Genomic DNA, 54,358 nt, shown 5'->3' on the forward strand with positions numbered 1-54,358 from the left:
GCACCCATGCCGCGCGCGCCTCCGGTGATGATGACGACCTTGTCGTCGAGCGTTCCCATCGTAGGTTTCCTCCGGTCGATCATTCGTAGGTGACGCGTACGTCGTCGGTGAGCGGGACGGCCTGGCAGGCCAGCGTGTAGCCGTCCTCCAGGTCCTCGCGGCCGAGCACGGTGTTGCGCAGCAGCTTCACCTCGCCGTCCAGGACCAGGCAGGTGCACGCGCTGCAGGAGCCCTCCCGGCAGGAGTACGGAGCCTCGAGCCCGGCTGCGAGCAGGACGTCGAGCAACGGGGTCTCCCGCTGCCAGCCGAGCGTGCGGGTCTCGCCGTCGAGGGTGACCTCGACGGTCGGCTCGCCCTCGACGACCTCACCGCCGGAGGTGCCGGGCGAGGGTGCCGCGAACGGATCTCCCTCGAGCGATAGGAACCGCTCCACGTGGACCGCGCTGCGGGGCAGGCCGGCCTCGGCGAGCGCCTGCTCGGCGAGCGCCATGAACCGCTCCGGCCCGCAGACGAAGACCTCGCGCTCGGGATGGGGTCCGGCCCAGGCGGCGAGGTCGGCGGCACTCGGCAGGCCACGGTCGCTCTCCAGCCAGTGGGTCACCACGACCCGGTCGGGATGCCGGGCGGCGAGCTCGTCGAGCTCGGCACGGAAGATCACCGACTCCGGGTCGCGGTTGGCGTAGAACAGCGCCACCCGCGCGTCGCCGCGCAGGGCCGCCTTGAGGATCGACATCACCGGGGTGATGCCGCTGCCGCCGGCGACCAGGAGCAGGTCACCGTGGGAGGCGGCCGGGGTGAACACTCCCGACGGCGGCAGGACCTCGAGCTCGGCGCCGGCCTCGACCTGGTCGCAGAGCCAGTTGGAGCCGCGCCCGTCGACGACCCGCTTCACGGTCACCTTCATCGGCTCACCGCCGCCGGGGTCGCTGGCCAGCGAGTAGCAGCGGGCCAGGTCGCCCTCGGCGTGCGGCACCCGCACGGTCAGGAACTGCCCGGGCAGGTAGGCGAACCGGTCGGCCGCCTCGGTCGGCGCCTCGAGGACGATCGACCGGGCGTCGGCGGTCTCCTCGATCACGTCGACGACGCGCAGCCTCACGGACATGGCGAGCTCACCTCTCCCCGGCAGCGTGCCGGGCGGCGACGTACCCGAAGACCATGGCCGGCCCGATGGTGGCGCCGGCGCCGGCGTAGTCGTTGCCCATGACGGAGGCGGCAGCGTTGCCGGTGGCGTACAGGCCCTGGATCGTCGCGCCGGAGGCGTCGAGGACGCGGGCGTGCTCGTCGGTCAGCAGACCACCCTTGGTGCCGAGGTCGCCGGCCTCGATCCGCACCGCGAGGTAGGGGCCCTCGGCGACCGTGCCGAGCACGGGGTTCGGCAGGGTCGGGTCGCCGTAGTAGCGGTCGTAGGCGCTCTCGCCGCGGCCGAAGTCGTCGTCGCGGCCGGTCGGGACCATCGCGTTGTAGCGGGCCACCGTCGCCTCCAGGGTCCCGGCGGGGACACCGATCGCCTCGGCCAGACCGGCGATGGTGTCGGCGCGGTGGGCCAGTCCGGCCTCGTACCAGGTCTCGGGGAAGTCCTTGCCCGGGATGACCGCGCCGAACGGGTAGCGGCGGCGGGCGGTCTGGTCCATCACGAACCACAGGTAGGGGTGGCCGCCCTCGATCTGGGCGTGCACGAAGGTGACGTACGGCGAGGCCTCGTTGGCGAACCGCTCACCCTGCGGGGTGACGATCAGCGAGTTGGGGATGGAGCGCTCCGCGACCAGCGCGTGCACCTTGCCGTCGGGGCGACGGATCGAGGGCATCCACCAGGCGTCGTCCATCAGGTCGACGGCCGCGCCCACGGCCTGACCGGCCGTGATGCCGTCGCCGGTGTTGGACTCTGCCCCGCCGGACACGTCGTCGCGGCCGACCTCGGGCAGGTGCTCCTTGCGCATGGTCTCGTTGTGGTCGAAGCCGCCGGAGGCGATCACGACGCCCTTGCGGGCCCGGACACGTACGGCGTCGCCGTCGTGCCGGACGACCGCGCCGACGACGGTCCCCTTCTCGTCGCGGACCAGGTCGAGCAGCGGCGAGTCCAGCCAGACCGGTACGCCGGCGTCGACCAGGCTCGCCCGCAGCCGGGCCACCAGCGACTGGCCGAGGGAGACCATCCGACGACGGCGCAGGCGGTCGAGCGCGCCCTGGACACCGAGCCGGAAGGCCGTCCGCCGCCCGAGCCAGGTGCGGGTCAGCATGTTGAGCTTCACGTAGTCGGCCGAGGTGATCACCAGCCCGCCGGGCACCTTCATGCTGCTGCCCCGCAGCGTCTCGGCGAGGTCGCCCAGGAGATCCAGGTCGAAGGGCGGGCACTCCACGGAGCGGCCCTCGGGACGACCGCCCGGAGCCTCGGGGTGGTAGTCGGCGTAGCCGGGGCACCAGGAGAACTCCAGGTGCCGGGTGCGGGCGCCGAACATCTCGAACATCGCGGGACCGTGCTCGACGTACGCCGCCAGCCGGCTGCGCGGGATGCGGCCCTCGGTGATGTGCTCGAGGTACTCGATGACCCGCTGCGGCGGGTCGGTCACGCCGGCCTTCGTGACGGCCGGGTTGTTGGGCACCCAGATCCCGCCGCCCGAGAGTGCGGTGGTGCCGCCGTAGACCGGCGCCTTCTCGACCAGCAGCGTCTCCAGGCCCTCGAGGGCACCGGTGAGCGCGGCCGTCATGCCGCCCGCGCCGCTGCCCACGACCAGCACGTCGACCTCGTGGGACCAGCCTGGCGTCATGTTTCCTCCTGCGTTTCGGGTGCGAAACCCCAAGGAACCGCGTGAACCGGCTCCGTGGTGAGGAAGTCCCACCCAGCGAAACCTCCGTCCTGGTTCCGGTCAGCGGGACCTCGGTGCCGCGGCCGTCCGGCCCTCCCTAGCGTCCCGACGACCAGCACCTCGCAGGTCACCCGGCAGGAGGAAGTCCATGACGGACGTACGCATCCAGGAATCCCGTGGCGTCGCACAGCTGACCGAGGCCATCGCCGAGGCGGAGCGGATCGTGCGCTCGGCCCCGCACGTCGACGACGAGCGCGATCTGGCCGAGGGGCTCGACTACCTGGCCGGGCTGGTCAAGGTGGCGCTGGGCAGCGCCTGGGCCGGCGACCCGGAGGATCCGTACTTCGCCCGGCCCTCGACGCCGTGGACCAAGATGGGTCTGGACAACCCGGACACGCTCTACTTCGCCGCCCAGATCACCGGCGATGCGGAGTACGTCGTGACCGGCACCCGCGGCACCTGCGCGGACCTGGTCTTCCAGGTGCTCGGTGGCTCGCACGCCGGCAGCACCGCCCCCGCCAGCCACCTCGCCTTCGACGACCGGGACTTCCCGGTCTCCCCCGACGGCGGCTTCGAGCTCCGCTTCGGTCCGCCGCGGGACGACGCCGGCCCCGGCTACTTCACGCTGGCACCCGACTCGTCCCGGCTGTTGGTTCGGCAGACGTTCAGCGACTGGGCCGGCGAGCAGGCAGGCACGCTGCGGGTGCAGCGGGCCGACCGGATCGGCGCACCCGCCCGGCCGCTCACCCTGGAGACCGTGGAGTCCCGCTACGCGCGGGCCGGCCGGACCCTGGTCGGCTACGCCCGCACCTTCCTGGAGTTCGTCGAGCTCTTCTATCTCGACCAGCCGGTCAACACGATGTACGCCCCCAAGTCCACCCCCGGTGGCCTGACCAGCCAGTTCAGCTCGGCCGGCCACTACGACCTGCGGGCGGACGAGGCGCTGGTCGTCACCGTGCCCGCCTCCGGGATGCCCTACCAGGGGATGCAGCTCGGTAGCCGGTGGTACGTCTCCCTCGACTACGCCAACCACCAGACCAGCCTCACCACCGCCCAGGCGCACGTCGACCCCGACGGCAAGATCCGGTTCGTCATCAGCCACCGCGACCCCGGCCTGGCCAACTGGCTGGAGACCACCGGCCATGAGCGGGGCTATCTGCAGATCCGCTGGCAGCGCGTCGACCGGCCGCTCACCGAGGCCGACGGCCCGGCCACCGAGGTGGTGCCCTTCGCGAGCCTCCCCGAGCGGCTCCCCTTCCACGACGGTCAGCGGGTCACGCCGCAGCAGTGGTCCCGGCGCATCGCCGACCGTCAGGCCGCCGTCGCCGACCGGATGCTGTCATGAGTTCCCCGGTCTCCGGGGTGCTCGCCGGCAAGGTCGTCCTGGTCGCCGGCGTGGGTCCCGGGCTCGGTCGGGCGCTGGCCGAGCGTAGCGCCGCCGCCGCCGGGGCGGACCTGGTGCTCGCCTCGCGGAGCGCGGTACGCCTCGAGGAGCTTGCCGGGGAGCTGGGCACAACCGGGAACCGGGTGCTCGCGGTGCCCACCGACCTGACCGACCCGGCCGCGGTGGCCGCGCTGGTGGAGGCCACCCTCGCCGAGCACGGGCGGCTGGACGCGGTGCTGCACAACGCCTACCACGCACCCTCGCGCGAGCCGCTGCTCGACACAGGCCTGGACACCGTCCGCGCGGAGCTCGAGTCGCCGCTGATGGCCCTGGAGCTGGTACGCCGCTGCGCGCCCGCCCTGGCCGCGTCCCGAGGTGCGGTCGTGGTGATGAACTCGATGATCATCCGCAACCGGCTGCCCGGGTTCGGGGCGTACCGGATGACGAAGTCGAGCCTGCTCGCGCTTGCCCGGAGCCTCTCGATCGAGCTCGGGCCGCAGGGGGTCCGGGTCAACTCCGTGGCGCCGGGCTACATCTGGGCCGACGCCGTGCGCGACTCGTTCGCCAAGGCGGCCCGCGAACGGGGCACCACGCCGGACGCGATCCACGACGAGATCGCCGGCGGGACCGACCTGCGGCGCCTGCCCCGCCCCGACGAGATCGCCGACGCAGCGCTCTTCCTCGCCTCCGACCTGGCCCGGGCCGTCACCGGGCAGTGCCTCGACGTCACCGCCGGCGCCACCCACCACTGACCCCATCGCTGACCCGGGAGGAACCATGTCCGTCCCCATTTCGACGCTCGCCGAGCAGCTCCACGAGCGTGCCGTCGCGCGCACCGGCCTGGCCGACTTCGGCGACGCCGACCTCCATGAGCCCCTCGCCGTGCTGCTCGAGGCCTACACGGCCGAGGCCGGTCTCACCGAGGCCGGCTGGGCGAAGATCACCGAGACGCTGGTCCAGTCACTCGCCTCCCGGCTGCGCACCGAGGCCGCCTGGCGCTCGCACCCCGGACACGTCGCGACGCCGGTGGCGCGGCCGGTGTTCGTGACCGGTCTGCCGCGCTCCGGCACCACGGCCCTGCACCGGCTGCTGTGCGTCGACCCGGCCCACCAAGGACTGGAGATGTGGCTCGCGGCCGCGCCCCAGCCGCGTCCCGCCCGTGAGGAATGGCCGGCGAACCTCGACTTCGGCACGATGCAGGCGGCCATCGACCGGCGCAACGCCGCCGTCCCCGGCCTCAAGGGGATGCACTTCATGTCGCCCGACGCCGTCGAGGAGTGCTGGTGGCTGGAGCGGCAGGGCCTGCGCTCGCTCGCGTTCCCGAGCGTCGCGCACCTGCCGGCGTACACGCGCTGGCTGGCCGGACAGGACCAGACCGGGACGTACGCCCGGCACCGGCGCATCCTCCAGCTCATCGCCATGACGAGCCCGGAGCGGCGCTGGGTGCTGAAGAACCCGGGCCACCTCTTCTCGCTGGACGCGCTGCTCGCGGTCTACCCCGACGCGCTCGTCGTGCAGACCCATCGGGACCCGCGCTCCGTGATCGCCTCGGTGAGCAGCCTGACCTCCCGCACCTCCCGCGGTCACTCCGACGTCTTCACCCCGCCCGTCGTCGGGCGCGACAGCCTCGAGCTGTGGGCCGGTGCGACCGAGCGGTTCCTCGCCGAGCGCGCCCGGCACGATCCCGGTCGATTCGTGGACGTGCACTACGACGAGTTCGTCGCCGACCCGGTCGGCACCGTCGCCCGGGTCTACGCCGCCCTCGGGACGCCGTTCGACGAGTCGGTGCGCGCGGCCGTGGTCGCGGCCGACGACGTCAGCCGTCGGGGCGAGCGCCGGCCCGACCACCGTTACTCGCTGGCGGAGTTCGGACTGAGCGAGGACGAGGTGGCCGAGCGTTTCTCGGCCTACCTCGCCGCTCACCCGGTCCGCTGAGGGCGCTCGGTCAGAACCGGGAGATGACGTCGTCGGCGAAGCGACGTACGGACTCCAGCCGGGTCGCCCGGTCGGCGAGCCCGTGCCCGAAGAACCGCCACGGCGCGAGATAGACGTCGGTGACGCCGGCCGCCGCCAGCTGCCGGAAGCCGTCGACGTCGGTGACGCCGACCGGTGAGGCCCAGACGGCGAAGTCCTCCTCGTCGCGGCCGTGGTCGCGGCGCAGCACGTGGAGCCGGGCGATCGCCCGCTCCAGGTCGGCGTAGGGCACGTTGGCCGCGATCCAGCCGTCGCCGAGCCGCGCCGCCCGGCGCAGGGCGGCGTCGCTGTGTCCCCCGACGAGGATCGGCACCGGGGTGACCGGGGCGGGTGCGACCATCAGCCGGTCGAAGTCGTGGTGCGTGCCGTGGTGCTCCACCCAGCGCGGTCCGCCCCCGCAGATCAGCCGCAGGATCTCGATCGCATCGTCGCTGCGAGCGCCCCGCGTACGCATCTCGGTTCCCGTGAACCGGAACTCCTCGGGGATCCAGGACATCCCGACGCCGAGCGACACCCGGTCCCCCGACAGCACGGCCAGCGAGGCGACCTGCTTGGCCAGCAGCAGCGGCTCGCGCAGAGGCAGCTTGAGCACCGAGGGCTGGAATCGGATCCGGTCGGTGACCGCGGCCAGCGCGGCAATGGTCACCAGCGGGTCGGGCATCGGCGTCTCGGGCGCCCACATCCGCCGGCCGTCCGGGGTGAACGGGTAGTCGCCCGTCACCTGCTCGGGATAGAAGACCGAGTCCGGCAGCGAGACGGCGTCGAACCCGACACTCTCCGCCAGCTGCGCCAGCTCGGCCAGCTCCTCCGGCGGCACCATCGCCACCGACATCGCCCACCGCATCAGGGCAGGTCGAGCATCTGGTAGGGCGTGGCGCGTACGTCGAAGCTCGGCATGTCCTGGAACGAGACCGTGGTCTCGCAGAACCGGTCGTAGCGGATCGCGGTGACCAGCCAGCCGCGGTCGGGGTCGCGCCGGTAGCTGTCGTGCGAGACCGAGGCGCCCTCGACGACGTAGCCGATGTCTGTGCAGATCGTGCGGTCCGACATCGTCCAGGTCGCCGTTGCCCGGTCGCCGTCGATCTCGATGCTGGGGTGGCCGAGCTGGTGCACGGTGATCCGGTGCTCGTCGAGACGCGACCGCAGCTCCGCGACCAGCGCCTCGGCGCCCTCCGTGACCAGGTCGGGGCGGTAGCTCGCGGTCATCTCCGGCGCCAACGTCGCGGCCACGCCGTCCCAGTCGCGCAGGTCGACGCCGCGTACGTAGCGGTGCTTGAGCTCCATGATCGCCCATCGGTCCGCCGACTGCCGGTCCGTCGTCATCGGGTCCGTCGTCATCGCTCCTCGCTCTCGGTCAGGTGCTGGATCGCGAGGTGGCTGAACGCCATGCTCGCGGCGATCGGGTTGCCGCCCGCGGGGTACGTCGTGCCGCTCACGGCTGCCATCGAGTTGCCCGCCGCGTAGAGCCCAGGGATCACCTCGCCGTCCCTCGCCAGGACCCGGGCGTGCTCGTCGGTGCGCAGACCGCCCTTGGTCCCGAGGTCGGAGAGCCCGAATGCGGCCGCATGGAACGGACCCTCGGCGATCGGGACCAGCGGCGAGCCGCCGCCGGAGAAGGCCCGGTCGTATGGCTCGTCGCCGCGACCGTGGTCGTCGTCCCGGCCGGTCTCGGCGAAGCCGTTGAAGCGCTGCACGGTTGCCTCCAGCTCCTCGACCGGAACGCCGATCGCCTCGGCGAGCCCGCCCAGCGTGTCCGCGGTGTGCCAGAGCCCGGCGGCGACGTACTCCTCCTGCGGCGCGAGCGGCAGTGTCGTCGAGCGCACCGGCGGAGCCAGCCCCTCGCGGTCGTCGTAGACCATCCAGTACGTCGTCCCGACGGTCCCGGCACGCTGACCGTCGATCACGGCGCGGCCGATCCGGTCGTAGGGCAGCGACTCGTTGACGAAACGGCGGCCGTCGCGGTCGACGAAGATGCCGCCGGTGAACCAGAGCGAGAACGAGGTGGTGCCGTCGGGATGCGCGAGGCCGGGAGCCCACCACGCCTGGTCCATCAGGTCGGTGTCCGCGCCGATGTCGATCGCCGCCCGGATCGCCCGCCCCTGGTTTCCCTCGGGACCCATCGCGCCGGTGACGCTGCCGGGCACTCCGTGCTCGGTCCGCATGGCGGCGTTCTGCTCGAAACCGCCCGAGGCGATCAGGACGCCGCGGCGGACACGGATCCGGCGGGGCCCGCCGGCGTTCTCGGTGACGATGCCGACGACACGGCCGCCGTCGACCACCAGCTCGGCACAGGCGGTCTCCGGCCGCAGCTGCGCCTGCGGCAGCCGCGAGAGGGCCAGCAGCAGCCGGCCGATCAGGGCCTGCCCGCCGACGAGCTCGGCGGGCGCCTGCTCGCCGGCCCGGTCGACCTTGAGGGTCGGCCGCACGGTGCCGGCGAGCGGACCGAGCTCGGCCGGGTCCAGCGTGAGCGCGCGGATCTGGCGGACCTCCCGCGCACCCGGTACGCGGCCGTAGTAGTCCGGCCACGGGAACGGCTCGAACACCAGCGCCTCGTCGGTGAGCAGCTCGTCGACCAGCCGTGGACCTGCCGCCAGGAAGGCGTCCTGCAGCGTCTGCGGGGTGCGGTCGCCGACGACCGCGCGGAAGTAGTCCCGTGCCTCGTCGGCGTCGTCGGCCACGCCGCCGTCGCGGAGCACCGCGTTCCCGGGGAACCACATCCCGCCACCGGAGTACGCGGTCGTGCCGCCGTAGCGGTCGCTGGCCTCGACCAGCAGCACGTCCAGCCCTGCTCGCGCAGCGGCCCAGGCACCGGTCAGGCCGCCTCCGCCGGCACCTACAACTACGACATCGTGCTCTTCGTCCCAGGTCATCACCGGGCCGACACTGCTCGCCCGACACCGTCCCGTCGCACGCTGCTCCCGCTGAGTGAGACTCCGTTATGTGACCGCGGCCACACCGTGGAGTCTCTCTCGGAACGGCCCACCGCGGGCCTCACGACGACGCGAGGAGGAGGACGCATGCGTGTCCTGATCACGGGAGTTTCCGGACCGGCCGGCCGAGACCTGTCCCGGCTGTTGCTGGCCGGCAGGCACGAGGTCGTCGGCCTCGACACCGAACGGCACCGCTACGTCGATCCTCGTGTCGACCTGGTCGTCGCCGATGCCACCGACGACACGGCACGGGACCGGGCGGTCACGGGTTCCGAGGTCGTCGTCCATCTGGCCGGCGAGGGGCACCGGGCACTGGCCGAAGCCGCGGCCCGGCACGGCGTACGCGTGATCCTGCCGGTCGTTGCCGGGGACGACTCCCCCGCCGAGACCGCGCTGACCACCGCCGGCGCCCAGCTCCTGGTCGTCCGCTCGGCCCCACCGGCGGGGCGCCGGGGCGACGCCGACGCGCTGCGGACCCTCGCCGGACTGTTGCGCACGGACGGTCCCTGGCAGGTGCTCCATCACGACGACCAGACCCGCTTCCTCGCCGACGCCGTCTCCGAGCGGGTCACCGGCACCGTCGAGCTGGCCGCACCCGGCACGGTGACCGCTGCTCAGGCCCGGGACCTGCTCACGACGGCCGGCGTACGTCCTCGGCTGCGCGGCGTCCGGCCGCGGCCGGCTCCGCCACGACTGACGGCGGCGGAACCGGCCGGGTACGGCTGGACCGCGACCGAGGCCGTCGAGGACCTGGTCCGCGCCCTGGTCGGCCGCACCGTCAGGCGCGGGGAGGCCGTACTGGCGCCCGGCCGGTTCGCGCTGCCGGCGTACGTCATCCCGAACAACCTGCCCGCCGGCGACGGCGGGACGTTGGAGCCCGTCGGGCCGCCGGAGCTGCAGGGCGAGTTCGACACCCTGCTCGACCCGCGGCTGTCGGTGCTCACCGCGACCAACACCTCCGAGGCGATGCCCGGCCCGATGACCCCGATGACGCTGGATCTGCAGGTCGCCGCGATCCGTATCTCCAACGAGGACATGGGCATGATGCTGTCCCTGGAGGGCACGGCCCTCGACCAGCAGTCGAGCATGGTCGTGAGCACGCTCGGCCACTGCGTCTACATCAACGCCTCCGTCGGCGTGAACATCGTCGAGAACATGCCCGGCTGGGACGAGGCCTCGGTCCGCCGCGACGCCTACGGCAACATCCCCGAGCACGTGGTGTTCCGGCCCGAGGGCGGCCCGCCGATGCCGACCGGTCTGGCCAAGCGCCGGGCCACCCTCCGCGCGACGACCCAGGTCATCAACCGCGCCCGCAGGTTCAAGGAGGAGGCCGAGCGCATCAACGCCGCGGCCCGCCGTGAGGTCCTCGACGCCGACCGGATCGCCGACCTCGACGACGCCCAACTGCACGCCCGCGCGCTGCTGTGGCGCGACCGCTTGGCCCACGGCTGGTGCGTCGCCTCGATCGGGGTGATGCTCACCAGCGCGGCCGGTGCGATCCACGAGCGCGGCAAGGACCCCGAGCCGGTCAACATCGACGTCGAGCGGCTCGAGTCCGCCCGCACCATGCTGGCCGTGGAGCGCCTTGCCGCGGTGCTGCGCGGCCGGCCGGAGCTCGTCGAGCTCGCTCGCGCAGGCCGGGTGGACCAGCTCCGCGCAGCCTCCCCGGAGCTCGCCGCCGCGCTCGATGCCGAGCTGGCCGAGATGGGCCACCGAGGTCCCGGAGAGTGCGAGCTGGAGAACCCCGCCTTCGCCTCCAGCCCGCAGATGCTGGTCTCCTCCGCCGCCGGTGCCGCCCAGCAGCCCGCCCCGCGGCGCGACCCGGTCACCCCGCCGCGTACCCGGACCGGCCGGATGGCGGCAGGTGCCACCCTCGCCCGCGAACGCGGTCGCGACGGGGTGGTGCGCTACACCCACGCGCTGCGGCTGGCGATCGGCGAACAGGGCCGGCGCCTGGTGGACCGCGGCCTGATGGACGAGCCTGCCGATGTCTTCTACCTGACCCTGGACGAGGCCTTCGCCGCCCCGGACGACCTGCGGCAGCGGGTCGCCCGCCGCCGGGACCAGCGCGTACGCCTCGCCGCGATCCGGATGCCCGACGTCGTCGTCGGGAAGTGGGAGCCGGAGCTCGACCACGAGCAGCTCGAGGTCGGCGGCGAGCTCACCGGCATCGGCGTCTCCCCCGGCACCGTCGAGGGTACGGTCCGCGTGCTGCGCGGCCCCGACGACGACATCGAGCCCGGCGACATCCTCGTCGCCTCGGTCACCGACGTCGGCCACACCGCGATGTTCGGCTACAGCTCGGCCGTCGTCACCGACATCGGCGGCGCCGCCTCGCACGCTGCCATCGTCGCCCGCGAGTTCGGCATCCCGTGCGTCGTCGACACCAAGCACGCCACCACCAGTCTGCGCGATGGGCAGCTGGTCCGGGTCGACGGAGTCACCGGCACCGTCACCCTCCTCGCCGACGACGCCCCGGCCACCGCCGAGGAGACCGCTGTGTGAGAGGGATGCCCTCGACCCTCAGGTCAGGTCCGGAAACACCGCGGCGGCGGTGGAGACGCGGATGACGTCGCGGAGGAACCGGGGGCCGACGCGGCGGTCGCCGGCAGAGCGGATGCGCTTGACGAGCTTGCTGTGGAAGCGGTCGATCTCCTTCTGCTCCAGCGCCCTCCAGTGGTCGCTCGTACGCCGGTGGGGGTCGACGTCGAAGCGCTCGTCGATGGACTCGGCGGCGGTGGACAGAGTGGTCGGGAAGACGTCGAGGAGCCGGACCGGTTCGCCGTCGACGAGCGGAAGGCACTTCATCGCCCGTGGTCGCGAGAAGTCCGGGTGGGACACGGTCGCTGGGAGGACCAGGCCCGGTTGGGCGAGCTCGAGATCGATGAAGTCGTCGCTGCACCACTCCAGCCGCCTCGGCACCACGACCGTCACGGTGGCGTCTCGGAGCCGCTCGACGGGCAGCTCCACACCGTCGACGGTCACGCTGCCCGGACCACGTCCCGTGGAGATCTCCAGCAGCGCGTTGGCGACAGGGAGCGCGAAGTTCCTCGCGTAGCCCGCGGCCAGGGCGTTGGCCACCGAGATCTGGGTCAGCGGTGCCTTGAAGAACGTCGTCACCGGGTTGCTCGTCGGGTTCTCCCCCAGTGCCTCGAAGATCGACCTTACCGAGAGCAGCCGCTGCTCGACGGTGCGCCTGGACGCCTCGATGTCGTCGAGATCCAGGTCGAGGACGTCGAAGATCCGGCCGGCCGGCGACTCCGCGCTCCGGTCCCTGATGACGACGTCCGGGGTGCCGAGACCCTGGGCGACGGTGAGCTCGTAGACGACCGACGGGTCGGCGTCGGTGACATCGGCGATCACCACATCGGCGAGCTCGAGCTGCTTGAGGTCCTCGCCCCGCATCCCGGACGGCTCCGAGACGTAGAGGGCAAGGTTCAGCTGCTCCAGCACCGGCCGCAGGATCCGCTCACGGACGATGTCTCGCTGGGCCTCGGTGGTCGTGCTCGGCTGCAGCAGGACACAGCGGCCGCGCGTCGGTCTCACCGCGGCGCCGACGAGGTCCTCCCAGTAGTCGACGATCCTGGCCAGTGGCATCGCGAACGCCTGCCGGCCGCCCTCTGCCTCGACCTGGATGCCGATCACCGCACCGGCGAGATCGCTGTAGACCGCGGCGCCGCTGAACCCCCTGACCGCGAGCGTCGTCGTCTCGTACTGGAAGTAGTAGGCCCACGAGCTGCTGGTGCGCAGGTAGTTCCCGGCGGGCGTCAGAACACCGGTTCCGCCGCTCTGCGCGCTACGCAGGTTGTCACCGTAGCCACGTGCGCGCACCTGCCCGTCGGCCTGGGTCACCAGGGTGAACGGCAGCGGCCGCCGGCCGTTCGGGCGCTCGAGCCGCAACACCGCGAAGTCCTGCGCGGCGGGCTTGTCGTGGACCGGCGAGATCACGAAGATCGCACGCTCATCGGTCTCGGCATCGGGAAACCTCACCCACACCTCGCCCTGCGAGGCGAGGGGCATGACCACGTGTCCCGCGGTCAGGAGGTGGCCCTCGTCGGTGCCCAGCCAGGCCGTGCCGATCGTAGGTCCGTCCTTGCTCGCCAAGACGGCGCAGGTCGCCTGCGCGAGCAGCTCGCCGACGCCCATCAGGACCGATCGAAGTCCCAGGTCAAGGTGGCCTTCACCGACCCCTGACCCTGCGCCTTCATGACCCATAGGCCGGCGCTGCCGGTGAGCGAGAACGCGAGCTCCAGCGAGACAGAGCTCGGCCCGTCCGGGGAGGTCGCGAGCGCGCTGCCGAGATCCGCCGAGACGTCCTGGAGCATCCGCTTGAGCGACCCGTAGGCGTCCTCGAGCCGGCTGCTGGTCTCGGTGGTGCCGAACTCGTCGCCGAGCCAGTCCACCTCTGCGCCAGGACCGTCGTCCGACGACTCGATCAGGATGGTCGACGTACCGATCTGAACCGGCGTGTAGTCCAACGCGTCCTCCTCGTGATTTCGAACCCCGCAACCGTAGGGGAACCGGAACGCGCGCGTGAGTGGTTTCGCCGATGCTGCCAGTACGGTTGGCGCGTGATCGACGTACCTGCCGGTGGCACCCTCACGATCGGCGCCCCCAGCCTGGTCCTCCTCATCGGCCCGTCGGGCTCGGGGAAGTCGACCTTCGCCACGCGCATCTTCGGGCCGTACGAGGTCATCTCAAGCGACCACTGCCGTGCCCTCATCGCCGATTCCGAAGCGGATCAGTCGGTCACGCCACAGGCCTTCGAGCTCGTGCGCTACATCGCTCGGGCGCGCCTCGAGGCCGGCAGGATCGCGGTCGTCGACGCGACCAACGTCCACGAGAGCGCCCGACGTCGCAACCTCGATCTGGCCGAGAAGGTCGGGGTCGAGACCGTCGCCATCGCCCTCGACGTCCCGCTCGAGGACTGTCTGGCGCGGAACGCGTCGCGGAAGGGCCGGGTCGTCCCCGAGGAGGCCATCCGTAGCCAGCGGGCCGACATGGACAGGTCACTGACTCGTCTCGACGGCGAGGGCTTCGGTCTGGTCTACCGCCTCGACGGGCCCGCGATGGCCTCGGTCGGCCTGGTCCGCCGCCAGGGATGACCCTGCCGGCTAGCCGGCGGCGAGGTAGTCGCGAAGGCTCAGGGGCTCACGCCCGGTGAGAGTGGCTACGGCCGTGCTGACCCCGTCGAGCTCTCCTGCGGCGATCGCGGTATAGGTGGAGACCCAGGCGTCGTACTGCCAGTCGGGCGCCTCCCAGCGGCGGCGCGAGGCGTAGGCCTCCTCGATCGTCTCGTCGTGATAGCGCACCTCGCGGCCGCGGTGCTCGGTGAGGATGTCGGCGACCTCGCTCATCGTCAGTGACTCGGGTCCGGTGAGGTCGTACGTCAGCCCTCGGTGATGCTGCGGTGCCGTGAGTGCCGCGACGGCGGAGCGAGCCACGTCGGCCCGCGCGACCGGCGCGAACCGCCCATCGGCCGCTGGACCTCGGATGACGCCATCCTCACCGACCAAGGCGGGGAGGAAGTCGAGGTAGAAGTTGTCCCGCAGCAGGGTGTAGGTCATCCCGCTCGCCTTGATCCGCTCCTCGGTCGCGAAGTGGTCGCGGGCGAGCGTGAAGATGGCATCCGGCGCGGCGCCGAAGAAGGACGTGTAGACGATGTGCTCGACCCCGGCCGACGCGGCGGCGTCGACGAAGGTGAGGTGCTGATCCAGGCGGTCGGCCGACTCGGCGGCCGAGACCATGAGCACGGTCCGGACGCCGTCGAGGGCCTGCACCGCGGCCGCTGCGTCACCGTAGGTGACTGCGAACGTGTCGGCTCCGGGGATCTCGGGGGCCCTGGCGGGGTCACGTACGAGAAGACGGAGAGCGGTGTCGGAGCCACCCAGCGCACGGGCGACGGCACCTCCGACGAACCCGGTCGCCCCGGTGACCGCGATGGTGGGCCGGGTGGTCATCCCATCTCGTCCCTGAGCGCCGCGAGGGCCTCGTCGGCGTGGATCTCAGCCTTGAGCATCCCCTCGACGACGGCCTTGATCCGGCCGTCGGTGCCGATCGCGAAGGTCGTACGCTGCAGCGGCCCGAGCTTGCCGAGGATGCTGGGTTTCACGCCGTAGAGGCCGGCCACCGACCCGGCGGGGTCGGAGAGGACGGGATAGTCGAGGTCGTGGTTGGCGGCGAAGCCGGCCTGCTTCTCCACGCTGTCCTTGCTGATCCCGAGCCGGTGGGCGCCGATCTCCTCGAACTCCGCGGCGAGGTCGCGGAAGTGGCAGGCCTCCTTGGTGCACACGGCAGTCTCGGCGGCCGGGTAGAAGAAGAGCACCACGGGTCCCTTCTCGAGCAACGAGGAGAGCGTGACGGACGTGCCGTCCTGGGAGGGGAGGGTGAAGTCGGGCGCGACGGCGCCGGTCTCGAGAGGCATGGCGTCAACCTACTCCGCGAGCCAGGGATCCTCCGCCCGCACCGCGAGGACGCGATCAGGAGGCGATCAGGACGGTCGCGAGCTGCTCGATCGGGAGACGCCCGCGTACCTCCACCACCGTCCCGCCGGAGCGCACCGCCTCGGGACCGAGCAGTGACCGGGCGATGTGCACCATCTGGCGATTCTCGGCCTGCACGTCACCGGTGAGGACGTGGATCCCGCGGCGGCCGGCCAGGCCGCCGATCTCGCGCAGCATCCGCACCCCGATCCCGCGTCCCTGCCAGGCGTCCTCGACCAGCACCGCGACCTCGGCCGCGCCCGAGTCGTCGGGACTCCGGTCATAGCGTGCCACCGCGATCACTTCTCCCCCGATGACCGCGACCAGAGCCTCGCGGTCGTCGTGGTCGACCTCGACGAGATATCGCCGCAGCTTGAGCGACAGGCAGTGTAGCGGCGAGTGGAAGCGGCGGTAGATCGTCTCTGGGGACAGGCGGCCCCACAGGCGCTCGAAGGCGGCGATGTCATCGGCTCGCACCGGCCTCGTGACGACCGTGCCGAGCTCGACAGGCTTGGCTGAGTTCATGATTTGAACTCTCCTACCGCGATCTGAGTTCGTCAAACGAATTCAGCAGATATAGGCTTTGGTCCGTGCTTGCAGATGAGGTCGACCGCACCAGATGCTCGGTCGCCGGCACCCTGGCGGTGGTCGGCGAGAAGTGGAGCCTGCTCGTGCTCCGAGAGGCATTCCTCGGCGTACGCCGCTTCGCCGACCTGCAGAAGAACCTCGACGTCCCTCGAGCGGTGCTCACCGACCGGCTCAACACCCTCGTCGCGCAGGGCGTGCTCACCCGGGTGCCCTACCACGCCGAGGGTCAGCGCCAGCGCCACGAGTACCGCCTGACCCAGAAGGGCCTCGATCTCTACCCCGCTCTGGTCGCCCTGATGGCGTGGGGCGACCGCTATCTCGCCGAGGGACACGGCTCGGCCCTCGCCCTCGAGCACCGCGACTGCGGGGCCGAGGTGCACCTCGAGCTGACCTGCGAGGACGGACACGTGCTCGGCGGACCGCGCGAAGTGCGGCCGATCCCGCTGGCGCGCATGGACCTGCTCTCCTCCGACGAAGGTGCCGAGCCCGCGAGGGGATGAAGCGAGATCCCGGACGCCGAGGGCTCACCCACGGCACTGTGTTCGGTCCACCTGCCCGCCCCACCTAGTCCGCGAGGATCCGGCGCAGGACGTAGGGCGTGATGCCGCCGTGCCGGTAGTAGGCGGCATCACGTTCGGTGTCGAGACGCACCCGCACCTCGAAGCTGGTGGTGCCGGCCGTGACGACGACGGTCTCCGGACGCGAAGGGCCGTTGAGGGCGTCGAGACCGGTGATGGCGTACGTCTCGGTGCCGGTCAGACCCCATGACTCCGCCGACTCCCCCGGCAGGAACTCCAGGGGCAGGATGCCCATCCCGATCAGGTTCGAGCGATGGATGCGCTCGAACGACTCCGCGAGGACGGCTCGCACGCCGAGGAGCGCCGGGCCCTTGGCCGCCCAGTCGCGAGACGATCCGCTGCCGTACTCCTTGCCACCGAGGACGACCAGCGGGACACCGGCCTCTCGGTAGGCCATCGCCGCGTCGTAGACGCTCTGGGTCTCGCCGGTCAGCAGGTTCAGCGTCGACCCGCCCTCGACGCCGGGAACGAGCTGGTTGCGCAGGCGTACGTTGGCGAAGCAGCCGCGCATCATCACTTCGTGGTTGCCGCGGCGCGAGGCGTAGGTGTTGAGCTGGAACCGCTCGACCCCGAGCTCCGTCAGGTAGTGCCCGGCCGGTGTGTGCACCGGGATCGCCCCGGCGGGCGAGACGTGGTCGGTGGTGACCGAGTCGCCCAGCTTGACCAGCACCCGGGCGCCGGTGATGTCGGCCACCGGGCACGGCTCCCGGGTCATCCCGTCCAGGTAGGGCGGCCGGCGCAGGTAGGTCGACCCCTCGTCCCAGGCGAAGGTCTCCCCCGCCGGGACGTCCAGACCCTGCCAGCGCTCGTCACCGGTGAAGACGTCAGCGTAAGCCTTGGCGAACATGCCCGCCTCCACGGTGCCGTCGATGACGTCCTGGATCTCGTGCGAGGTCGGCCACAGATCGGCCAGGTGGACCGGGCGACCCTCGAGGTCGTGGCCGAGCGGGTCGTTGACGAGGTCGACGTCCATCGTCCCGGCGAGGGCGTACGCCACCACCAGCGGGGGCGAGGCCAGGTAGTTCATCCGTACGTCGGGGTTGATCCGGCCGTCGAAGTTGCGGTTGCCCGAGAGCACCGAGACGACGCTGAGGTCGTGCTCGTGGACGGCCTCGGTGACCTCGGGGATCAGCGGCCCGGAGGCGCCGATGCAGGTCATGCAGCCGTAGCCGGTGAGGTGGAACCCGAGCTTCTCGAGGTAGGGCGTCAGGCCGGCGTCGGCGAGGTAGTCCGTCACGACCTTCGAGCCCGGCGACAGGCTCGTCTTCACCCACGGCCGGCTGACCAGACCGCGCTCGACGGCGCGCTTGGCGAGCAGGCCGGCGGCCACCATGACCGACGGGTTGGAGGTGTTGGTGCAGGAGGTGATCGCGGCGATGGCCACGGCCCCGTGGTCGATGACGTGCCTGTCTCCGTGGAGCGTCAGCTCGGCCTCGCGGCTCGGGCTCTCGGTGCCGGCGTCGAGCCCGAGGACCTCCGGAAGCGAGCGCCGGAAGGCCTCCTGCGCCTCGGTGAGCAGCACCCGGTCCTGCGGGCGACGCGGTCCGGCCATGGACGGCACGACGGTGGCCAGGTCGAGCTCGACCGTCTCGGAGTAGGCCGGCTCGTGGTCCGGGTCGAACCACAGCCCCTGGTGCTGGGCGTATGCCTCGACCAAACGGATCTGCTCCTCGGGACGTCCCGTGAAGCGGAGGTAGCGCACCGTCTCCGCGTCGATCGGGAAGTAGGCGCAGGTCGAGCCGAACTCCGGGCTCATGTTGGCGATGGTGAGCCTGTCCGGGAGCGTCGTCGCGGAGACTCCGGGTCCGTAGAACTCGACGAACTTCCCGACGACACCGTGCCGCCGCAACTTCTCGGTGATGGTGAGCACGAGGTCGGTCGCGGTGGCACCCTCGGGCAGGTCGCCGTGCAGCCGGAAGCCGACGACCCGCGGCAACCGCATCGACAGCGACTCGCCGAGCATGACCGCCTCGGCCTCGATGCCGCCGATGCCCCACGCGAGCACGCCCATGCCGTTGACCATGGTCGTGTGGGAGTCGGTGCCGAGGCAGATGTCGGGATAGGCCCAGCCCTCCTCGGCGGTGACGACCCGGGAGAGGTACTCGGCGTTGATCTGGTGCATGATCCCAGTGCCGGGCGGCACCACGGCGAAGTCCTCGAGGGTGTCCTTTCCCCACTTGAGGAAGCGGTAGCGCTCGGTGTTGCGGACGTACTCGATCTCGACGTTGCGCTCGAAGGCGTCGCTGCGGCCGAAGACGTCGGCGATAACCGAGTGGTCGATGACGAGCTCGGCCGGGATCTGCGGGTTGACCAGCGACGGGTCCTCCCCGAGACCGGTCATCGCGTCCCGCATCGCGGCGAGGTCCGCCAGGGTCGGCACGCCGTTGGTGTCGTGCAGGAAGGCGCGCGACGGGCTCAGGTCGATGGCGCTGTCGTGGCCGGGACCTTCGGCCCAGCCCAGCAGGAGCTCGATCTGCTCGGCGCTTGACCGCTCGCCGTCCTCGTGCCGGAGCAGGTTCTCCAGCACGACGCGCAGGCTCCAGGGCAGAGCGTCGATGTCGAGGCCGGCCAGGCTGTGGATCTCGTACGTCCTGCCGTCGACCTCGAGGGTGTCGCGGGTCCCGAACGAGTCGAGCGAGCGCACCTTGCTCGGGCGGGTCATGCCAGGTCCTCCGGGAACGCCGGCGTCGCGTACGTGTTGACGTGCCCGCCCTCGACCACGCACCGGTCCGCCACCGCACGCCATACGGCGTAGTGCGGCGCCTCTCGGTGGGCGCGGCGGAACGCGTCCTCGTCGGTGTAGACCTCGTGCAGCACGAAGCGGTGGGGGTCGTCGGCACGGCGGTGCACGTCGAAGCGCAGGCAGCCGGGCTCGTCGCGCAGCGAGGCGCGGGAGTTGACCCGGATGCCGTCGAGGAACTCCTCGACGCGCTCGGGCCGGACGGTCAGGTCGACCAGGACGGTGAACATCAGCCGGCCACCTTCTCCAGCATCGAGTCGTCGAAGGCCACGCCGCACTCGACACCGAGGTCACGCAGGTCGCTCACCGTCTTGTCCGGCAGACGTACGCCGGTCAGCCGGCCCCCCGCTTCCGCGCGGGCCTCGATCTCGCCGGGGTAGAAGATCTCCTCGACACCGGGGGCGCGAGGCACCGACTTGGTCGCGGCGATCAGGTCGTCGATCCGTGCCCCGAATTCGCCGCCGGGGAGGACGGTGTCGACCCGGAGCGCCAGCACGAGGTGGCCGCACGCGCTACGCCGGTCGGGGACATAGGGACCGACGACGCCGGTCCCATAGCCCGACCCGGTCAGGACGCCGGAGAGCACGTCCATCACGAAGGAGATGCCGTAGCCCTTGTGGCCGCCCATCGGAGCGAGCAGGCCCTGGATCGCGACGTAGGGGTCGGTCGTGGACACGCCGTCGGTGTCGAACGCCCAGGTGTCGGGGATCTGCTCGCCGCGCTCGGCGGCGGCATAGATCTTGCCGCGGGCCACGCCGGTGTTGGCGATGTCGAGGACAACGGGCGGGTTGCTGCCGCCCGGTGTCGCGACCGACCACGGGTTGGCGCCGACGGTCTTCTCGGTGCCGCCCCAGGGGGCCATCGCCGGGCTGCCGTTGGTGGTCAGGATCCCGACGCAGCCGGCCTCGGCCATCCGACGGGTCCAGTAGGCGGCGGTGCCGAAGTGGTTGCTGTTGCGTACGGCCACGACGCCGATGCCGTGGACGGCGGCGCGCGCGACCGCGGCACGGGCGGCCCGGTCGGTGATGACCTGGCCGACGCCGTCGCGGCCGTCCATGACGGCCAGGGCGCCGGTGTCGACGACGATCTCCTCGCAGGTGACTGCCGCCATCACGCCGGAGCGGAGCCGGGCGACGTACCAGGGCAGGCGGAGCATGCCGTGGGACGGATGGCCCCACAGATCGGCGGTGACGAGGCTGTCGCTGACGAGCCCGGCGTCGGCCTCGGGTACGCCGAGGGAGACGAGCACGTCGGCGCCGAACTCGGTGAGCCGGTCGGGGTGGGCGATGACGGTCATGAGGGGAACCTCCGGGTCAGGTCTGCGACCTGTTCATGGGTGAGCGGTCGCGTGGCGTGGCCGCGGAGCAGCAGGAAGAGCCGGGCCGTCTCCTCGAGCTCCTCGGCCGCGTCGGCCGCGGCGGCCAGGTCGGATCCGGAGACGACGGAGCCGTGATTGGCCACCAGGAAGCTGTGGTGGTCAAGGGCCGTCGTCTCTGCGAGCGTCTCGAGCGAGGTGTCGCCGGGTTCGTGGTACGGCAGCAGTGGGAGCCGGCCGACGCGCATCACGTAGTAGGCGGTGAGCGGCGGCAGCACGTCGGCGGGGTCGATGTCGGCGAGGCAGGAGACCGCCACGGCGTGGGTGCTGTGCAGGTGTACGACGGCGCTCGCCGTGGGCCGCGACCGGTAGACAGCCGCGTGCAGGAAGGCCTCCTTGGACGGCTTGGCGCCGTCGACGTGGCGACCTGCGAGGTCGATGACTGACAACGCGCTCGGGTCCAGGGCACCGAGGCTGATACCGGTGGGCGTCAGCAGGATGCGGTCCTCGGCCACCTTCGCACTGAGATTGCCGGTGCGGCCGAAGGTCAGCGAGCGGTTGAAGAAGGACGCTCCCAGCTCGACGATCTGTTCAGCGACGTCGCTCATGCCTCGGCCCCCGCGGCGCGGACCAGCAGGTCCTCCGTGCCGAAGTTGCCCGACTTGAGCAGCAGCGCGAGACCCTCGTCGGTGAGACACCACGGCACGCCTCGGTCGGCCTCGTGATCGACCAGGACGCTGCGTACGCCGAGGGCCTGGACGACGGCGCCGGAGGTCTCGCCCCCGGCGACGACGATCCGCCGGGCGCCTCGGTGGGTTGCCGTTCGCGCGAGGGAGCCGAGTGTCCGTTCGAGGATCGACGACGTCTCCGCGCCCATCGCCGCCTTGGCGAGCTCACGCTCCTCCGGTCCGGCCGAGGAGTAGACCAGGACCGGTGACTCGCCCAGATGGCCGGTCAGCCACTCGATCGCGGAGGCGAGCATCTCGGCGGGGTCCGGGGTGAGCGTGGGGTCGAGCCGATAGGACGGCATGACCTCGGCTGCCGCGGCGACCTGGGCGAGCGTGGCTGCCGAGCAGGAACCGGCGAGGACCACCCCCGGGCCTGCAGGAAGCTCGCCCGCGGGTGTCGACGTCCTGGACCCGGCCGCGGCCACGGCACCGGCCGCGCCTGCCAGGCCCGCTCCCCCGGTCAGCAGTCGGAGGTCGGTGGCTCCCTCAGCGATCGCGAGGAGGTCCGTGTCGCGGACCGCGTCGGCGACCACGTGACGTACGCCGGCAGCGGCATGCGCCTTCAGAGCCACCGTCACTGCGCCGGATCCTTCGGTGATCGTCGACAGCGGCAGCGCCCCGACCACGCCGGTGGTCTGTCGCTGCAGCACCCGCACCAGGTCGGGATCGGTCATCGGGGTCAGCGGATGGTGCCGCATCGGCGACTCGCTGAGCAGCCGGTCCCCCACGAACAGATGCCCGAGGTACGTCGTCCGGCCGTGCTCCGGCGAGGCCGGGCAGATCACCGTGGTCGACTCACCGAGCGCGTCGAGGAGGGCGTCGGTGACCGGGCCGATGTTGCCCTCGTCGGTCGAGTCGAAGGTCGAGCAGTACTTGAAGTAGACCCGCTCGACGTCGCCCGCCCGCAGCCAGGCCAGCGCAGCCAGCGACTGGGCGACTGCATCCTCGACCGGGACGGTCCGAGTCTTGAGGGCGATGACGACGGCGTCCACCTCCGGGGCGACCGTCTCCTCATCGGGTGCGTCGAAGAGGAACGCCACCGAGAGCCCCGAACGACGCAGCGCCGCGGCCACGTCGGAACCGCCGGTGAAGTCGTCGGCGATGCAGCCGATCGCGATCACGAGACGCGCTCCGTCAGCCGGCTCGCCAGCGAGCCCGCGGCCAGGTGCGGTGCGCTGAGGACGGGCACGTCCACAACGGCCGCGATCCCCGCGAGTGCGGGCGCCAGCGAGTACTGCGCGAGCACGATGACCTCCGCCGACCTGGCCGCGGTCACCGCCTCGGCCGCCATCAGCCGGGTCAGCTCGTCGAGGTCTCCGGCCGACGCGGCAGCGGCGGCACCGCGCACGAGAACCGGCTCGATCTCGCTCGCCACCCCTGCCGCGGCAAGCCAGTCCCCCAGACGCTGAGCACTGTCAGCGGCAGCCTGGCCCAGCGATGCGAGCACCGTGATCCGCCCGGGGCGGAGCGCCACGACGTGGTCGAACATCGCCTGGTCCGAGGCCAGTACCGTGACCGGTTGGTGCGCCGCCACGTCGTGGGCGACGGGACCGTACATCGAGCACGAGAGCTGCACCGCGTCGGCACCGCCGTCGACGGCGTACTGGATCAACGTGCTCATCCGGGCACGCAGCTCCTCGGTGAGGCCGCCCGCCGCCTCCGCGTCGGAGACGAGCCGGTTGTCGAGCAGGTGCCAGAGCTTGGCCTCGGGGAACTCGTCGCCGAACGCGGCGTCGGCGGGGGCCAACGAGGCCTGGCTCGCGTGGATCAGCGCGACGGTGGGCCTGGACATGGGTGGTGCTCCTCCTGGGGTCGGGGACGTACGTTCGGGCGGCCGTCAGGCCGCCGCGATGCGAGCGACGACGGCGTCGGTGAACTCGCGGGTGCCCGCGCTGCCGCCGAGGTCTCGGGTGGACACTCCGGCCGCGACGGTGGCGGCGACGGCGTCGTCGAGGCGGCGCGCCGCGTCGGCGAGCCGGGCGTCGTCGTGGCGGCCGCTGAGCCAGTCGAGCAGCATCGAGCCGGAGAGGTTCATCGCGATCGGGTTGGCGATGTCCTGGCCGGCGATGTCAGGCGCTGAGCCGTGCGAGGCCTGGGCCATGGCGTGGGTGTCGGAGGTGTTGATCGACGGGGCGATGCCGAGCGAGCCGGCGATCTCGCCGGCGAGGTCGGAGAGGATGTCGCCGAACATGTTCTCGGTGACGATGACGTCGAAGTCGTCTGCCCGGCGCACCAGGTGCACGGTCATCGCGTCGATGTGGAAGTCGTCGACCTCGACGCCCGGGTAGTCCTTCGCCATCTCACGGCAAACGTCGCGGAACAGGCCGGTCGTCATCTTGAGCACGTTGGCCTTGTGCACGATCGTCACCTTGTTGCGGCGGCGGGTGGCGAGCTCGAAGGCCGATCGGGCGATCCGCTCGGTCCCGGCGCGGGTGATGATGCCGTGCATGATCGCCACGTCGGGCGTCGGCATGATCTCGCCGGTGCCCCGGAAGGTGTTGCGGTCGGCGTAGAAGCCCTCGGTGTTCTCGCGCGCGATGACGAGATCGGTGCCGGGGACCACGGCGTTGCCGCCTTGGAAGGCCTTGGCGGGCCGGATGTTGGCGTAGAGGCCGAAGTGCTTACGGATCGTGCCGCTGGGGTTGAGCTGGCTGCGGTACGGCTCGGGGTAGGCCGCGCTGTCGTGCGGTCCGAGGAGCCAGCCGTCGAGGTCCTCGAGGACTTTGAGGGTGGTCTCCGGGGTGTGGCTGCCGTGCTCCTCGATCGCCGAGGCGCCGAGCGGGAGCTCGTGCCAGTCGATCGGGTCGACCCCGGCCGCGGCGACGGCAGCGTCGATCATTGCGACCGTCGAGGGGACGATCTCGGGTCCGATGCCGTCGCCGAGGAGGACGCCGAGTCGGTACGTGCGGGTGGGCTGTGTGGTCACGTTGGTGGCCTTTCGATGGGAGGAGGTAGGTGGGGCGGGAGGGTCAGGAGACCGTGAGCAGGTCCCGCTCCTCCTGGCTGAGGGCGACCTTCTCGGCGTAGAGGAGGGCGCTGCCTGCCTCGAAGACGAGCTGCACGCGTCCGGTGAGGCCGGGACGCTGGCTCTCGACCTGGACGACCTGGTTGCCCAGACGTACGTCGTACTCGTAGTGGCTGCCGACGTAGGAGGAGGTGAGGACCTCGGTGTCGAGCCGGTTGGTGCCGGGTGTCTCGGCGCCGGCGGGAACGACCTCGAGCCGCTCGGGGCGGATCGCTACCGTGATCCCCTGACCGGGTGAGGTCTCCAGGTCGGCCTCGACCACGACGACGCCGTCGTTGGCGTCGAGACGGACGGTGTGCCGTGAGCCGCTGGACTCCTCGACCTTGCCCTGGAAGAAGTTGCAGCGGCCGACGAAGGCGGCGACCTCGGGGGTGGCGGGGCGCTCGTAGATGGCGTGCGGGTCGGCGACCTGGAGCATGTGGCCGCCGGACATCACCGCGATGCGGTCGCTGAGCGCGAGCGCCTCGTCCTGATCGTGGGTGACGTAGACGGTGGTGATGCCGAGCTCCACCTGGAGGCGCTTGAGCCAGGCCCGGGCCTGCTCGCGCAGCTTGGCGTCGAGGTTGGAGAGCGGCTCGTCGAGCAGCAGCATCGTGGGCGAGTAGACGAGCGCGCGGGCCAGCGCGACCCGCTGCTGCTGGCCGCCGGACAGCTGGTGCGGGTAGCGGGCGCTGAGGTCGGCGAGGCCGACCTTGTCCAGCGCGTCGTGGATGAGCTCCTTCTGGCGGGCCTTGTCGACCTTGCGGATGTCGAGCGGGAGCGCGAGGTTCTTCGCGATCGTCATGTGCGGCCACAGGGCGTAGGACTGGAACACCATGCCGAGGTTGCGCTCCTCCGGCGGCAGGAACGTGCCCCGCTCCTGGTCGACGAACGTGGTGCCGTCGACCGTGATCGCCCCACCCGTGGGACGTTCGAGGCCGGCGATGCAGTTGAGGGTGGTCGACTTCCCGCACCCGCTGGGACCGAGGAGCGTGAAGAACTCGCCGTCCTTGATGGTGAAGGTGTTGTCGTGGAGAACGGTGTTGTCACCGAACTCCTTCTTGAGGTTCTTGACGACGAGCTCAGGCATGGTGCTTTCCCTTCATCAGCAGGCCTGCAAGTGCCACGAAGGCGGCGGTGATGGCGATCTGGACGGTGGCGAGCGCGGCCACGGAGCCGGTGCGGCCCTGAGCCCAGAGCTCGAGCATGGTGGTGCCGAGGATGTTGCTGTCGGCAGAGCTGAGGAAGACGGCGGGCGAGTACTCCTTCAGCATGATCACGAAGGTGAGGACCAGCGCTCCGGCGAAGGCGGGCGTGATCAGCACACGCAGGACCCGGAAGAACGTCATCAGCCAGTCGGCGCCCGAGACGCGGGCCGCGTTGTCCAGCTCGGCCCCGATCTGCATGATCGCCGGCGCGACGGATCCGAAGGCACTCGGCAGCGCCCGGAGCCCGAAGGCGATGACCAGGGCACCGAGCGTTCCCTGGACCAGGGTGCCCGCACCGAACGGGGCGAAGGCGAAGGCCCAGAAGAAGCCGATGCCGATGATGATCCCCGGAACCGACTGCGGGATCAGGGCGAGGTACTCGACCAGGCGGCCGAAGCGGAAGGTCGACCTCCGCGCGACCATGACTGCCATCACCGCGAGGGCGCTGACCAGCACCGAGCCGACGCCGGCGACGATGAGGCTGTTGACGATCGACTGGCGGTAGGACTCGAACTGGAAGACCGTCGCGTAGTTGTCCATGGTCAGGAAGTCGAACGGGTTGCGCAGCGGCGTGAAGATCAGCGTGAAGGAGCGGAACACCAGCCCCAGGATCGGGATCAGCGCACCGAAGACGACGTAGAACGCGATGAAGGCAACGCTCACCCACTTCACCCAGCCCAGCTCGAGCTTGCGTGGCCGCGTGGCCTTACCGCGCACCGAGACGAACCGCGCGGAGTCCTTGAGGAGCTTGGCCTGGAGCGCGACCAGACTGATCGTGACCAGCAGGATCACGACGGAGGCAGCGCCGAGCACGGTGTAGTCGGGGTCCACGGCCTGGAGGCCGTTCTTGTAGAGGAACGTGGAGAAGACGCTGATGTTGACCGGCTGGCCGTAGAGCAGCGGGACGCTGAGCGTCTCGACAGACATCGAGAAGATCAGGATCGAGCTGTAGACCACCGGCGGCCGCAGCATCGGCACCACGACCTGGAACAGGATCCGCGCCGGTCCGGCACCGCACACCTGGGCCGCCGACTCGAGCGAGGCGTCCGACTGGCGCAGCGCGTTGGCGCAGAAGACGTACGCGATCGGGGCGAGCGCGACGGCCTCGGTGACGGCCATGCCGGGGATCGAGTAGAGGTTCCACGGCACGGCACCGAAGAGCTGCTCGACCTGGGTGCTGACGAAGCCGGCGGGGCCGTACATCAGGATCCAACCGAAGCCGAGGATCAACGAGGAGATGAAGAACGGCCACTGCATCGCCAGCGCGATCAGCCGTCCGCCGGGAAGCCGGGTACGCACCACCACGACCGCCATCGGCACCGCGATCATGATGCTGAGGGCCGTGGTGAGCGTCGCGAAGATCAGGGTGTTGAGGATGACCTCGCCGAACCCGGAATCGGTGAAGAGCGCTCGGTAGCCCTCGAGGGTCAGGACGCCGCCGTCCTCGTAGAGAGGGCGATCGACGACGCTCTGCCACAACGTGGGGACGACCGGTGCGAGCACCAGGATCGCCAGCACCGCCAGTACGCCGTACATGGTGAGCTGGTCCCGACCGACACCGAACGGCCTGCGGTAGCGCGGCGCCCGAAGGTCGGGCCCCTGGTCCTGAGACGCCGGCGGCGTCGTGGTCATGGTTGCCATCGGGAGCTCACTCCTCCTCGGGGGCGGGCTCGACGTAGCTGTAGAACTTGTCCAGCCAGGCGTCGACCTCGTCCTTCGGCACGGTCTCGTACGGCGCGAAGAGCACGTTCTCCTCGCCGACCGCCTCGACGACCTCCTGGTAGGTGTGCAGGCCCGGGCCCTCGATGCCGTCGCGGTAGGAGGACAGGCCGCCCTCGGCGACCGCACGCTGACCCTCGTCGGAGAGCAGGAAGTCGACGAAGAGCTTCGACGTCGCGGCGTGCGGCGCATCGGCGGCGATGCCGACCCCGCGCGGAAGGATCGTGGTGCCGTCCTCGGGATAGATCACCTCGACCAGGCCCTGGCTGTCGTCCACGACAGGGAAGGCGGGGCCGCCGCTGACGAAGAAGCCGGCGAGGTACTCCCCCGACAGGATCTTCTCCATCTGGGTGCCCGAGGAGGTCTCGGCGCGGGTGTACGGGAGCACCTGCTCCAGGTCGCTCCAGCCGTCAGGGTTGGCCTCGGTGAAGTTGCGGGTCACCGTGAACCCGAAGCTGCTCTCCGGGTCGCGGACCGTGATCTTGTCCTGCAGGAGGTCCTTGTTCTCCTCGGCGATGTCGGCCAGGTCGGCGACGCCCGTCGGGGCCTCAGGCATCAATTCGGTGTTGTAGGCGATGGTCTGCGGGTCGGTCGACATCGCGTAGACATCGGGGAGCAGCTGGGCGAAGTCCGGAAGCTTGGCGAGCTCGGGCGACTCGTACGCCTGCAGGGTGCCCTCGCGCTCGGCGAAGTCGGCCCAGGCGACCGACGCGTTGGAGACCACGAGGTCGACAGGCGAAGAACCGGTGGCCTGCTCGGCGAGGACGCGCTGGAACACCTCGTCGCTGTCCAGGTCGTTGGCCGAGACCTTCTCGACCCAGGGGAACTTCTTCTTGAAGTCGCGGAAGATCGGCGCCCAGTTCTCCTCGGAGGTGTTGGAGTAGATGGTGAGCTCCCCGCCCTCCTTCTTCGACGCGGCCACGACGTCCTCGGCATAGCTGTCGGGGTAGTAGTCGGGCACCTCCTCGACCGAGATCTTGTTCTCCTTCGGCTCGACGGCGGCCTCGCCGCTGCCACAGGCGACCAGCGATGCCATGGCGAACGCGCCGACGGCGGCCAGCGCCAGGTGTCTGCGGACTGGTGATCGGGTCCCGAGCCTGGACGTGGATGACTGCATGGGCTCCGCTCCTCGATGAGGGGTCTAGGGGTGTGATGAGCGCCACTGTGCTCGTTATAACCTGTAACCGTCAAGCGTTCGCGGCAAAACAACACCAGGATCCGAGTCATGATTAGCGAGTCAAGATCTCAACAACACGTATCTGACCTGCACGTTCTTGGGGATCAGCACTGTTCGCCTCATCGGAGGAGAAATTCTTCGAAGCTTGCCACCAAGGCGCGAATGTGCGTGACACATACCCATCAGATCGAGTACGTTATAGCGAGTTTCAACAAGGGAGACATGCCATGACGGAGCCCGCCGGGGTCTACGCCACCAAGAGCGACTACGCCTACACACGACTGCGCGACGGCATCCTGACCGGGGAGTTCGAGCCCGGCACGGTGCTGCACCAGGCGACCCTGGCGAAGACGATCGGGATCAGCACCACACCTCTGCGCGAGGCGATGCGCCGGCTGATGACCGAGGGGCTGGTGGAGCTGGACGCCCACCGTGACGCCCGCGTCTCGGCGCTCACCGCAGAGGAGGCACGCGACCTACTCGAGGTGCGCCGCTCGCTCGACCCGCTCGCCGCATCCCTCGCCGCGCAGCGGCGCACCAAGGACGACATCCGGGCGATGCGCGAGGCCGCGGCATCCCTGCATGCGCTCCCTAACCAGCCCAGCGTGTCGGACCTGGTCGCGCACCGCCGTTTCCACGCCGCGGTCTACACCGCCTCCCACAACGACATCCTCATCACCACGCTCGCGGGGCTCTGGGACAAGGCCGACCGCTATCGCCACCTCGGCCTGCAGGTGGAGCGTGACCAGCCGGAGCGGGACGCCAAGGACCGAGAGCACGCCGAGCTCCTGGACGCGGTGATCCGCGGCGACAGCGACGGCGCCGCCGAGGTGATGCGTCAGCACATCGCCACCAGCCTCGGAGCCAAGGCGGCCAGCCGGCTCGGAGCGGACGAAGAGCCTCCCCACCTCACCCTCAGCTGACCACCGATCCACACACCAGGAGTCCAGATGCCCTCGCCGAGCCCGCTCGCCACCCTGATCGCCCCCACCGGCACTCTCCGGGTGGTCATCAACCTCGGCAACCCGGTGCTCGCCCAGGGCACCGCTGAGGACCCTCGCGGCGTCACCGTCGCCATCGCGCGGTCCGTGGCGGACTGGCTCGGCGTCCCGCTCCAGCTCCACTGCGTCGACGCTGCCCGCGACTCGTACGCTGCGATCACCGGGGGCCGGGTCGACCTCTGCTTCCTCGCCAACGAGCCGGCGCGGGAGGAGGGCGTCGTCTTCACGGCTCCCTATGTGCTCATCGAGGGCGTCTACGTGACCGACGCCGACTCGCCGCTCACCGGGGCGGACGAGATCGACCGCGACGGCGTACGTATCGGCGTCCGCGACGGGTCGGCCTACGACCTCTTCCTGACCCGCAGCCTCCGGCACGCGGAGGTGGTCCGCGCCGACGAGGCCACCGACGTCTTCGAGGAGCAAGGGCTCGACGCGGCCGCGGGGGTGCGCCAGCCGATGGAGGAGTACGTCGCCGCGACCGGCCGCCGGATCCTGGAGCCGGCGTTCATGGAGATCCGCCAGTCCGTCGGCCTCCCCCGCGGGCTCGACGCGGAGGCCGTCGCCGCCGTCTCGGCCTACGTCGAGGAGCTCAAAGCGACGGGATTCGTCCGCGACGAGCTTGCTCGCAGCGGCGTCGCGGCGACCGTCGCGCCTCCTTCGGCTCGATGATCTGACGGACCTTGCGTCGAGCAGGACCCGAAACTGTTCGACGACGCGTCACATGTTGCGCGGGCCGGTGGCGTCGTCGCGCTCTTTCGCGGTCATGCTGCGCGACTTCAGCAGGCTCAAGATGGTGGTGATGGCCAGAATGCCGATGATCACACTGAGGGAGACCTCGATGGAGACCTCCGGGGCCCACTCGACATGCTCGCCACCGTTGATGAACGGCAGCTCGTTCTCGTGCAGCGCGTGGAAGACGAGCTTGAGGCCGATGAACCCGAGCAGGATCGCCAGACCGTAGGACAGATAGACCAGCCGCTCCAGCAGACCACCGATGAGGAAGTAGAGCTGGCGCAGACCCATCAACGCGAAGATGTTCGCGGTCAGCACCAGGTAGGCCTCGTTGGTCAGACCATAGATCGCCGGGATCGAGTCGAGCGCGAACAGCAGGTCAGTAGTACCCAGCGCACAGATCACCACGAACATCGGGGTCGCGATCCGCTTGCCGTTCTCCCGAACGAACATCTTCGCGCTGTCACCCCACTGCGAGGTCAGCGGGATGTGCCGCTCGAGGAACTTCACCACCGCAGGCTCCTCGTACTCGTCCTCGTCCTCACCACCCTCCATGGCCAGCTTGACCGCGGTGTAGATCAAGAACGCACCGAACAGGTAGAAGACCCAGCTGAAGTTCTCGATCGCGGCCGCACCCACCGCGATGAAGATGCCACGGAAGATCAACGCCAAGATGATCCCGATCAACAGCGCCTTCTGCTGGAACTGCCTCGGCACCGCGAACTTCGACATGATGATGATGAAGATGAACAGGTTGTCAACCGAGAGCGAGTACTCGGTCACCCAGCCCGCGAAGAACTGCGTCCCGAACTCATGGCCCGCGAACACATAGACCCCGATACCGAACGCGATGGCCAAGCCGATGTAGACGCTCAGCGCGACGATCAGCTCCCGACGCGAAGGCTCGTGCGGTCGGCGGCCGATCACGAGCACATCGAAGAGCAGCACGGCACTGGCGATGCCGATGGTCAACCACCAGATGAGCGGGGAGACGTCCACGAAGGGACTCCTTAGATCTATGTGAGGTTGAAGGGATAGCGGTCAGCGGTTCGACGTCGTACAACGTCTCCGGGTGGTCCACGAGAATCTGCCATCGGCACCTCGTCTCAGTTCGTAGTGGTGAGGGCCGCGACCACGGAGCGTGCGAACTCGGCGGTCGTGGCGGTGCCACCGAGGTCGCGCGTGCGCAGCTCCGGCTTGGCGAGTACGTCGTTGACGGCTGCCTCGATGGCGGTGCTGGCCTCGCGGAACGACGCGGCCTCGTCACGTCGGCCGAGCCAGTCGAGGAGCATGGCTGCAGACAGGATCAAGGAGGTGGGGTTCGCGACGCCCTGGCCGGCGATGTCCGGGGCGGAACCATGTTGAGCCTGCGCCACGCAGACTTCTTCGCCGGCGTTGATGGCTCCGCCGAGGCCGAGGCTTCCGCAGAGCTCGGATGCCTCGTCGGAGATGATGTCGCCGAACATGTTCGTCGTCACGAGTACGTCGAACGTGTGCGGGCGCCGCACGAGCAGCGCGGCCGTGGCGTCGACGATCAGCTCTTCGAGCTCGACGTCGGGGTACTCGGCGGCGACCTTGCGCACCTCGCGGAGGAAGAGACCGTCGGTGGTCTTCAAGACGTTCGCCTTGTGCACCGCGGTGACCTTCTTACGGCGGGTGCTGGCGATGTCGAAGGCGGTGCGTGCGATGGCCTGGCAGGCGCGCGAGGTGATCTTGCGTACGGAGAGCGCGGTGTCCTCGTCGGGCATGAACTCGGGTACGCCGAAGTGCATGTTCCGGTCGGCATAGAAGCCTTCGGTGTTCTCGCGGATGATCACGATGTCCATCGGGTGTCGCAGCACCGTCAGGTCGGCGACCGAGCGGCTGGGGCGGATGTTGGAGTACAGCTTGAACTTCGTCCTCAGCTCGGCTGAGGGGTTGATGCCGCCCTCTGCCCGCGGCGGGTAGTCGTAGTGCGACACCGGCCCCAGCAGGACGCCGTCGACCTCGGGGATACGCGTGAGGATGTCGGGACGCAGCGTGGTCCCGTGCTCGGCCAGCGAGGCAAGGCCGATGTCCTGCTGCTCGATCTCGAGCCCGAGGGAGAACGCCCGATCAGCTGTGGCGAGGACCTCCAGCGTGGCTGCGGTGATCTCGGGTCCGATGCCGTCTCCGGGCAGGACGAGGATGTTGGTGCTCATCAGGGGTGACCTCTTCAAACTAGTTGGACGTGTGTACGGGCACGGACGTGCCCGTCTGGGACGCAAGCTCGGTGAGGCTCGTCCAGGTGTTCGGCGGCAGCGGGATGCCACTCGTCGCGCGGCTCTCGGCGGCACGGTCCTCGAGTTCGCCCGGGAAGAAGATCTCGGCGCTTCCGTCGGCCTTCTCCGCGGCCTTCGTCTGCTCGATCAGCGTCTCCATGCGGCCGGTGAACTCCTCGAGGTCCGTCAGCGAGGCGACGTCCAGCGTCAGCACCAGGTGGCCGCAGCCGCTGCGGCCCTCGGGCTCGTACGGGCCGACGACATCGGTGCCGAAGGCGCTTCCGGTCAGGACGCCGGCGAGGGCGTCCATCATGAAGGCGATGACGTATCCCTTGGGGCCGGCCATGGGGAGGATCAGTCCTTCGATCCCGACTGCCGGATCTGTCGTCGGCACGCCGTTCGCATCGGCGGCCCAGCCGTTCGGGATCTGTTCTCCTCGCTCGGCCGCGAGGTAGAGCTTGCCGCGGGCGACTGCGGTGTTGGCCAGGTCGATCACGGCGACGCCGTAGCTGCCCGCGGGCACTGCGATCGACCACGGGTTCGTACCGATCGTCTTCTCACGGCCGCCCCAGGGCGCCATCGCCGGACTGGCGTTGGTGAACAGCAGCGAGACGCACCCCTCGGTGGCGGCCTTGCGCGTGTAGTAGGCCGCCATCCCGAAATGGTTGCTGTTGCGTACGGCCACGCCGCTGATGCCGTGGGAGCGAGCCCGGCGCACGCTCTCGGTCACGGCGCGGTCTGTCAGCACCTGGCCGATCCCGTCGCGGCCGTCCAGCAGGAGCAGGCTTCCGGTGTCGTTGAGGACCGTCGGATCGGTGACCGCGCTCATGGCCCCGCCCCGCAACCGCTCGACGTACCACGGAAGGCGGAGCATCCCGTGGGACGAGTGGCCCCAGAGCTCGGCCTGCACCAGGCTGTCGGAGACCAGGTGTGCGTCGGCGACCGGCACTCCATGTGCCTCGAGGACCTGCTGCCCGAAGGCGACGAGGTCGACGGCTCGGACGGTGTGAGTGGGCGCATCGATCGTACTCACGGCTTCACCGCCAGGACGTCACAGTGCGCATCCAGGAGGATCCGCTGGGCGATACTGCCTAGGAGGAACTTCCCGACGGCCGAGCGGCGACGCAACCCGATGATGATCAGCTCGGCGCCGACCTCGTCGGCTGTTGCGACGACCTCCTCACCGCCGTCACGGCCACGCATCGGTTGACGGACCTCGAACGACACCCCCTCGTCCCTCAACTGGCGCTCGAGATCGCCGATCTCGTCGCTGGTGGCGAAGGACGGGTCTGAGTAGCGGTCGCCCGGCGTGGCGTTCACCACGACGAGGCGGGCCGATCGGTTGTGCGCGATCTCGATCGCCCTGACCAGTGCAGCACGAGAATGCGGCGACGGGGTGTAGCCAAGAACGATGGTCGCGTAGACGGCATTCACTGGTGGTTCTCCTGTCGTTCGAACTCTTCGAGCACACCGACCTCTTCGGCCGTACGGCGCTCCCACCGCCGGAGCAGGCGAGGAACGATCAGTACGAGTGCGAGCAACACATAGGCGCAGATCGAGAACGGGGTGGAGATCAACGCGGTCGGGTCTCCGTCGGAGATCGCCATGGCCCGGCGCAGCTGGGTCTCGGCGATCGGGCCGAGGATCGCGCCGATGATCAGCGGCGCGACCGGGTACCCGTACTGGCGCAGGAAGTAGCCCAGGATGCCGATGCCCAGGAGCAGGAAGATGTCGAAGGTCGAGGCGTTCAGGCTGTAGGCGCCGAGCAGCGAGAAGACCGTGATGCCGGCGTAGAGGTAGGGGGTCGGGATCTTGAGCACCTTCGCCCACATCCCCACCAACGGCAGGTTGAGGAGCAGCAGCATGGCGTTACCGATGAGGAGGGCAGCCACCAAACCCCAGACCAGGTCGGGCTCCTTCTCGAGCAGCAGCGGCCCGGGCTGGATGCCGTACTGCTGAAAGGCGACGAGCATGACAGCCGCGGTGGCGGAGGTGGGCAGTCCTAGCGTCAGCAGCGGCATCAAGGAGCCGGCCGCGTTCGCGTTGTTGGCGGACTCTGGCCCGGCCACGCCCTCGATGGCACCGTGGCCGAACTCCTCGGGGTGCTTGGTGAGCTTCCGCTCCGCGGCGTACGAGAGGAAGGTCGGCACCTCTGAGCCGCCGACCGGCACCGCGCCCAGGGGCCAGCCGATGAGGGTGCCGCGCAACCAGGCCGGCCACGAGCGGCGCCAGTCCTCGCGCGTCATCCACACCCGGCCACGCAGTGCCAGCGGCTTGGGCTTGTGGGGGCTCATCTTGGCGGCGAGGTAGACGGCTTCACTCATGGCGAACAGGGCGACGATGATCAGGACGGTGTCGATGCCGTCCAGCAGGCGCGGGACCCCGAAGACGAAGCGCTGGGCGCCGCTCTGCCCGTCGATCCCGATCAGGCCGATCGCCATGCCGAGCGCGACGCTCACCATCCCCCGGGCCACGGAGCTGCCGATCATGGCGCCGACGGTCATGAAGGCCACCACGATCAGGGCCAGGTAGTCGGCCTCGCCCAGGCCGATGGCGATGTCGACGACGTACGGGGCCAGGAACGCGAGCGCGAGCGTCGCGATCGTGCCGGCGACGAAGGAGCCGATGGCCGCGGTGGCGAGGGCGGAGGCCGCCCTGCCGGCATGGGCCATCTTGTTGCCCTCGATCGCTGTCATCATCGCGCCGGACTCACCGGGCGTGTTGAGCAGGATCGAGGTGGTGGAACCGCCGTACATCGCGCCGTAGTAGATGCCGGCGAACATGATGAACGCCCCCTGGGGCTCGACCGTGTAGGTGATCGGGAGCAGGAGGGCGATGGTCAGGGCCGGGCCGATGCCGGGCAGAACGCCCACGAGCGTCCCGGCAAGGACGCCGATCAGGGCGAAGAGCAGGTTCTCGGGAGTCGCGGCGGTCGCGAACCCCTGAGCGAGTGCGTTGAGTCCGTCCATGGGAGCTCACAGGATCCCTTCGAAGATGCCCGGCGGCAGGTAGATGCCGAGCAGCCGGGTGAATGCCAGGTAGATGACGGCCGCGAGCACCACGGAGCCGACGGCGAGGCGTACGAAGTGCCGTGACCCGAGGGTCACCGAGACGGCGAAGAAGGCCAAGGCGGTCGTCAGCAGATATCCGAGCGGTTCCAGGAGCAGCGCGTAGCCGACGATGGTCGCGACGAACGAGCCGACTCGGCGTACGTTGACCGGCAGAGATGGGTCGATGAGCTCGGCCTCGTCGGGCTGGGCGTGGCCGCCACGCAGGAGGTTGATCACGACAGCCACGGCGGCGACGGTGAGCAGTCCTCCGACGAGGAAGGGCACGGGGCGGGGGCCGACGTTGCTGGCCGCCTCCGGGACGTCGATCGTCGCGGTGTAGGCGAGGATGAAGACCCCGAGAGCGAGGAGGAGCCCGGCGAACGCGAGCTCCCCCTTGCTCTTGACGCCCTTCATGACAGGGGCGGTCATGCCAGACCCAGCTCCTTCAGCTGGGTTTCTGCCTCGGCCTCGTCCTTCTCGAGCTGCGCCTCGAACTCGTCGGTGCCGAGGTACTCGTCGGTCCAGCCGTTGGTTTCGCGCACCTTCGCCCAGGCTTCGCTGTCGTTCATGGTCTTGAACGCCTCGTCGAGGTCCTTGCGGTCGCTCTCGCTGATGCCTGGAGGGGCGAAGATGCCGCGCCAGTTGACGAAGACCGCGTCCGGGTAGCCCGCGTCGGTGATCGTGGGGATGTCCGGGTTCACCTCGAGCGGGGCGTCCGAGGAGGAGGCGAGCACCTTGAGCTTGCCGGCCTCGACCTGCTCGGCGAACTCGGCGTAGCCCGAGATGCCGGCGGCCACACGTCCACCCAGCATCGCCGTAGTGACCTCGGCTCCCCCGTCGTAGGTCACGAAGTTGACGTCGGTGGGGTTCACACCGACCTCCTGCGCGAGGATTCCGCCCCACTGGTGGTCGACACCGCCCTGGTTGCCGATGGCGATGGGGTTCTCGCCGGGATCGGCCTTGAGCGCGGCCAGGAAGTCCTCCAGCGTCTCGAACTTCGAGTCCGCGGGGACGACGACGACCTCGTACTCGCCGATCAGCCGGGCGATGGGGGTCGCTTCGCTGAGCTTGTTGTCGGCCTTGTTGGTGAGGACCGCGCCGACGAGGGCCTTACCGGCGACCATCAGGTCGCTGGCGTCGTTGCCCTGGACGTACTGCGAGAGGGCGACGGTGCCGCCGGCTCCCGGGGTGTTGGTCACCTGGACTCGCTTGGCGATGCCCTCGTCGGTCAGCACCTTCTCCATGGCCCTGGCGGTCTGGTCGTAGCCGCCGCCGGGGTCGGAGGGGACGACGATGCTGGCTCCCTTGGCGAGAGGGCTATCGGCCGGCGTAGCCGTGCTCCCGTCGGCGCCACACGACGTCAGCGCCGATGCGCCGATCAACGTAGCCGTGAGCAATGCCACGGACTTGGTCTTGGCCAGTTTCCTCATGTCTGTTCTCCCTGCCCTTCGTTGGGCCACTTGTGGTGATGTGACGACGGACACTACTCCGCTGCGCACATGTATACAAGTATGAAAGAAGACGAATCTCTGTTAAAGTTTCGCCATGGCCCCGAAGACTCAGACCCGGATGTCCGGAGCCCACCTCGTCTACCTCGAGCTGAAACGTCGGATCCTCGACCTGGAGCTCGCGCCCGGCGAACGGCTCTTCGAACCGGCACTGTCGGCGGAGCTGAAGGTCAGCCGTACGCCGGTCCGCGAGGCGGTGCGACGCCTGATCGCCGAGAACCTCCTCGAGCAGCAGCCCACCGGTGGCGTCGTCGTCCCCGACCGTGGCGAGCACGAGGTCGCCGAGCTCTACGACGTGCGTGCGAGCCTCGAGGCGCTGATGGCGGCCACAGCCGCACGTCGTGCCACCGAGACCGACCACGCCCAGCTCCGGAGCCTGGCCGAGCGCAACGCAGCCCTGGTCGGCTTCGCCGACGACGCGATGTCGACCGGCAAGGCGATCCATACCGAGATCGCGCGGATCGCCGACAACGGCTGGGCGCTTCGGCTACACGAGCAGATCTCCAACCAGCTCCAGCGCTACCGGATGTACACCAACCACACCCAACGGCGTCGCGACGAGGCTCTCGCCGAGCACCAGGAGCTCGTGGACGCGGTCACCGGAGGCGACGCGGACCGCGCCAGCCACCTCGCGTTCGTCCATGTCACCCACGCCCGCGACGAAGCCATCCGCGCGATCAGTGCCCGTGACTGAACCGACCGCCTCGGTCCGGCGCTGGGCCGTCCCGTTCTTCGCCCACACGGTCCTGATCCAGGCGGTCACCTTCGTCCTGCGACCCACGGCCGTCTACCGAGCCCTCGAGCTCGACGTCCCGTCCTATTGGATGGGCGCCCTCGGAGCCACGTTCGCGATCGTCCCCCTGGTCCTCGCGGTCCCGGCCGGCCTGCTGTCGGACAGGTACGGCGAGCGGCCGGTGATGGTGACCGGAGGCCTGATCACCATCGGTTCGGCGACAGCCTTCCTGTACCTGGGGCACAGCGTCGCCGGCGTGATCGCGGCTACCGTGCTCCTGGGCATCGGCCACCTGCTCTCGGTCGTCGCCCAGCAGGCCATGGTGGCCAACCGGACCCCACGCGCCCGCTACGACTCCGCCTTCGGCCATTACACCTTCGCCGCGTCCGCCGGGCAGGCGATCGGGCCTGGACTCATCATCCTCTTCGGGGGCTCCCAGGCAATCCCCCACACCGGGGCCATCTTCACCGCCTCGCTCGCGCTGAGCGTGGCGCTCCTGCTGGCCGCGATCGCGACGCCGTCCACGCACGACCGACGCGGAGATCGCGGCCCGGTCGAGGGTTCGGTCCGCGACCTCGTACGCCGCAAGGGGCTGCTCCGCGCCCTGACGGTGAGCTGTGTCGTGCTCGCCGCGGTCGACATCAGCCTGGTCTATCTGCCGCTGCTCGGGACCGAGCGCGACATCGCCTCGGGCACGATCGGCCTGCTGCTCGCGCTCCGCGCCGGCTCCTCGATGATCTCGCGCCTCATGCTGGGCAGACTGACCGAACGGCTCGGCCGCCCCCTGGTCCTCACCGGGAGCGTCACTCTCGCGGCGCTGGCGATGGCACTGGCGCCGATCCCGATGCCGGTGGTCCTGCTCGGCTTCGTCGTCGTCGTGATGGGTCTGTCCCTGGGGGCCGGCCAGCCGCTGACGATGTCGTGGCTTGCGGAGGCCACTCCCCCAGGCCTGCGTGGCCGGGCCATGTCGCTGCGCCTCACCGGCAACCGCCTGGGCCAGGTCGTCGTCCCGTCGCTCGCCGGCCTCGTCGCGGTCGGGGCCGGCGCTTCCGGTGTGCTCTGGGTGACGGCCGCGGCACTCGGTGTCGTCGCCGCGGCCTCCAGGTCGATCCCGAGATCCGACCCCAACCCGTAGCCGTCGCTCAGCCGACGAGGCGGACGACCCGTGCCCCGTCCAGAGCGGCGATCTTCTCGATGACCTCGCCGGCAGGGCGCTCCCCGAGGTCGGTGAGCCCGTAGCCCAGATGGTCGCGCGTGGCCACCACCTGACCACTGACGTTCAGCCCGGCACCCAGCAACAGCTGGGTCATGCCGGCGAGCACACCAGGGATGTTGTCGTGCAGCACCGCCAGACGGCAACCGTCGCCACGCGGCGCCTGGGCGTTGGGAAGGTTGACGCACAGCCCGGTGTTGCCGTCGGTGACGAACCCGGCGAGCTTGCCGGCCACGAACTCCCCGATCTCCTCCTGCGCCTCCTGGGTGGAGGCACCGACGTGCGGGGTCAGGATGACGTTGTCGAGACCGCGCAGCGCGGAGACGAACTCGTCGCCCTGCGCCTTGGGCTCGATCGGGAAGACGTCGAGCGCAGCACCGGCGAGGTGACCCGAGAGCAGGTGCTCGCGCAGGGCGACGTCGTCGACGACCATCCCGCGCGAGGCATTGATGAAGACCGCGCCGTCGCGCATCTGCCGAAACTCCGCATCACCGAACATCCCGGCGTTGCCGGGGCGCCCGTCGACATGGATGCTGACGACGTCGGAGAGGTTCAGCAGCTCCTCCAGGGTCGCGAGACGGCGTACGGTCCCGTGGGCCGGGCGATCGGCCACGTCGAAGAAGACCACCCGCATGCCCAGGCTCTCGGCAACGGTGCCCAGCTGCGTACCGATGTTGCCGTAGCCGACGATGCCCAGGGTGCGTCCGCGGACCTCGTGACTGCCCTTGGCCGACTTGTCCCAGATGCCCTCGTGCATCCGCTGCGTCTTCTCGGTCAGGCGACGGGCCAGCGCGATGATCTCGCCGATGACGAGCTCGACGACGCTGCGGGAGTTGGAGTAGGGCGCGTTGAACACGGGTATGCCCGCAGTGGCGGCGGCCGCCAGGTCGACCTGGTTGGTGCCGATGCAGAAGCAGCCCAACGCCTGCAGGTCCGGCGCAGCCTCGATCACCGCAGAGGTCACGCTGGTGTTGGACCGGATGCCCAGCAGAGTCACCCCGGGAAGGGCGGTGATGAGCTCGGCCTCGGACATGGACGCCGGGTGCTGGTGGACCTCGTAGCCGGCCCTCTCGAGCACCTCGACGGCGCTGGGATGGATGTTCTCCAGAAGAAGCGCGCGCCCCGCTGCGCCCGTGGCCGCGCTCATGCGCCGACCCAGAACGTACGCATGTTGGTGAACTCGCGCATACCGACGCCGGCCAGCTCGCGGCCGTAGCCGCTCTTCTTGGTGCCACCGAAGGGCACCCGCGGGTCGGAGGCGACGATCGCGTTGACGAACGCGGCACCCGAGGTGATCCGCCCGGCCACGCGCACGCCGCGCTCCACATCGGAGGTCCACACGCTCAGCCCCAACCCGAACTCGGTCTGGTTGGCGAGCGCGATCGCCTCCTCATCGTCGGCGGCCACGCTGATCGCAGCCACCGGTCCAAAGGTCTCCTCGTCGAAGACCGGCATGCCAGGACGTACGTCGGTCAGCACGGTGGGCTCGAAGAAGTAGCCGGGCCGCTCGGCGGCACCTCCACCGGCGAGAAGCTTGGCTCCACCGGCTATCGACTCCTCCACCTGGCGGGCCAGGCCCGCGCGCAGGTCGTCTCGCGCCATCGGCCCGACGTCGACGCCCTCCGAGGCGGGATCTCCCATCCGGAGCGCCTCCACACCGGCGACGAAGGCGTCGGTGAACTCCTCGGCGACACCCCTACTGACGATGAACCGCTTGGCGCACACACAGCTCTGTCCGGCGTTGTGGAAACGGGCCCGCACCGCGGCGGCAGCCGCGGACGGCACGTCGGCGTCATCGAGAACCACGAATGCGTCCGAGCCGCCGAGCTCGAGGACCGACTTCTTGGCGGCCCGGCCGGCTGCCGCGCCGACGGCGGCACCGGCGCGGTTGCTGCCGGTGAGCGTCACCGCAGCGATGCGGTCGTCCGCGATCAACGCCTCGGTCGTCGCCGGGACGTCCGGCTCGGCGATCACGAGCGTGGTCACGAGGCCCTCGGGGAAGCCCGCACGCACGAAGAGGTCCTGGATCGCCAGCGCGCACCCGGTCACGTTCGGCGAGTGCTTGAGCAGCACCCCGTTGCCGGCGGTGACCGCGGGGATGGCGAAGCGCATGACCTGCCACAGCGGGAAGTTCCACGGCATCACCGCGAGGAGCAGTCCGAGCGGCTCGTAGGAGACCCATGCCTGAGCCTCACCGACGTCGACCTGCTCGCGGCCTAGGATCGCCGGGGCGTTCGCGGCGTAGTACTCGGCGGTCAGGGCCGACTTGTCGACCTCACCGGCCGCCTCTGCGAGCGGCTTGCCCATCTCCCGGACGATCTGCTCGGCGAGGTCGGCGCGATCGGTGCGGAGCTGCTCCACGAGCCGCTCGACCACCTGGATCCGGTCTGCTAGCGGCACCTCTCCCCAGCGCACCGCGACCCTCGCGCCCTTCGCCACCAGGACGTCGATCTGCTCGGGGGTGTGCGGCTGGTAGGTCGCGAGGATCTCGTCGGTCGCGGGGTTGCGGACCTCGATGGTGTACTGGTCGGCGTTCACTGGTCACGCGCTCCCTTGTCGTTCTCCGAGAGGTGCTCGAAGGTCTCACCGGTCTCGGTCATGGTGCGGGTGACGTACCGTCCGCCGTAGACCCAGTAGATGCGCATCACTCCCTCGCCACGGTTGAAGAAGCGGTGCGGCACCCCGGCCGGCACCCAGGACGCGTCTCCGACCTCCATGTCGAAGGTCTCGTCACCGATCTGTGCTGTCGCCTGGCCCTCGAGGATCAGCACCGACTCCTCGACGTTGTGGCTGTGCAGGGGCAGGCCGCGGCCGACCTGGAAGACGGTCTGGCCCGTCGTGACGAGGTTCCGGTCGCTGTTCCACTTCCCGACGTACGGGATCGTGGCGACGCCGCCGCCCCGGTCGAACGGCTCGACCTCGTTCGGACGGATGATCATGTTCGGGGCTTCGGGTTGCTTGCACATGGTGATTCCTTCGGGGCGGATCAGGCGTGGTGGATGAGCTGGTCGGCGAGGCAGTTCACTTGCGAACCGGGGACGAGGTAGGCCTCGGCGGCTGCCCGCCAGACCTTGAAGTGAGGCGCCGCCCGGTGCGCCTCGACGGCCGCCGCGTCGGCGTACAGCTCGTAGAAGAAGAAGTGGTGGTCGTCGGCTCGGTCGCAGACGACGTCGAAGTAGAGGCAGCCGGCCTCGTCGTTGAAGGACGCGTGGGCGTTGGCCTCGATGGCGGCGAGGAAGTCCGGCCGGGATCCGGGCTTGACCTGGACGGAGACGACGAGAGCGATCATGCGGGTTCCTTGGGGTGAACGAGGCTAGGTCTGTGTACATGTATACATGCACGCAGACCCGCTTGCCAAGGCGAAGCCACCGGTTCCGGACCCGTCGCGGGCAGCCGGTCGGGTAGCCTCGACCCCGAATCGCCATGACAGAGAAATCCATGGCTCGCCCATCTGGCGGGCAATACGCCTACGAAGAGCTCAAACGACGCATCCTCGAGCTCGAGCTCGAGCCCGGGACGCGGCTCTACGAGCCTCAGCTCGCGACCGAGCTCGACATCTCACGGACTCCCCTGCGTGAGGCGCTGCGGCGCCTGATCGCGGAGAACCTCCTCGACCAGCACGCCACCGGCGGCGTCTTCGTCCCCAAGCTCGACGCACGCGACATCGCCGAGCTCTACGAGGTGCGGGCCGCACTCGAGTCGATGATGGCGTCCGCGGCATGCACCAAGGCGACGCCGAGCGACATCACCGAGCTCGAAGGCATCGTGGCGCGCAACGCCGCGCTGGTGAGCTTCGCCGATGATGCGATGAACCTCGGCAAGGCGCTGCACGCCAAGGTCGGCGCCATCGCCGACAACGCCTGGGCGCTCCGCCTCCACGACCAGGTGGCCAACCAGATGGCGCGCTACCGCCTCTTCACCAACCACACCCAGGAACGACGAGACCAGGCCCTCGCCGACCACCGGGCGATCTTCGAGGCGGTCCGCGACGGCGACAGCGAGCGAGCCGCGGCCATCGCCCACTCCCACGTCCTGGACGCCCGGGACGAAGCGCTGCGAGCGATCGGCAGCCAGCTGGCCTGACCGCCCGATTTTCGGCGTTCCCGGGCGCCGAGGGCTCACCCACGGCACTATGTCGGGCATGCGAGCCAGCCCGACCCTCCCGCTCGGCGTACGCCTCGGCTACGGCTCCGGCTCCGTGGCGACCGGCACGTTCGGCACGATCCCGGGGCTGATGCTGCTCCCCTACCTGACCGACAGCCTCGGGATCGCCGCGCTGGCGGCGGGATTCATCGTGTTCGCCCCCAAGGCGTGGGATGTCGTGCTGAACCCGATCGCGGGCCGGATCAGCGACCGGACGGTGGACCCGCGGGGGCCGCGACGGCCGTGGCTGCGCCGGGCCGGGATCGCGCTGGCGGTGACGTTCGCGCTGCTGTTCGCGGCGCCGTCGATGGCGACCGGGCTCGAGGCGGCCTGGGTGCTGGTCGTGTTCCTGGGCTGCGCGACGGCGTACGCCTTCTTCCAGGTGCCCTACGTCGCCATGCCCGCCGAGCTGACAGAGTCCTACGACGAACGCACCCGGCTGATGACCTGGCGGGTCGCGATCCTGGCACTCACCATCCTGCTCGCCGGCGCGACCGCACCGATGATCCGCGATGCGGTCGGTGGCCGCGACGGCTACCGGGTGATGGGCGTGGTGATGGCGGTGCTCATCCTGATCGGGGTGCTCAGTGCGTACGTCGGGACCCGCCGGGCGCCTGTCCACACCGTCCAGCCCGGGGCCGGCACCCTGCGCGACCAGCTCCGGATCGTGGCCGCGGCACCCGACTTCCGCCGGCTGCTGATCACCTTCGTGATCCAGGCGGTCGCCTTCGGGGCGATGCTGGCCGGAGTCGACTACCTCGCCGGCGACGTGATCGGCCGCGACGGCGCGGCGACGATCCTGTTCGTCTGCTTCGTCGGCCCCGCGCTGCTGCTCACCCCCGCGTGGGCCGCGCTCGGCGCCAGGATCGGCAAGAAGAACGGGTACGTCGCCGCCTCGGTCGTCCTCGCCGTCGGCGCGCTCCTCGCCGCCACCGCCCAGACCGCACCGGTGGCTCTGGTCTATGCCGCGGTGGTGCTGGTCGGGGTCGGGTACGCCGGGTGCCAGGTCTTCCCGATGGCGATGCTTCCCGACGCTGCCGCCGTCGACGCCCGGCGCAGCGGGTCGAGCCGGATCGGGGTCTACACCGGCGTCTGGACCGCCGGGGAGACCCTCGGGCTGGCGCTCGGACCCGGCGTCTACGCAGCGGTGCTGGCGCTCGGTGGCTACCGGTCCTCGACCGGCACCGACGTCGCCCAGCCGGACTCGGCGCTGACCGCGATCACGCTCGGTTTCTCGGTGCTGCCGGCCTGCCTGGCTCTGCTCAGCCTGCTGTGGCTGCGGGGCTACTCGCTCACCGCCGACGACGTAGATGGGACCGTGACCGTATGACCGACGCCCTGACCCAACTCCGCGAGCTGCAGACCGCCGACCTGCCGGTGCACGGCGGCCGCACCCTCGCCTACGTCTACGACTCGGGCCTGCCCGACATCGACCGGATCGGCCGCGAGGCGGTCGCCGCCTACGCCGGTTCCAACGGCCTGGACCCGACCGCGTTCCCGAGCCTGCTCCGGATGGAGACCGAGGTGGTCGGGATGGCGGCCGACCTGCTGGACGCGCCGGAGACGGTGGTCGGGACGGTCACCTCCGGTGGCACCGAGTCGGTGCTGCTGGCGGTGCAGACCGCGCGCGACGCCCATCCCGGGATCGAGCAGCCCCGGATGGTGCTCCCCACGACGGCACACGCCGCGTTCCACAAGGCCGCGCACTACTTCGGGGTCGAGCCGGTGCTGGTGCCGGTGGGGCCGGATCATCGGGCCGATCCGGCCGCGATGGCCGCGGCGATGGACGAGCGCACGGTGCTGGTGGTCGCCTCGGCGCCGTCCTATGCGCACGGGGTCGTCGACCCGGTCACCGCGATCGCGGCCGCCGCGGCCGAGCGCGGGATCCGCTGCCACGTCGACGCGTGCATCGGCGGCTGGGTGCTGCCCTACGCGACGCGGCTGGGGCGGGACGTACCGGCATGGACGTTCGCGGTCGACGGCGTCACCTCGATCTCCGTCGACCTGCACAAGTACGCCTACGCCCCCAAGGGCACCTCGGTGCTGCTGCACCGCACCCCGGACCTGCGGCGGCCGCAGTTCTTCGCCTCGGCCGCATGGCCCGGCTACACCATGCTCAATTCCACGATGCAGTCGACGAAGTCGGGTGGGCCGCTGGCCGGCGCCTGGGCCGTGATGCGCACGCTGGGAGACACCGGCTACGAGCGGCTCGCCCGCGACGTCTTCGAGGCGGTTGACCGCATCCGCGGCGGCGTCGGTGAGATCCCCGAGCTCGCCGTGGTAAGCACTCCCGACTCCACGCTGATCGCGCTCACCACCGACGAGACCTGCGACCCGTTCACGGTCTGCGACGAGATGGCGGCGCGCGGCTGGTACGTCCAGCCGCAGATGACCTTCGCCGGCTCCCCCGCCACCATCCATCTGTCGGTGAGCGCGGCGACGCTCCCCCACGTACCAGAGCTCCTCGCCGCCCTCGCCGAGGCGGTCGCGGCCGCCGTGGCGGCCGGCCCGGTCACCGTCGACCCCACCGTCGCCACGTTCATCGGCGGGCTCGACCCGACCTCCTTGTCGGAGGAGGACTTCGACGGCCTGTTGCTCGCGGCCGGGCTCATCGGCGCCAACGGCGAGCAGGACGAGCTGGCGCTGCCGCAGCGGATGGCCGAGGTCAACGCGATGCTCGACCTGGCCTCCGCCGCGATGCGCGAAGCGCTGCTCGTCGCCTTTCTCGACCGACTGACTCGGCCTATTCGGCGCTGATCCGGCGTTTCCTCCTGGCCAGCATCACGATCATGGCGATCACGAGCGCGGCGACGATGCCGCCCCGAATCTGTACGTCTCGAGACCTGGCAGCCACCTGGGTGCGCTGCTTCACCTCGTGAACCTTCTCCTTCCCGCGCGTCTTCACATCCAGCCGCGCGGCGAGCTCGTCGAGGGTGTCGGCCATCTCGTGTCGGGTGCTGTCCAGCTCGGCCTCGACTGCGGCGATGCTGTCGTCGCCACCCCCGGCGGGCCGGGGCACAGGGTGCTGCGTCATGGCGTACTCCTCGGGGTGTGGTCCTCGGCGTGGCGGTGCTTGACGGTCTCCACGTCCCGCCTGAGGTTCTCGGTGGCACGTTCGGGCTTCATCGGGGTTCCCTCGGAGACCTGCTTCTTCCCGAACAGGGCGATGCCACCGGCGATGACCAGGAGCACGGCTCCGACCAGCACCGCGGCCAGCCAGGCATCCATGACCAGCGCCAGGGCGAGAATCGCCGCGGCGATCAGGACCCCGAGGCCGTACAGAGCCACCAGGCCGGCCGCGCCGAACGCCCCGGCCCCCTTGCCGGTGTGCTTGGCCTTCTCGGTCAGCTCGAGTCGGGCGAGCTCGAGCTCGCCGCGCATGAGGCCGGACATCTCCGTGGAGAGTCGCGAGACCAGCTCGCCCATCGATGCGTCGGTCTGGTGATGAACCGTCACGACTCCCACCCCCGCGGCACGTCGGCCACCGGGTCCACGGTGTCGTGGGGACGGGGTGCGCTCGGCGTCGTCTGGGAGGTCGGGGCAGATGCCGACGACGGCGTGGAGTCGCCAGGCATCTTGTCCTGGACGGCGTGGCGGGCCGCGTCAGCCTTCTCCCCAGCCACGACCCGAGCGTTGTGCGCCTTCTCCTGGACGCGCGGGTCGTGCCACAGCTCCTGTGCCTTGGCCACCATCGCGTCGTACCGCTCACGTCCAGCGCGAGCGCCGAGGACGTAGCCGATACCGAAGGCGGCCAGCAATGCTGGTTTCTTGAACATGTGTTCCTCCTCCTCGCTGTAACTGGTCGGTACCCAGAAGGCGAGGAGATACGCGGACAAACTGGGTTATCATCTTCTTGAAGGGGAGTACCTCCGTAGCCACGTGTCGTCATCCCGGCTTCCCGCCCGGCCCGTGGAGCGCCAGCTGAGGAAGACCTTCGTCGGACTATTCGATGGAGGTTCAGCGATGTCTATGACCCTGTGGGACCGTTCGGTGCTCGGTGTGTGGCAGTCTCAGCCGCCGCCCGAGCCCGACACGAACGGCACCGAACCGACCAGGCCCGAGCACCCGTCGCTGCTGGCATCGGCCGAGGCGCAGGCCATCACGCTGGGCGAGGTCTTCGCCTGGGCCGGCCTCGCGATCTGGGGTGGCGCACTGGTCGCGTTCGTGGTGTACGACTTCGCCCGGACCTACCAACATCACCACCATCCGGCACTCCCTCACAAGCCGGGCCACAGCGATTCCGGGCGGCATCAGGACGCTAGGTGAGCACCGGGGCGATCGACTCGCTCGCGACGCCCACCCTGTGGCTGGTCACGGTCGGTGCCCTCCTGGTCCTGCTGGCACTCGACTTCGTGATCACCCGACGCCCGCACGAGGTGTCGATGCGCGAGGCGCTGCGCTGGTCGGTCTTCTACATCGCGCTGCCACTGGCGTTCGGACTCTTCGTCTGGTGGCGCTACGGCTCCACGCGCGGGTTGGAGTACATCACCGGCTATCTGGTGGAGAAGTCGCTCAGCGTCGACAACCTCTTCGTGTTCATGCTGCTGCTGGCGGCGTTCGCCGTCCCGCTCGAGCTCCAGCAGCGCGTCCTGTTGTACGGCATCGTCGGCGCACTGGCCCTGCGGGCGGTGTTCATCGCGATCGGCGCGGTCGCGCTCGCGGCCTTCGACTGGACGTTCCTGGTCTTCGGTCTGATCCTGATCGCCACCGCGGTGAAGGTCGTCGCGAAAGGAACCGGCGGCGGGACCGTCGACGTCGACACGTTGCGGAGCGTGCGGCTGGCCCGCCGCTTCGTCCCGGTCACGCCCGACTATCAGGGTCCGCGGATGCTCGGCCGGGTGGATGGCCGGCGGGCGCTCACACCGTTCGCCCTCGTGGTGCTGGCCGTACTGACCACCGATGTCGTGTTCGCGGTCGACTCGGTGCCGGCCGTGTACGGCATCACCGGCGACCCGTTCCTGGTGTTCGTCACCAACGCGTTCGCGCTGCTCGGGCTGCGGGCCCTCTACTTCGTGCTTCAGGGCGCGCTGAACAGGCTGGTGCACCTGGACGTGGGGCTTGCGGTGATCCTCGCGTTCATCGGGGTCAAGCTCGGGCTGCACTGGGCGCACCAGCGGTGGGAGGCGGTTCCCGAGATCCCCACGCCGGCCTCCCTCGCGGTGATCGCCGGGGTCCTCGCCGTGACCGCCCTCACCAGTCACCTGGCCACGCGTCGCCGCAGTCGTGACACCGCAGGGGCGCGCTGACCGCGAGGCCGGTCATGCCTGACCCGCGTGGCGCATCGCGAGCAGGGAGATCAGGTCGTAGGCGACATGCGATGCCGCGACACCGGTCAGCTCGGCATGGTCGTACGCCGGGGCGACCTCGACCACGTCCGCGCCGATCAGGTTCAGGCCGACGAAGCCGCGCAGGATCTCCAGCAGCTCACGCGAGGTGAGCCCGCCGGCCTCGGGGGTGCCGGTGCCGGGAGCGTGGGCGGGGTCGAGGACGTCGATGTCGACCGAGACGTAGACGGGACGGTTGCCGACCCGCTTCCGGATCTTCTCGACCACCTCGTCGACACCCTGGCGGAAGACGTCGGAGGAGGTGACGATCCCGAAGCCGAAGCGACGGTCGTCCTCGAGGTCCTTCTTGCCGTAGAGGGGTCCGCGGGTGCCGACGTGGCACAGCGCCTCGGTGTCGAGGATGCCCTCCTCCACAGCCCGCCGGAACGGGGTGCCGTGGGTGTACTCGGCACCGAAGTAGGTGTCCCAGGTGTCCAGGTGGGCGTCGAAGTGCACCAGCGCGACCGGGCCGTGCCGCTCGGCGGCGGCACGCAGCAACGGCAGCGCGATCGTGTGGTCGCCACCGATCGTCACCAGCCGGGTCCCGCCCGCGGTGAGCTCGAGCGCGGAGGCCTGGACGGTGTCGAGCGCCTCCTCGATGTGGAACGGGTTGGCCGCGATGTCGCCCGCGTCGACCACCTGGGCCGAGGCGAACGGCGAGACGTCCAGCGCCGGGTTGTAGGGACGCAGCAGGCGCGAGGACTCCCGCACGTGCGAGGGGCCGAAGCGGGCACCCGGCCGGTAGGAGACGCCGGTGTCGAACGGGACCCCGACGACCGCGATGTCGGCGTGCTCCACCTGGTCGAGGCGGGGCAGCCGCGCGAACGTCGCGAAGCCGGCGTAGCGGGGGTTCTTGGAAGCGTCGAGGGGACCGACGGGCATGGGTGGTTCTCCTTGCGTGGTGCGGTGCAGCGGGGTGGATCAGCCGACGACGGCAGCGGGCGCGGGCCCCTCCACCGAGGTGACCGGGGTGTTCGCGGCCGGTCCGGTCGGGACCAGACGAGCGCCTTCGGGCCCGTAGGCATCACGCGGCTCGGGGAAGACGAAGAGCAGTCCCACGTAGAGCAGCGCGGCCAGGCCCATCCCGAGCGGGATCGAGATGTCGACCCCACCGGGGATCAGCGAGGCGGCCGGACCGACGAACTGGCCGGGCAGGTTCACGAAGGTGAGCGCGACGGCGGCCGCGACCAGCCAGGCGGCCAGGCCGCGCCAGTTCCAGCCGTGGGCGAACCAGTAGCGGCCACCGCGCTGGCGGCGGTTGAAGACCTGGAGAGCATCGGAGTCGTACCAGCCGCGCCGGACGTACCAGCCGACCATCATCACCATCATCCAGGGGACGGTGCAGCTGACGATGAGGACGGCGAAGGTGGAGATGCTGGAGACCACGTCGAAGACGAAGCGGCCGATGAAGATGACCCCGATCGCGAAGACGCCGATCAGCACCGTGGACTGGACGCGGTTGAAACGCGGGAAGACGCTGGAGAAGTCCAGGCCGGTGCCGTAGAGCGCGGTCGTGCCGGTCGACATGCCACCGATCAGGGCGATCAGGGCGACCGGGACGAAGTACCAGCCCGGCGCGATCGCGAGCAGGCCGGAGGCGTACGCACCGGAGGCGAAGATCTCGGGCTCGCGGGTGGCGATGATCGTCATGGTGACCAGACCGAAGCAGAACGGTACGAGGGTGGCGATCTGCGCCAGGAACGCGGCGGCCATCGAGGACCGTCCGGAGGTTTCGCGCGGGATGTAGCGGGCCCAGTCGCCCAGGAAGGCGCCGAAGCTGACCGGGTTGGACATCACGATCAGCGCGGAGCCGACGAACGCCGCCCAGAAGCCGGGCTCACCGAACGCCTCCGAACCGGCGCCGAACGCACCGGCGTAGCCGGGGTCGAAGTCGCCGGCGAAAGCGACGATGCCGAGCAGGAAGAGCAGGGTCGCGGCGATCACGGCGATCTTGTTGACCAGCAGCATGAACCGGAAGCCGTAGATGCACACGACCAGGACGAGCACGGCGAACAGGCCGTACGCCAGTGCCAGGGTCAGGTCGTTCTCCGGCAGCCCTACCGCGCGGTTGGCGCCGCCGACGAGCACGTCGCCCGAGCTCCAGACCGAGATCGAGAAGAACGCGAGCGCGGTGAGCAAGGAGAGGAACGAGCCGACGATCCGGCCGTGGACGCCGAGGTGGGCCGAGGAGCTGACCGAGTTGCTGGTGCCGTTGCGCGGGCCGAACAGGGCCATCGGGGCGAGGACGACGGCACCGAGGAGCAGCCCGAGCAGCGTGGCCATCAGGCCGTGCGCGAAGGAGAGCCCGAACAGGATCGGGAAGCTGCCGAGCACCACGGTGGCGATCGTGTTGGCGCCGCCGAAGGTGAGCCGGAACAGGTCGATCGGCCGGGCGCTGCGCTCTGGGTCGGGGATCGGCTCGACGCCGTGCTGCTCGACCTCGGTGACCTTGGGAGGCTGGACCTGCGTGCTCATCTCACGTCCTCGCTCGGGTGGGCGGAGAGGTGCTCGTGCACGGCGAGAAGGTCGCCGTCGATGAGACGGAAGACGATCGTCTCCCGCTCCCGCGTGGTCTCGGCGGGTCCACTCGTCGAGGTCGTGGTGAGGACGTCGTGGCTGAAGACCGCGGTGTCACCGTGGACCTGGACGAGACGGGCGCTGCTCCGGCAGGACTCGACCCGCCAGCCCTCGGCGACCCAGGCGGCCCAGAGGCGCTGGTAGGCAGCGCGGTCGTCGAGCCGGCGCGGCTCTGTGTGGAAGACGAAGCTGGCCTCGGCGGCGAAGCAGGCGAAGTAGGCCGCGGTGTCGGTCGCGGCGAAGGCCGCGACGAGCCGGTCGGCGGCCTCGTGGACCTGCGACTCGGTCAGCGTGGCTGATGGGGCGGCGATCGTGGACACCGGGCCTCCTGGGTCTGTGGGTCGGCCGAGATCTGCGTCACTCTAAGAGCATCCCAAGAGGTGCCGCAATCGTTTCGTTCTTAACCTGGCCGTAATAGCTGTCGATATGCCTGCAAGACCCGGAGGATCCGTCATAATGGCAGTCGATCCCTGTCCTGGAGGATCGATCCGACCTTGGAGACGCTCCCAAAAAATGTCGAACGAAATCACGCCCGGCGTCCTCGACGGCACCGATGAGGCGATCCTCGTCCTGCTCGAGAAGGACGGCCGCCTCACCCACCGCGAGATCGCCGACCAGGTCGGTCTCTCCCGATCAGCTGCGGCCACCCGGGTCCAGCGGCTGCTGAGCGAGGGGCACATCGACGTCCGGGGTGTCGTCCACCCGGCCGTCCTCGGCCATGACGTGCTCGCCCACGTCTCGGTCACCGTGAACGGCCCCGCGACCCACGTCGCCCAGGCGGCCGCGGCGCGCGAGGACACCACCTTGGTCTCGATGACCAGCGGCCACCACGCACTCGTCCTCGAGCTGCGGGCGAAGGACATCGGCCGGATCGACGACGCCCTCGCCGAGGTGCGGACGATCGACGGCATCGTCACCACCGAGACCCTGCTCTACACCGAGGTGATCCGCGACGTCGCCGCCCCGGTCGGCCCGGCGCCGGCCGCCGGCTCGCTCGACGAGACCGACTACGCCCTGTTGCGCGCGCTGCAGGCGAACGGCCGTGCCTCCTACGTCGACCTGGCTGCGAGCGTCGGCCTCTCCCCCGCCGGCGCGCGTCGCCGGGTGGTGCGCCTGCTCGACGGGAACGTCGTCCGGGTAGGGGCCGTCGTGCGCCACTCGGGGCAGGAGCGGCGTACGGCCACCGGGGTCGGCCTCCGACTCGACGGCGCCGCCCACCGCCCGATCGCCGAGCAGCTCGCCGAGCTCCCGTCGGTGACCTTCGTGGCCCGGACCCTCGGTCGCTACGACGCCCTGCTCACGGTCAGCACCGCCACCTCCGGCGACCTCGTCGGCGTCCTCGACCACATCCGCGAGCTCACCGGCGTCCGCGAGGCGGAGACCTGGAGCCATCTCCGCTTCGTCAAGGAGACCTACGCCTCCCTGCACCTCGGCGGCGGCTGAGCAACCGCCGAAGCTTCAGCCCGGCAGGTTCCTAGTCGGGGATCTGGCGCAGGGTGGCGACGATCTTGCAATCCGGCCAGTACGTCGCGTGCAGCTGCGCGAACTCGCGCTGCCCGGCGATCGCCTCCTCGAGGGTGTCGTAGCGCATCAGCGCCCAGCCACCGACGACCTCCTTGGCCTCGGCGTACGGACCGTCGACACGCGTGACCTCGCCCTTCTCCACCAGGAAGTTCACCGCGTCCTCGCTGCCGTAGAGACCGCCGCCGTCGAGGAAGTGTCCAGCCGCCGCCTGCTCGCCGATGTAGTCGTCCATCGCCTTGAACAGGGCCTCCGGCGCCGGGCCGATTCCCTCTTCCATCCTCACGAAGCCCATGAAACGGGGCATGATGTGCTCCTCAGTTCGGGGCCAACCGCTTTTCGGTGGCCGACACATGTGCGTCGAACCACATCGTTCTCCTTCGACATCGACATCGGAAGAACTTTCCACCGGCCGCGCGAGCGCCGATGCGTGCGCGGTCAGGCGTTGGCTGCCTCGGACTCGGCTGCCGGCTCCCCCTCCGGGGCACCTGCGGGCGTGCCGCGGGACTTCCGCACCGCGATGGCGACGATCACGGCGGCCACGGCGAAAAGCGCGCCGTAGGCGGCGACCGACTCGGCGTCGAAGTTGCGCAGCAGCGTACGTCCGTTGGTGATCAGGATGATGCTGCCGACCAGGCCGCCGAGGATGGGTAGCGAGAGGTGCTTGACGAGGTAGGCGGCGAACGGGGCGGCGATCACGCCGCCGACGAGGAGGCCACCGATGACGCGCCAGTCGAGCGCCTCCCCGGCCAGTCCGACGAGGAACCCGACACTCGCCGAGAGGGTCGTGACGAACTCGGCGGTGGAGACCGATCCGATCACCTTGCGCGGATGCAGGGTGCCGCTGGAGATCAGGGTGGGCGTGGTCACCGGACCCCAGCCGCCACCACCGGTCGCGTCGATGAAGCCACCGAAGAGACCGAGCGGCGCGAGCAGACCGAGCCCCGGGCGACGTCCCGGGATGAAGACCGGCGGCTTGCCGAAGACGAAGCGGGCGATGATGTAGAGGCCCAGGACGAGCAGGAGACCGGAAACCCAGGGAGTGGCACTCTCGGTGGAGAGGCTGGAGAGAACGGTTGCGCCGACGAACGCGCCGATGCCGCCCGGGATCGCGATCTTGGCCACGACCTTCCAGTCGACGTTCCCGAGCCGCCAGTGGGACACGCCCGAGGCGAACGTCGTCCCGACCTCGGCCAGGTGCACCGACGCCGAGGCGACCGCTGGCGCGACCCCTGTCGCTACCAGCAGGGTGCTCGAGGTGACGCCGTACGCCATGCCGAGCGAACCGTCGACCGCCTGGGCCGCGAGACCGACGAGAGCAAAGATGAGAAGCCGCTCCACGCGTACCTCCTAGGTGCGATCGAAAATGGCGAAGTAGTAATGTAACGCTATTTACTGTACATAGTGCATCGGGGTGTTTGGGGGCTTCTCGATGGGCGGATGGGTCGAGCCGTCGGATGCGCTGGGCTTCTCCGCTGGTCGAGCCGCCCGGGGGTTTTCCGCTGGTCGAGCCGCCGGAGCCGCTAGGCGGAGGCGTGTCGAGACCAACACGGTTGCTTCTGGTTGGGGGAGGCTCGCTTATCGACTGTTCTTCGTTTCAGGGTTCGCCGCCGACCCTTGCTTTGAGTGTTTCTCGATCACGTGCCGCGTCAAGGACGCCCTTCGGGCGCCGGCTTCGCCGGCCG

The 54,358-nt window shown here is 70.1% G+C and carries 55 protein-coding genes; 16 read left to right on the forward strand and 39 right to left on the reverse strand.

Annotation, left to right across the window (positions count from 1 at the left end; genetic code table 11):
- Positions 1–79 precede the first annotated feature (79 nt).
- Together ACFU7D_RS05940 and ACFU7D_RS05945 are read right to left on the reverse strand one after the other, a co-directional pair.
- Positions 80–1,102 carry a 2Fe-2S iron-sulfur cluster-binding protein gene (locus ACFU7D_RS05940; protein ID WP_378864542.1) on the reverse strand — a complete coding sequence of 341 codons (1,023 nt, stop codon included), beginning with the start codon at positions 1,100–1,102 and terminating at the stop codon, positions 80–82.
- A 7-nt stretch (positions 1,103–1,109) separates the two neighbouring features.
- The gene (locus tag ACFU7D_RS05945; RefSeq protein WP_378864545.1) at positions 1,110–2,765 is read right to left on the reverse strand and encodes an FAD-dependent oxidoreductase; all 1,656 of its coding nucleotides are present in this window, start codon (positions 2,763–2,765) and stop codon (positions 1,110–1,112) included.
- 187 nt (positions 2,766–2,952) lie between these two features.
- On the opposite strand from ACFU7D_RS05945, the gene ACFU7D_RS05950 reads away from it, so the two are divergent.
- From ACFU7D_RS05950 to ACFU7D_RS05960, 3 genes are read left to right on the forward strand one after another with little or no spacing between them, the layout of a single operon-like run.
- Positions 2,953–4,149: a hypothetical protein gene (locus ACFU7D_RS05950; RefSeq protein ID WP_378864548.1), complete on the forward strand. Its 1,197-nt coding sequence runs from the start codon at positions 2,953–2,955 to the stop codon at positions 4,147–4,149.
- Entirely contained in the window at positions 4,146–4,940 is a 795-nt protein-coding gene (locus ACFU7D_RS05955) for an SDR family oxidoreductase (protein ID WP_378864551.1), read from the forward strand. Before ACFU7D_RS05950 ends, ACFU7D_RS05955 begins: the two co-directional genes overlap by 4 nt.
- Positions 4,941–4,965: 25 nt before the next feature.
- Positions 4,966–6,123: a sulfotransferase family protein gene (locus ACFU7D_RS05960; protein ID WP_378864554.1), complete on the forward strand. Its 1,158-nt coding sequence runs from the start codon at positions 4,966–4,968 to the stop codon at positions 6,121–6,123.
- Between the two features lie 10 nt (positions 6,124–6,133).
- On the opposite strand, the gene ACFU7D_RS05965 is transcribed toward ACFU7D_RS05960, so the two are convergent.
- Genes ACFU7D_RS05965 through ACFU7D_RS05975 form a run of 3 tightly spaced genes read right to left on the reverse strand, consistent with a single transcriptional unit; the run spans position 6,134 to position 9,032 of the window.
- A complete protein-coding gene (locus ACFU7D_RS05965) occupies positions 6,134–7,006 on the reverse strand; it encodes a TIGR03619 family F420-dependent LLM class oxidoreductase (RefSeq protein ID WP_378864557.1) in 873 nt (290 codons plus the stop codon).
- Positions 7,006–7,500 carry a nuclear transport factor 2 family protein gene (locus tag ACFU7D_RS05970; RefSeq protein WP_378864560.1) on the reverse strand — a complete coding sequence of 165 codons (495 nt, stop codon included), beginning with the start codon at positions 7,498–7,500 and terminating at the stop codon, positions 7,006–7,008. The genes ACFU7D_RS05965 and ACFU7D_RS05970 overlap by 1 nt, the downstream gene beginning before the upstream one ends.
- The gene (locus ACFU7D_RS05975; RefSeq protein WP_378864563.1) at positions 7,497–9,032 is read right to left on the reverse strand and encodes an FAD-binding protein; all 1,536 of its coding nucleotides are present in this window, start codon (positions 9,030–9,032) and stop codon (positions 7,497–7,499) included. Before ACFU7D_RS05975 ends, ACFU7D_RS05970 begins: the two co-directional genes overlap by 4 nt.
- A gap of 147 nt (positions 9,033–9,179) precedes the next feature.
- Between ACFU7D_RS05975 and ACFU7D_RS05980 the strand changes: the two genes are divergently transcribed.
- Positions 9,180–11,597 (forward strand): PEP-utilizing enzyme, encoded by a 2,418-nt coding sequence (locus tag ACFU7D_RS05980; RefSeq protein ID WP_378864566.1) that lies wholly within the window; start codon positions 9,180–9,182, stop codon positions 11,595–11,597.
- Positions 11,598–11,615: 18 nt separating this feature from the next.
- On the opposite strand, the gene ACFU7D_RS05985 is transcribed toward ACFU7D_RS05980, so the two are convergent.
- Both ACFU7D_RS05985 and ACFU7D_RS05990 read right to left on the reverse strand, forming a co-directional pair.
- Positions 11,616–13,238 (reverse strand): STING domain-containing protein, encoded by a 1,623-nt coding sequence (locus ACFU7D_RS05985; RefSeq protein ID WP_378864569.1) that lies wholly within the window; start codon positions 13,236–13,238, stop codon positions 11,616–11,618.
- A complete protein-coding gene (locus ACFU7D_RS05990; RefSeq protein ID WP_378864572.1) occupies positions 13,238–13,570 on the reverse strand; it encodes a CU044_2847 family protein in 333 nt (110 codons plus the stop codon). Before ACFU7D_RS05990 ends, ACFU7D_RS05985 begins: the two co-directional genes overlap by 1 nt.
- A gap of 93 nt (positions 13,571–13,663) precedes the next feature.
- On the opposite strand from ACFU7D_RS05990, the gene ACFU7D_RS05995 reads away from it, so the two are divergent.
- Complete coding sequence (locus ACFU7D_RS05995) at positions 13,664–14,197, forward strand: AAA family ATPase (RefSeq protein ID WP_378864575.1); 534 nt, start codon at positions 13,664–13,666, stop codon at positions 14,195–14,197.
- A 9-nt stretch (positions 14,198–14,206) separates the two neighbouring features.
- Here the strand turns inward: ACFU7D_RS05995 and ACFU7D_RS06000 are convergent, their stop codons facing one another.
- Genes ACFU7D_RS06000 through ACFU7D_RS06010 form a run of 3 tightly spaced genes read right to left on the reverse strand, consistent with a single transcriptional unit; the run spans position 14,207 to position 16,099 of the window.
- On the reverse strand, positions 14,207–15,052 hold the full coding sequence (locus ACFU7D_RS06000) for an SDR family oxidoreductase (RefSeq protein WP_378864602.1): 846 nt from the start codon (positions 15,050–15,052) through the stop codon (positions 14,207–14,209).
- Positions 15,049–15,516 (reverse strand): peroxiredoxin, encoded by a 468-nt coding sequence (locus ACFU7D_RS06005; RefSeq protein WP_378864605.1) that lies wholly within the window; start codon positions 15,514–15,516, stop codon positions 15,049–15,051. The genes ACFU7D_RS06000 and ACFU7D_RS06005 overlap by 4 nt, the downstream gene beginning before the upstream one ends.
- Positions 15,517–15,571: 55 nt before the next feature.
- Complete coding sequence (locus ACFU7D_RS06010; protein WP_378864608.1) at positions 15,572–16,099, reverse strand: GNAT family N-acetyltransferase; 528 nt, start codon at positions 16,097–16,099, stop codon at positions 15,572–15,574.
- A 65-nt stretch (positions 16,100–16,164) separates the two neighbouring features.
- Between ACFU7D_RS06010 and ACFU7D_RS06015 the strand changes: the two genes are divergently transcribed.
- A complete protein-coding gene (locus ACFU7D_RS06015) occupies positions 16,165–16,662 on the forward strand; it encodes a winged helix-turn-helix transcriptional regulator (RefSeq protein ID WP_378864611.1) in 498 nt (165 codons plus the stop codon).
- A gap of 64 nt (positions 16,663–16,726) precedes the next feature.
- On the opposite strand, the gene acnA is transcribed toward ACFU7D_RS06015, so the two are convergent.
- The 10 genes from acnA to ACFU7D_RS06065 are packed head-to-tail and all read right to left on the reverse strand — an operon-like array spanning position 16,727 to position 28,571.
- A complete protein-coding gene (gene acnA / locus ACFU7D_RS06020) occupies positions 16,727–19,402 on the reverse strand; it encodes an aconitate hydratase AcnA (RefSeq protein WP_378864614.1) in 2,676 nt (891 codons plus the stop codon).
- The gene (locus ACFU7D_RS06025; protein ID WP_378728915.1) at positions 19,399–19,710 is read right to left on the reverse strand and encodes a putative quinol monooxygenase; all 312 of its coding nucleotides are present in this window, start codon (positions 19,708–19,710) and stop codon (positions 19,399–19,401) included. Before ACFU7D_RS06025 ends, acnA begins: the two co-directional genes overlap by 4 nt.
- Positions 19,710–20,777: an Ldh family oxidoreductase gene (locus tag ACFU7D_RS06030; protein WP_378864617.1), complete on the reverse strand. Its 1,068-nt coding sequence runs from the start codon at positions 20,775–20,777 to the stop codon at positions 19,710–19,712. The genes ACFU7D_RS06025 and ACFU7D_RS06030 overlap by 1 nt, the downstream gene beginning before the upstream one ends.
- Entirely contained in the window at positions 20,774–21,403 is a 630-nt protein-coding gene (gene otnC / locus ACFU7D_RS06035) for a 3-oxo-tetronate 4-phosphate decarboxylase (protein WP_378864620.1), read from the reverse strand. Before otnC ends, ACFU7D_RS06030 begins: the two co-directional genes overlap by 4 nt.
- Positions 21,400–22,644, reverse strand: coding sequence for a 3-oxo-tetronate kinase (gene otnK / locus ACFU7D_RS06040; protein WP_378864623.1), 1,245 nt, complete (start codon positions 22,642–22,644; stop codon positions 21,400–21,402). Before otnK ends, otnC begins: the two co-directional genes overlap by 4 nt.
- Positions 22,641–23,315 carry a hypothetical protein gene (locus tag ACFU7D_RS06045; RefSeq protein ID WP_378864626.1) on the reverse strand — a complete coding sequence of 225 codons (675 nt, stop codon included), beginning with the start codon at positions 23,313–23,315 and terminating at the stop codon, positions 22,641–22,643. Before ACFU7D_RS06045 ends, otnK begins: the two co-directional genes overlap by 4 nt.
- Positions 23,316–23,360: 45 nt before the next feature.
- Complete coding sequence (locus tag ACFU7D_RS06050; protein ID WP_378864629.1) at positions 23,361–24,449, reverse strand: isocitrate/isopropylmalate dehydrogenase family protein; 1,089 nt, start codon at positions 24,447–24,449, stop codon at positions 23,361–23,363.
- Between the two features lie 43 nt (positions 24,450–24,492).
- On the reverse strand, positions 24,493–25,617 hold the full coding sequence (locus ACFU7D_RS06055; RefSeq protein ID WP_378864632.1) for an ABC transporter ATP-binding protein: 1,125 nt from the start codon (positions 25,615–25,617) through the stop codon (positions 24,493–24,495).
- Positions 25,610–27,376 carry an ABC transporter permease gene (locus ACFU7D_RS06060; protein ID WP_378728908.1) on the reverse strand — a complete coding sequence of 589 codons (1,767 nt, stop codon included), beginning with the start codon at positions 27,374–27,376 and terminating at the stop codon, positions 25,610–25,612. The genes ACFU7D_RS06055 and ACFU7D_RS06060 overlap by 8 nt, the downstream gene beginning before the upstream one ends.
- Before the next feature lie 7 nt (positions 27,377–27,383).
- Positions 27,384–28,571 (reverse strand): ABC transporter substrate-binding protein, encoded by a 1,188-nt coding sequence (locus ACFU7D_RS06065; protein ID WP_378864635.1) that lies wholly within the window; start codon positions 28,569–28,571, stop codon positions 27,384–27,386.
- 287 nt (positions 28,572–28,858) lie between these two features.
- Between ACFU7D_RS06065 and ACFU7D_RS06070 the strand changes: the two genes are divergently transcribed.
- Both ACFU7D_RS06070 and ACFU7D_RS06075 read left to right on the forward strand, forming a co-directional pair.
- Entirely contained in the window at positions 28,859–29,554 is a 696-nt protein-coding gene (locus ACFU7D_RS06070) for a GntR family transcriptional regulator (protein WP_378864638.1), read from the forward strand.
- Positions 29,555–29,581: 27 nt separating this feature from the next.
- Positions 29,582–30,301: a transporter substrate-binding domain-containing protein gene (locus ACFU7D_RS06075; protein ID WP_378864641.1), complete on the forward strand. Its 720-nt coding sequence runs from the start codon at positions 29,582–29,584 to the stop codon at positions 30,299–30,301.
- A gap of 48 nt (positions 30,302–30,349) precedes the next feature.
- On the opposite strand, the gene ACFU7D_RS06080 is transcribed toward ACFU7D_RS06075, so the two are convergent.
- From ACFU7D_RS06080 to ACFU7D_RS06110, 7 genes are all read right to left on the reverse strand, one after another.
- Positions 30,350–31,363, reverse strand: a complete 1,014-nt coding sequence (locus ACFU7D_RS06080) for a TerC/Alx family metal homeostasis membrane protein (RefSeq protein WP_378864644.1) — start codon at positions 31,361–31,363, stop codon at positions 30,350–30,352.
- A gap of 107 nt (positions 31,364–31,470) precedes the next feature.
- The gene (locus ACFU7D_RS06085; RefSeq protein WP_378864647.1) at positions 31,471–32,544 is read right to left on the reverse strand and encodes an isocitrate/isopropylmalate dehydrogenase family protein; all 1,074 of its coding nucleotides are present in this window, start codon (positions 32,542–32,544) and stop codon (positions 31,471–31,473) included.
- A 19-nt stretch (positions 32,545–32,563) separates the two neighbouring features.
- Complete coding sequence (locus ACFU7D_RS06090; RefSeq protein ID WP_378864650.1) at positions 32,564–33,637, reverse strand: Ldh family oxidoreductase; 1,074 nt, start codon at positions 33,635–33,637, stop codon at positions 32,564–32,566.
- Positions 33,634–34,038, reverse strand: coding sequence for a universal stress protein (locus tag ACFU7D_RS06095; protein ID WP_378864653.1), 405 nt, complete (start codon positions 34,036–34,038; stop codon positions 33,634–33,636). The genes ACFU7D_RS06090 and ACFU7D_RS06095 overlap by 4 nt, the downstream gene beginning before the upstream one ends.
- The gene (locus tag ACFU7D_RS06100; RefSeq protein WP_378864656.1) at positions 34,035–35,573 is read right to left on the reverse strand and encodes a tripartite tricarboxylate transporter permease; all 1,539 of its coding nucleotides are present in this window, start codon (positions 35,571–35,573) and stop codon (positions 34,035–34,037) included. Before ACFU7D_RS06100 ends, ACFU7D_RS06095 begins: the two co-directional genes overlap by 4 nt.
- 6 nt (positions 35,574–35,579) lie before the next feature.
- Positions 35,580–36,083 (reverse strand): tripartite tricarboxylate transporter TctB family protein, encoded by a 504-nt coding sequence (locus ACFU7D_RS06105; protein WP_378864659.1) that lies wholly within the window; start codon positions 36,081–36,083, stop codon positions 35,580–35,582.
- Positions 36,080–37,084 carry a Bug family tripartite tricarboxylate transporter substrate binding protein gene (locus ACFU7D_RS06110; RefSeq protein WP_378864662.1) on the reverse strand — a complete coding sequence of 335 codons (1,005 nt, stop codon included), beginning with the start codon at positions 37,082–37,084 and terminating at the stop codon, positions 36,080–36,082. The genes ACFU7D_RS06105 and ACFU7D_RS06110 overlap by 4 nt, the downstream gene beginning before the upstream one ends.
- Before the next feature lie 115 nt (positions 37,085–37,199).
- Here ACFU7D_RS06110 and ACFU7D_RS06115 point away from each other — a divergent pair, with 115 nt between their 5' ends.
- Both ACFU7D_RS06115 and ACFU7D_RS06120 read left to right on the forward strand, forming a co-directional pair.
- Complete coding sequence (locus ACFU7D_RS06115; RefSeq protein WP_378864665.1) at positions 37,200–37,856, forward strand: GntR family transcriptional regulator; 657 nt, start codon at positions 37,200–37,202, stop codon at positions 37,854–37,856.
- Positions 37,849–39,030 (forward strand): MFS transporter, encoded by a 1,182-nt coding sequence (locus ACFU7D_RS06120; protein ID WP_378864668.1) that lies wholly within the window; start codon positions 37,849–37,851, stop codon positions 39,028–39,030. Before ACFU7D_RS06115 ends, ACFU7D_RS06120 begins: the two co-directional genes overlap by 8 nt.
- A 7-nt stretch (positions 39,031–39,037) precedes the next feature.
- Here ACFU7D_RS06120 and serA read toward each other — a convergent pair whose 3' ends face one another.
- From serA to ACFU7D_RS06140, 4 genes are read right to left on the reverse strand one after another with little or no spacing between them, the layout of a single operon-like run.
- Positions 39,038–40,255 carry a phosphoglycerate dehydrogenase gene (serA, locus tag ACFU7D_RS06125; protein ID WP_378864671.1) on the reverse strand — a complete coding sequence of 406 codons (1,218 nt, stop codon included), beginning with the start codon at positions 40,253–40,255 and terminating at the stop codon, positions 39,038–39,040.
- The gene (locus ACFU7D_RS06130) at positions 40,252–41,646 is read right to left on the reverse strand and encodes an aldehyde dehydrogenase family protein (RefSeq protein ID WP_378864674.1); all 1,395 of its coding nucleotides are present in this window, start codon (positions 41,644–41,646) and stop codon (positions 40,252–40,254) included. Before ACFU7D_RS06130 ends, serA begins: the two co-directional genes overlap by 4 nt.
- Complete coding sequence (locus ACFU7D_RS06135; protein ID WP_378864681.1) at positions 41,643–42,074, reverse strand: cupin domain-containing protein; 432 nt, start codon at positions 42,072–42,074, stop codon at positions 41,643–41,645. Before ACFU7D_RS06135 ends, ACFU7D_RS06130 begins: the two co-directional genes overlap by 4 nt.
- Positions 42,075–42,094: 20 nt before the next feature.
- A complete protein-coding gene (locus ACFU7D_RS06140; protein WP_378728244.1) occupies positions 42,095–42,397 on the reverse strand; it encodes a putative quinol monooxygenase in 303 nt (100 codons plus the stop codon).
- Positions 42,398–42,546: 149 nt separating this feature from the next.
- Between ACFU7D_RS06140 and ACFU7D_RS06145 the strand changes: the two genes are divergently transcribed.
- From ACFU7D_RS06145 to ACFU7D_RS06155, 3 genes are read left to right on the forward strand one after another with little or no spacing between them, the layout of a single operon-like run.
- Positions 42,547–43,191, forward strand: coding sequence for a GntR family transcriptional regulator (locus ACFU7D_RS06145; protein WP_378728243.1), 645 nt, complete (start codon positions 42,547–42,549; stop codon positions 43,189–43,191).
- A 58-nt stretch (positions 43,192–43,249) separates the two neighbouring features.
- Positions 43,250–44,581: an MFS transporter gene (locus ACFU7D_RS06150; RefSeq protein ID WP_378864684.1), complete on the forward strand. Its 1,332-nt coding sequence runs from the start codon at positions 43,250–43,252 to the stop codon at positions 44,579–44,581.
- Positions 44,578–46,008 (forward strand): pyridoxal phosphate-dependent decarboxylase family protein, encoded by a 1,431-nt coding sequence (locus tag ACFU7D_RS06155; protein ID WP_378864686.1) that lies wholly within the window; start codon positions 44,578–44,580, stop codon positions 46,006–46,008. The genes ACFU7D_RS06150 and ACFU7D_RS06155 overlap by 4 nt, the downstream gene beginning before the upstream one ends.
- Here ACFU7D_RS06155 and ACFU7D_RS06160 read toward each other — a convergent pair.
- The 3 genes from ACFU7D_RS06160 to ACFU7D_RS06170 are packed head-to-tail and all read right to left on the reverse strand — an operon-like array spanning position 45,995 to position 47,027.
- Positions 45,995–46,285 (reverse strand): DUF3618 domain-containing protein, encoded by a 291-nt coding sequence (locus tag ACFU7D_RS06160; protein ID WP_378864688.1) that lies wholly within the window; start codon positions 46,283–46,285, stop codon positions 45,995–45,997. The two genes, ACFU7D_RS06155 and ACFU7D_RS06160, sit on opposite strands and share 14 nt — an antisense overlap.
- Entirely contained in the window at positions 46,282–46,707 is a 426-nt protein-coding gene (locus ACFU7D_RS06165; RefSeq protein ID WP_378728239.1) for a phage holin family protein, read from the reverse strand. Before ACFU7D_RS06165 ends, ACFU7D_RS06160 begins: the two co-directional genes overlap by 4 nt.
- Complete coding sequence (locus tag ACFU7D_RS06170; RefSeq protein WP_378864690.1) at positions 46,704–47,027, reverse strand: hypothetical protein; 324 nt, start codon at positions 47,025–47,027, stop codon at positions 46,704–46,706. Before ACFU7D_RS06170 ends, ACFU7D_RS06165 begins: the two co-directional genes overlap by 4 nt.
- 187 nt (positions 47,028–47,214) lie before the next feature.
- On the opposite strand from ACFU7D_RS06170, the gene ACFU7D_RS06175 reads away from it, so the two are divergent.
- Together ACFU7D_RS06175 and ACFU7D_RS06180 are read left to right on the forward strand one after the other, a co-directional pair.
- Complete coding sequence (locus ACFU7D_RS06175) at positions 47,215–47,517, forward strand: hypothetical protein (protein WP_378864692.1); 303 nt, start codon at positions 47,215–47,217, stop codon at positions 47,515–47,517.
- Entirely contained in the window at positions 47,514–48,497 is a 984-nt protein-coding gene (locus ACFU7D_RS06180; RefSeq protein ID WP_378728235.1) for a TerC/Alx family metal homeostasis membrane protein, read from the forward strand. The genes ACFU7D_RS06175 and ACFU7D_RS06180 overlap by 4 nt, the downstream gene beginning before the upstream one ends.
- Positions 48,498–48,509: 12 nt before the next feature.
- Here the strand turns inward: ACFU7D_RS06180 and speB are convergent, their stop codons facing one another.
- The 3 genes from speB to ACFU7D_RS06195 are packed head-to-tail and all read right to left on the reverse strand — an operon-like array spanning position 48,510 to position 51,472.
- Positions 48,510–49,457 (reverse strand): agmatinase, encoded by a 948-nt coding sequence (speB, locus tag ACFU7D_RS06185; RefSeq protein WP_378864694.1) that lies wholly within the window; start codon positions 49,455–49,457, stop codon positions 48,510–48,512.
- Between the two features lie 39 nt (positions 49,458–49,496).
- Positions 49,497–51,050: a purine-cytosine permease family protein gene (locus tag ACFU7D_RS06190; protein ID WP_378864696.1), complete on the reverse strand. Its 1,554-nt coding sequence runs from the start codon at positions 51,048–51,050 to the stop codon at positions 49,497–49,499.
- Positions 51,047–51,472 (reverse strand): nuclear transport factor 2 family protein, encoded by a 426-nt coding sequence (locus tag ACFU7D_RS06195; protein ID WP_378864698.1) that lies wholly within the window; start codon positions 51,470–51,472, stop codon positions 51,047–51,049. Before ACFU7D_RS06195 ends, ACFU7D_RS06190 begins: the two co-directional genes overlap by 4 nt.
- A gap of 193 nt (positions 51,473–51,665) precedes the next feature.
- Here ACFU7D_RS06195 and ACFU7D_RS06200 point away from each other — a divergent pair, with 193 nt between their 5' ends.
- Positions 51,666–52,595, forward strand: a complete 930-nt coding sequence (locus tag ACFU7D_RS06200; RefSeq protein WP_378728231.1) for an Lrp/AsnC family transcriptional regulator — start codon at positions 51,666–51,668, stop codon at positions 52,593–52,595.
- A 31-nt stretch (positions 52,596–52,626) separates the two neighbouring features.
- Here the strand turns inward: ACFU7D_RS06200 and ACFU7D_RS06205 are convergent, their stop codons facing one another.
- Positions 52,627–52,980, reverse strand: coding sequence for a YciI family protein (locus tag ACFU7D_RS06205; RefSeq protein WP_378728230.1), 354 nt, complete (start codon positions 52,978–52,980; stop codon positions 52,627–52,629).
- Between the two features lie 131 nt (positions 52,981–53,111).
- Positions 53,112–54,014: a sulfite exporter TauE/SafE family protein gene (locus tag ACFU7D_RS06210; protein WP_378728229.1), complete on the reverse strand. Its 903-nt coding sequence runs from the start codon at positions 54,012–54,014 to the stop codon at positions 53,112–53,114.
- Between the last annotated feature and the right edge of the window lie 344 nt (positions 54,015–54,358).

The organism is Nocardioides sp. NPDC057577 (assembly GCF_042801335.1).
GTDB lineage: Bacteria > Actinomycetota > Actinomycetes > Propionibacteriales > Nocardioidaceae > Nocardioides.

Bases quoted from the DNA above. Each gene is read 5' to 3' on its own strand.
- ACFU7D_RS05940 (WP_378864542.1), bottom strand. From the start codon at position 1,102: ATGTCCGTGAGGCTGCGCGTCGTCGACGTGATCGAGGAGACCGCCGAC.
- ACFU7D_RS05945 (WP_378864545.1), bottom strand. From the start codon at position 2,765: ATGACGCCAGGCTGGTCCCACGAGGTCGACGTGCTGGTCGTGGGCAGC.
- ACFU7D_RS05950 (WP_378864548.1), top strand. From the start codon at position 2,953: ATGACGGACGTACGCATCCAGGAATCCCGTGGCGTCGCACAGCTGACC.
- ACFU7D_RS05955 (WP_378864551.1), top strand. From the start codon at position 4,146: ATGAGTTCCCCGGTCTCCGGGGTGCTCGCCGGCAAGGTCGTCCTGGTC.
- ACFU7D_RS05960 (WP_378864554.1), top strand. From the start codon at position 4,966: ATGTCCGTCCCCATTTCGACGCTCGCCGAGCAGCTCCACGAGCGTGCC.
- ACFU7D_RS05965 (WP_378864557.1), bottom strand. From the start codon at position 7,006: ATGCGGTGGGCGATGTCGGTGGCGATGGTGCCGCCGGAGGAGCTGGCC.
- ACFU7D_RS05970 (WP_378864560.1), bottom strand. From the start codon at position 7,500: ATGACGACGGACCCGATGACGACGGACCGGCAGTCGGCGGACCGATGG.
- ACFU7D_RS05975 (WP_378864563.1), bottom strand. From the start codon at position 9,032: ATGACCTGGGACGAAGAGCACGATGTCGTAGTTGTAGGTGCCGGCGGA.
- ACFU7D_RS05980 (WP_378864566.1), top strand. From the start codon at position 9,180: ATGCGTGTCCTGATCACGGGAGTTTCCGGACCGGCCGGCCGAGACCTG.
- ACFU7D_RS05985 (WP_378864569.1), bottom strand. From the start codon at position 13,238: ATGGGCGTCGGCGAGCTGCTCGCGCAGGCGACCTGCGCCGTCTTGGCG.
- ACFU7D_RS06000 (WP_378864602.1), bottom strand. From the start codon at position 15,052: ATGACCACCCGGCCCACCATCGCGGTCACCGGGGCGACCGGGTTCGTC.
- ACFU7D_RS06005 (WP_378864605.1), bottom strand. From the start codon at position 15,516: ATGCCTCTCGAGACCGGCGCCGTCGCGCCCGACTTCACCCTCCCCTCC.
- ACFU7D_RS06010 (WP_378864608.1), bottom strand. From the start codon at position 16,099: ATGAACTCAGCCAAGCCTGTCGAGCTCGGCACGGTCGTCACGAGGCCG.
- acnA (WP_378864614.1), bottom strand. From the start codon at position 19,402: ATGACCCGCCCGAGCAAGGTGCGCTCGCTCGACTCGTTCGGGACCCGC.
- ACFU7D_RS06025 (WP_378728915.1), bottom strand. From the start codon at position 19,710: ATGTTCACCGTCCTGGTCGACCTGACCGTCCGGCCCGAGCGCGTCGAG.
- ACFU7D_RS06030 (WP_378864617.1), bottom strand. From the start codon at position 20,777: ATGACCGTCATCGCCCACCCCGACCGGCTCACCGAGTTCGGCGCCGAC.
- otnC (WP_378864620.1), bottom strand. From the start codon at position 21,403: ATGAGCGACGTCGCTGAACAGATCGTCGAGCTGGGAGCGTCCTTCTTC.
- ACFU7D_RS06045 (WP_378864626.1), bottom strand. From the start codon at position 23,315: ATGTCCAGGCCCACCGTCGCGCTGATCCACGCGAGCCAGGCCTCGTTG.
- ACFU7D_RS06055 (WP_378864632.1), bottom strand. From the start codon at position 25,617: ATGCCTGAGCTCGTCGTCAAGAACCTCAAGAAGGAGTTCGGTGACAAC.
- ACFU7D_RS06060 (WP_378728908.1), bottom strand. From the start codon at position 27,376: ATGGCAACCATGACCACGACGCCGCCGGCGTCTCAGGACCAGGGGCCC.
- ACFU7D_RS06065 (WP_378864635.1), bottom strand. From the start codon at position 28,571: ATGCAGTCATCCACGTCCAGGCTCGGGACCCGATCACCAGTCCGCAGA.
- ACFU7D_RS06070 (WP_378864638.1), top strand. From the start codon at position 28,859: ATGACGGAGCCCGCCGGGGTCTACGCCACCAAGAGCGACTACGCCTAC.
- ACFU7D_RS06075 (WP_378864641.1), top strand. From the start codon at position 29,582: ATGCCCTCGCCGAGCCCGCTCGCCACCCTGATCGCCCCCACCGGCACT.
- ACFU7D_RS06085 (WP_378864647.1), bottom strand. From the start codon at position 32,544: ATGAGCACCAACATCCTCGTCCTGCCCGGAGACGGCATCGGACCCGAG.
- ACFU7D_RS06100 (WP_378864656.1), bottom strand. From the start codon at position 35,573: ATGGACGGACTCAACGCACTCGCTCAGGGGTTCGCGACCGCCGCGACT.
- ACFU7D_RS06105 (WP_378864659.1), bottom strand. From the start codon at position 36,083: ATGACCGCCCCTGTCATGAAGGGCGTCAAGAGCAAGGGGGAGCTCGCG.
- ACFU7D_RS06110 (WP_378864662.1), bottom strand. From the start codon at position 37,084: ATGAGGAAACTGGCCAAGACCAAGTCCGTGGCATTGCTCACGGCTACG.
- ACFU7D_RS06115 (WP_378864665.1), top strand. From the start codon at position 37,200: ATGGCCCCGAAGACTCAGACCCGGATGTCCGGAGCCCACCTCGTCTAC.
- serA (WP_378864671.1), bottom strand. From the start codon at position 40,255: ATGAGCGCGGCCACGGGCGCAGCGGGGCGCGCGCTTCTTCTGGAGAAC.
- ACFU7D_RS06135 (WP_378864681.1), bottom strand. From the start codon at position 42,074: ATGTGCAAGCAACCCGAAGCCCCGAACATGATCATCCGTCCGAACGAG.
- ACFU7D_RS06140 (WP_378728244.1), bottom strand. From the start codon at position 42,397: ATGATCGCTCTCGTCGTCTCCGTCCAGGTCAAGCCCGGATCCCGGCCG.
- ACFU7D_RS06145 (WP_378728243.1), top strand. From the start codon at position 42,547: ATGGCTCGCCCATCTGGCGGGCAATACGCCTACGAAGAGCTCAAACGA.
- ACFU7D_RS06150 (WP_378864684.1), top strand. From the start codon at position 43,250: ATGCGAGCCAGCCCGACCCTCCCGCTCGGCGTACGCCTCGGCTACGGC.
- ACFU7D_RS06155 (WP_378864686.1), top strand. From the start codon at position 44,578: ATGACCGACGCCCTGACCCAACTCCGCGAGCTGCAGACCGCCGACCTG.
- ACFU7D_RS06160 (WP_378864688.1), bottom strand. From the start codon at position 46,285: ATGACGCAGCACCCTGTGCCCCGGCCCGCCGGGGGTGGCGACGACAGC.
- ACFU7D_RS06170 (WP_378864690.1), bottom strand. From the start codon at position 47,027: ATGTTCAAGAAACCAGCATTGCTGGCCGCCTTCGGTATCGGCTACGTC.
- ACFU7D_RS06175 (WP_378864692.1), top strand. From the start codon at position 47,215: ATGTCTATGACCCTGTGGGACCGTTCGGTGCTCGGTGTGTGGCAGTCT.
- speB (WP_378864694.1), bottom strand. From the start codon at position 49,457: ATGCCCGTCGGTCCCCTCGACGCTTCCAAGAACCCCCGCTACGCCGGC.
- ACFU7D_RS06190 (WP_378864696.1), bottom strand. From the start codon at position 51,050: ATGAGCACGCAGGTCCAGCCTCCCAAGGTCACCGAGGTCGAGCAGCAC.
- ACFU7D_RS06200 (WP_378728231.1), top strand. From the start codon at position 51,666: ATGTCGAACGAAATCACGCCCGGCGTCCTCGACGGCACCGATGAGGCG.
- ACFU7D_RS06205 (WP_378728230.1), bottom strand. From the start codon at position 52,980: ATGCCCCGTTTCATGGGCTTCGTGAGGATGGAAGAGGGAATCGGCCCG.